This is a genomic window from Simplicispira lacusdiani (assembly GCF_003604195.1).
GTDB classification, from domain to species: Bacteria; Pseudomonadota; Gammaproteobacteria; order Burkholderiales; family Burkholderiaceae_C; genus Simplicispira; species Simplicispira lacusdiani.
In genome coordinates, this window is record NZ_QXGR01000005.1 from 222,823 (window position 1) to 279,208 (window position 56,386).

The following is a 56,386-nucleotide window of genomic DNA, read 5'->3' on the forward strand; positions in this document are numbered from 1 at the left end:
GTGCCGCATCGCCCCGCGTTTTTTCCATTCCCCCCCAAAGGCCCCTGAATATGAAGTACGAGTCCGTAGGCAGCTTCCTGGAGCAGGTAGCGCAGCGCAACCCCGGCCAGCCTGAATTTCTCCAGGCAGTCACCGAAGTGATGGAGAGCCTGTGGCCCTTCATCGAAACGCATCCGCGCTACGCAGAACACGGCCTGCTGGAGCGCCTGGTGGAACCCGAGCGCATCGTCATGTTCCGCGTGTCGTGGGTGGACGACCATGGCACGGTGCAGGTCAACCGGGGCTACCGCATCCAGCACAGCATGGCCATCGGCCCCTACAAGGGCGGCCTGCGCTTTCACCCCTCGGTCAACCTGTCGGTGCTCAAGTTCCTGGCGTTCGAGCAGACCTTCAAGAACGCGCTGACCACGCTGCCCATGGGCGGCGGCAAGGGCGGCTCGGACTTCGACCCCAAGGGCAAGAGCCCGGCGGAAGTCATGCGCTTCTGCCAGGCCTTCGCCACCGAACTGTTCCGCCATGTGGGCGCCGACACCGACGTGCCCGCGGGTGACATCGGCGTGGGTGGCCGCGAGGTGGGCTACATCGCCGGCATGGTGAAGAAGCTCAGCAACCGCGCCGACTGCGTGTTCACGGGCAAGGGCCTGTCGTTCGGCGGCTCGCTGATCCGCCCCGAGGCCACGGGCTACGGCACGGTGTACTTCGCGCAGGAAATGCTCAAGACGCGCGGCCGCAGCTTCGACGGCCTGCGGGTGTCCGTCTCGGGCTCGGGCAACGTGGCCCAGTACGCCGTGGAGAAGGCCCTGCAGCTGGGCGCCAAGGTGGTCACGGTGTCGGATTCGAGCGGCACCATCATCGACGAGGACGGCTTCACGCACGAGAAGCTGGCCATCCTCATGGACGTGAAGAACCACCACTACGGCCGCGTGAGCGACTACGCGGCCCGCACCGGCGCGCGCTTCGAGCCCGGCGTGCGCCCCTGGCACGTCAAGGTGGACGTGGCCCTGCCCTGCGCCACGCAGAACGAGCTGGACGAGAACGACGCCCGCACCCTCATCGAGAACGGCGTGCTGTGCGTGGCCGAAGGCGCCAACATGCCCTCCACCATCGAGGCTGCCAAGGCCTTCGAGGCGGCCGGCGTGCTCTACGCGCCGGGCAAGGCCAGCAACGCCGGCGGCGTGGCCACCTCGGGCCTGGAAATGAGCCAGAACGCCATGCGCCTGTCGTGGACGCGCGACGAGGTCGACGCGCGCCTGCTGCAGATCATGCAAGGCATCCACGCCGCCTGCCTGAAGTACGGCAAGCGCGCCGATGGCAGCGTGAGCTACATCGACGGCGCCAACGTGGCCGGCTTCGTCAAGGTGGCCGACGCCATGCTGGCACAGGGCGTGGTCTGAGCCTCCTGCACGCACCAGCGCAAAGGGGCTTCGGCCCCTTTTTCTTTGCCTGGCCAAGCCTATCCGGGTTCCGTGCGCGGGAGATTCCGCTACCATGAACTGCCAGCCCCGGTACAGCCAGTGAGGTGCCCCATGGAAGTCTTCAGTTTCCTGAGCGTGATGGTCGAGAAAGGCGCGTCCGACCTGTTCTTCAGCGTTGGCGCACCGGTCAACGTCAAGATCGAAGGCATCACCCACCCCCTCAAGATGCCGCCGCTGGAGCCCGGGCAGGTCAAGCAGCTCGCCTACTCGGTCATGAACGAGAAGCAGATCGGCGAGTTCGAGGCCCGGCAGGAGATGAACCTGTCGGTCTCGGCCCACGGGCTGGGGCGTTTCCGCGTGAACGTGTTCATGCAGCGCGGCGAGACCGGCATGGTGATCCGCTACATCAAGAACAAGATCCCGCCGCTGGCCGAACTGGGCCTGCCACCGGTGCTGGAGCGCCTGGTGATGCTCAAGCGCGGCCTGGTGCTGGTGACCGGCGCCACCGGCTCGGGCAAGTCGACCACGCTGGCGTCGATGATCAACTACCGCAACGAGAACACCACCGGCCACATCCTCACCATCGAGGACCCGCTGGAGTTCCTGCACATGCACAAGCACTCGGTGGTGGACCAGCGCGAGGTCGGCATCGACACGCAGTCCTACGAGGAAGCGCTGAAGAACGCGCTGCGCGAGGCGCCCGACGTCATCATGATCGGCGAGATCCGCGACCGCAACACCATGAAGCACGCCATCGCCTATGCCGAGACGGGGCACCTGTGCCTGTCCACCCTGCACGCCAACAACGCCAACCAGGCGATGGAGCGCATCATCAACTTCTTCCCCGAGGACGCGCACCACCAGTTGCTGCAGGACCTGAGCCTGAACCTCGCGGGCGTGGTGTCGCAGCGCCTGATCCCGGGGCTGCACCAGAAGCAGGTGCCGGCCGTGGAGGTGCTGCTGACCTCGCCCTTCATCGCCGACCTGATCGCCAAGGGCGAGTTCTCGGGCATCAAGGAGGCCATGGGCCACAGCACCGAGGCGGGCATGCGCACCTTCGACCAGGCGCTCTTCAAGCTCTACAAGGACGGACAGATCTCGCTGGAGGAAGCCCTGCACAACGCCGACTCGCGCACCGACCTGGCGCTGCGCATCCGCCTGTCGGCGGGCGTCGACGCATCGGACACCGGCGAGCTGTCGATCGACACCTCCTCGCCGGTCAAGCCCGCGTCGCGGCTGGCCTGAGCGCCGCGCACCGTCCATGGAACGCTGGCCCCTGCCCCCTTTCTTCAAGGACGGACGCGCCGCGCCAGACCCGTCACGGGTCGATGCCATCGTCTTCACCGCCGATGGAAAAACCCTCGAAGGCTGGCTCGACGGTTTCGAGCCGGAGCGCCAGACGGCCCTGTTCGTGCCGCGCGACGAGCCGGGCGTCGTGCCGCTGCATTTCGCGGACATCAAGAGCATCCAACTCCTGCCGCCGATTCCCCTGGTGCCGGACACAGAGCTGTCCGCGCAGTACCAGGCCGCCGGTGGCCAGGCCGTCCATCCGGGCACGCGCCCCTTTGTCGTGCGCTTTGTCGATGGCGAGCAACTGCACGGCCAGACCCGGGGCTTCGTCAAGACCGGCCAGGGCCTCTTCATCTACCTGGAGACCGAGGCCGCGCTATCAGTGCGCATCTTCATCCCCGGCGGCGCATTGGAGTCCCACCAGGTAGGCGGGCTGCTGGGGCAGCAGCTCGTGCAGGCCCGGCTGGTGAGCCCGGCCACGGTCGACCAGGCGCTGCGGGAGCAGAAGCGCCGGCGCGGGGAAGGCGCCCAGGAAGCCTGGGGCAGCACGCCCATCAGCGCTCCGCAGGAACTGGCGGACCGGCTCGGCGGGATCGGCAGCTTCTCGCCCGTGCGCCTGGGCGACATCCTCATCAACCAGGGGCTGGTGTCGCGCGAGCAGATGTTCACGGCCCTGGGGCGCATGCAGGGCCCGCAACGCCACCGCCTGGGCCACATCCTGGTGGAGATGGGCGCGCTGACCCACGAACAGCTCACGCAGGCCGTGGCCGAGCAGCTCAGCATTCCGCTGGTGGCGCTGGGCGGCTTCACCATCCCGCACGACGTGCTCGCCCTGGTGCCCAAGGAGTTCGCCGTCGAGCACCAGGTCCTGCCGCTGGTGCTGACCGACAAGGTGCTGGTGGTGGCCGTGGAGAGCCCCATCGACACCGACTACCTCGACGAATTGCGGTTCTCGGCCCAGAAGCAGATCACGCCGGTGATCGCCCCGGCCGAGGAGCTGGCGGCGCGCATCACGCACGAATACTCGCAGGCGGCCTTCGATGCCGTGGACCTCTCGATCGAAGAAGAGCTGCGCCAGCTCACCAAGCGCCTGGGCCAGGACGAGACCGCGCCGGGGCATGCCGACCTGCACCACCAGGTGTCCGACAACGACTCCCTGGTGGTCCGGCTGGTCAACAAGATGATCATGGACGCACAGAAGATGGGGGCCTCGGACATCCACATCGAGTCCTACCCCGAGCAGCAGCCCTCCCTGATCCGCCTGCGCGTGGACGGCGACCTGCGCGAATACCTGCGCATTCCCTACGTGCTGCGCGCGCCCCTGCTCTCGCGGCTCAAGATCATGGCCAGCCTGGACATCTCGGAGCGCCGCATGCCGCAGGACGGCAAGATCGACTTCTCGCGCTTCGCCCCGACCCGGCTGGAGCTGCGCGTGGCCGTGCTGCCCACCACCAACGGGCTCGAAGACATCGTGATGCGCCTGCTGGCATCGTCCAAGCCGATCCCGCTGGACAAGCTGGGCATGAACGCCGACCTGGCCGAGCACCTGCAGGGCATGGTGCGCCGCAGCTACGGGCTCATCCTGGTGTGCGGGCCCACGGGCTCGGGCAAGACGACCACGCTGCACTCGCTGCTGGCCGAGGTGAACACCCCGGAAAACAAGATCTGGACCGCCGAAGACCCCATCGAGATCACCCACCAGGGGCTGCGCCAGATCCAGATGGTGCCGCGCATCGGCCTGACCTTCGCCGCCGCCATGCGCGCCTTCCTGCGCGCCGACCCGGACATCATCATGGTGGGCGAGATGCGCGACAGCGAAACCGCCCACATCGCCATCGAGGCCTCGCTCACGGGCCACCTCGTCATGTCCACACTGCACACCAACAGCGCGCCCGAGAGCGTGGTGCGCATGCTCGACATGGGGCTGGACCCCTTCAACTTCGCCGACGCCCTGATCGGCGTGCTCAGCCAGCGCCTGGCCCGGCGCCTGTGCCCCGGCTGCAAGAAGCCCCATGCCCCCGACGGCGACGAGCTGGAGCAGATGGCCCGGGAATACTGCGCCGGCACGGCGCTCGACCCCGCGCAGGTCCTGGCCAGCTGGCGCGCGCGCTTCGGCGCGAAGGACACCGGCGCCATCGTGCTCTACCAGGCCAGCGGCTGCGAACAGTGCAACCACGGCGGCTACAAGGGCCGCGTCGGCATCTACGAGCTGATGGCGGCCACGCCCGCCATCAAGAAGCTGGTGCAGACGCGCGCGCCGGTGGACCAGCTCTTCGAGCGCGCCGCCGCCGAGGGCATGCTGCGCCTGCAGCAGTACGGCATGCTCAAGGTGCTCGAAGGCGTGACCGACCTGCGCAGCGTGCGCGGCGCCTGCGCATAGCACGGCCCCGGCGCCAGAAGCGCCGCCATCTGGTACCCTCCCGCGCATGTCTGATTCTTCCGTTGCCACGGCACCTTCCGCCGTTGCGGACACGCATGCCGGGCTCACCATCATCCTGCTCGCGCTGCTGCTCTCCATCCAGCCCGTCACCACCGACCTGTACCTCCCGGCCCTGCCCGCGCTCACACGCGACCTGGGCGCCAGCGTGGCCGCCGGCCAGCTCACGCTCAGCGCGCTCTTGCTCGCCTTCGGCTGCTCGCAGCTTGCGTGGGGGCCGCTGTCCGACCGCTTCGGCCGCCGCCCGGTGCTGCTGGCGGGCCTCGCCATCTACACCCTGGCGTCGGTGGGCAGCGCGCTCGCGCCGTCCATGGCGCTGCTGATCGCCTGGCGCACCGCGCAGGGCGCCGCCATGGGCGCGGTGGTGATGTGCGCGCGCGCCATCGTGCGCGACCTCTACAGCCCGCTGGCCGGGGCGCGCGCCATGTCCAAGGCGCTCACCGGCCTGGGCCTGGTGGCCTGCCTGTGCGCGCCGCTGGGCGGCCTGCTGACGGTGTGGCTGGGCTGGCGCGCGGCGCTGCTGGCGCTCACGGCCTACGCGGTGGCCACGCTGGCCCTGGTGGCGCTGCGCATGCCCGAAACGCTGGCCCGTCCCAACCCGTTGGCGCTGCGGCCCGGCATGCTGCTGCGCACTTGGGGCAGCGTGCTGCGCCACCCCACGTTCTGGGCGTTCTCGCTGCTGACCACGGCGGCCTACGGCGGGCTTTTCACCTTTCTGGCCGCATCGTCGTTCGTGTTCATCGAGGTGCTGGGGCTCTCACGCACGCAGTACGGCTGGGTGCTGCTGTCCACCGCGCTGGCCTACTTTGTCGGCACCTTCGTCTGCCGCGCCCTGCTGGCGCGCCACGGCCTGCGCCGCACCGTGGCGCTGGCCGGGGCATTGAGCCTCGCCGGCTGCACGCTCATGGCCCTGGTGGCCTGGATGGGCTGGCACCAGCCCTGGGCGCTGCTGGCGCCGTTCTACCTGTTCATGCTGGGGCACGGCATCCACCAGCCCTGCGGGCAGACCGGCGCCGTGGGGCCGTTCCCGCAGGCGGCGGGCGTGGCCTCGGCGCTCAATGGTTTCATGATGATGCTGGCCGCCTTCGCTATTGGCGGCTGGGTGGGCGCGCACCTCGACGGCACCGTGTGGCCGCTGGTGCTGGGCGTGTGGTTCTGGTCCGCGCTGCTCGCCGCCATTGCCTGGACCCTGGTACAAAAATTCGGAGAACCGCGTGAGCGCCCCTGAAGCCCCGCACTACATCGCCCTGGCCGGCCCCACGGCCTCGGGCAAGACCGCCGGCGCCCTGGCGCTGGCCGCCGTGATCGGCCGGCGCATGCCGGTGGAGATCGTCAGCGTCGATTCGGCCCTGGTCTACCGGGGCATGGACATCGGCACGGCCAAGCCCACGCCGCAGGAGCGCGCCTTCGTGCCGCACCACCTGATCGACATCCGCGACCCGCTGCAGGCCTACAGCGCCGCCGAGTTCGTGCAGGACGCGCAGCGCCTCATCGCCGAGATCCGCGCGCGCGGCGCGCTGCCGCTGCTGGTGGGCGGCACCATGCTGTACTTCAAGGCGCTGTTCGACGGCATCGACGACATGCCCGCCGCCGACTCGGCCGTGCGCGAACGGCTCGAAACCCAGGCGGCCGAAATCGGCTGGCCCGCGATGCACGCCGAGCTGGCCCTGGTGGACCCGCCCACCGCCGCGCGCCTTGCGCCCGGCGACAGCCAGCGCATCCAGCGCGCGCTGGAGGTGTGGCATGTGTCAGGCCGCCCGCTGTCGAGCTTCCACACTATCAAAACAGGAGCTGACGGCGCACAACCGGCGGACGCTGGAGCCCTTTTTTCCTTGGAACCCCACAACCGTGCCTGGCTGCACGAACGCATCGCGCAGCGCTTCGACGCCATGCTCGCGGCCGGCTTCGTGGACGAGGTGCGGGGCCTGCGCGAGCGCGGCGACCTGCACCCCGACCTGCCCTCCATGCGCTGCGTGGGCTACCGCCAGGCCTGGGAGGAATTCGACTTCCAGGCCCGGCGCCCCGCCGGCACGCCGCTGAACCTGGCCATGCTGCGCGAACGCGGCATCGCCGCCACGCGGCAACTGGCCAAGCGCCAGATCACCTGGCTGCGCGGCATGCCCCGGCGCCACACCATCGCCTGCGACCAGCCCAACGCCGTGGCCGACCTGGTGCAGGCCGTGCTGCAACGGCTGGACGGCGCCGCGCCATGACCACGCTGGTGGTCGATGGCCTGGCCAAGCGCTATGGCGACGCGACCGTCTTCGAGAACGTGCACCTCACCGTGGCGCCGGGCGAGTTCGTCGCCATCGTGGGCGACTCGGGCGTGGGCAAGTCCACCCTGCTCAACTGCCTGGCCGGGCTGGACCGCTGGGAGGCCGGGCGCATCGTGCACGGCGGCACCGACCTCGGCCCGCTCGACGACACCCAGCGCGCCCTGTGGCGGCGCGCCCATGTGGGCTTCGTGTTCCAGGCCTTCCACGTGCTGCCGCACCTCGACGTGGCGCAGAACGTGGCGCTGCCGCTGATGCTGCTGGGCCAGGACGACCCGGCGCTCGTGCAAGGCATGCTGGCCGCCGTGGGGCTGCAGGAGCTGGGAGCGCGGCTGCCCCAGCAGCTCAGCGGCGGACAATTGCAGCGCGTGGCCATCGCCCGCGCGCTGGTGCACCGCCCCGCCCTGCTGCTGGCCGACGAGCCCACGGGCAACCTCGACCCCGGTACGGCGGCGCGCGTGCTGGACGTGCTGGTGGCGCAAACGCGCCAGCACGGCGCATCATTGGTGCTGGTGACGCACTCCGACACTGCGGCGGCGCGGGCCGACCGGGTGCTGCACCTCACGGCCGGGGGCATCGCGGGCTGAAAGGCCCCGCCGCCGCGCACGCCGCGTGCGGCATCACTCGATGTTCAGGCGCTGCGCCGCGTTGTTCAGCTTCTTGGGCAGCGTCAGCGTGAGGATGCCGTTGTCGTACTTGGCCCTGGCCTGGGCGGCGTCGATGTCGGCGGGCAACTGGAAGCTGCGCGCGACGGAGCCGAAGTAGCGCTCGGACCGCAGCACCTTCTCGCCCTCGGTCTTCTGGTCCATCTGGCGCACCTCGGCGCGCAGGCTCACCACGTTGCCCTCGATGGCGACATGGATGTCCTCCTTGGGCACGCCCGGCACCTCGGCCTGCACGGTGTAGCCCCCCTCGGTTTCCTTCACGTCCACCTTGATCTGCGACGGCGTGGGCAGGTTGTCGCCATGCAGCGGCCGAACGTAGAAACCGGGGGCGATGTCCTTGAAGAAATCGTCGAACAGACTGCCACGCGATACCAGAGAGTTCATGGTCAAGCTCCTGTGAAATGGGTGTTGAAACCGGGTCGAAAACCCTGCTTCCCATGTGGTGTGCGACCCGGAAAACTTCAAGCCCCCTGCCGACGCCCAACCCCGCGAACGCCGCACAATGCGGCCATGCTTGCACTGCTGCGCACCTTCTCCTGGCAGGACCTGCGCCACCACCCGTGGCGCAGCATGGCGGCGGTGGTGGCCGTGATGCTGGGCGTGGCGCTGGCCTTCGCGGTGCAGCTCATCAACAGCTCGGCGCTCGACGAATTCGCGCAGGCGGTGCGCGCCGTCAACGGCCAGCCCGACCTGGAGGCGCGCGCCATGCAGGGCGCGCTGCCCGAGGCCCTGTACGGCCACCTGGCCGCGCACCCGCAGGTGGCGCGCGCCAGCCCGGTGCTGGAGCTTACGGCGCTGGCCAGCGCCCCCGGCGCCACCCGCGTGCCGCTGCGCGTGCTGGGTGCCGATGCGCTGCTGCTGCCCGCCGTGGCGCCCGCCCTGATGCCGCGCCCCTGGGACGGCGCCGACCGCTTCGTGCTGTTCGCCCCGGCCACCGTGTTCCTCAACGCCGCCGCGCTGCAGGCGCTGGGCCTGCCGGCCGACGGCGCGGGCGGAGACACCGCGCTGGTACTGCAGGCGGGCGCACAGGCGCTGCGCGTGCAGGCAGCAGGCACCGTGGCCGCTGGCGGCGCGCCGCTGGCCGTGATGGACCTGGGCGCCGCACAGGATCTGTTCGGGCGCGGCGGACAGCTCAGCCGCATCGACCTGCAGCTGCGCCCCGGCACCGACCGCCAGGCCTTTGCCCAGGCGCTGCGCAGCGCGCCGTACTGGCCCGCCCACGCGCTGCTGGCCGAGCCCGGGGACGCAGCCGAGCGCATCAGCAACCTCTCGCGCGCCTACCGCGTCAACCTCACCGTGCTGGCGCTGGTGGCGCTGTTCACCGGGGCCTTCCTGGTGTTCTCGGTGCTGGCGCTGGGCGTGGCGCGGCGCGCGCCGCAATTCGCGCTGCTGGCCGTGCTGGGCGCCACGCCGCGCCAGCGGCTGGGCCTGGTGCTGGCCGAGGCGGGCCTGCTGGGGCTGGCGGGCAGCGCGGCCGGCATCGCGCTGGGCACGCTGCTGGCCGCCGCCGCGCTGCGCCTGCTCGGCGGCGACCTGGGCGGCGGCTACTTTGCCGGCGTGCAGCCCTCCCTGCGCTGGAGCGGCGCGGCCGCGCTGCTCTACGGCGCGCTGGGCCTGGCGGCGGCGCTGGCCGGCGGCTGGTGGCCCGCGCGCAGCGCGCAGGCCCTGCCCCCGGCGCAAACGCTCAAGGGCCTGGGCACGCTGGGCGGTTCGGCCGGGCGCGACTGGGTCGGTATGGTTTTGATAGCTGCTGGCGCTTTATTGGCGGGCGCTCCACCCGTTTTTGGCATGCCATTGGCGGCCTATGTGGCGGTGGGCCTGCTGCTGGTCGGCGGCATGGCGCTGCTGCCCTGGGGCGTGGCCGTGCTGCTGCGGCTGCTGCGCCCGCTGGCGCTGCGGCGGGTGCTGCCACTGCTGGCGCTGGAGCGCGCGCGCCGCATGCGCGGCAGCGCGGCCATTGCCATCGGCGGCGTGGTCGCCAGCCTGAGCCTGGCCGTGGCGCTGACGGTGATGGTGGCGAGCTTTCGCGGCTCGGTGCAGCAGTGGCTGGACGCCGTGCTGCCCGCGCCGCTGTACCTGCGCTCGGCCCTGCAGGCCGCCGGCGGCGAGGCCGCGCTGCTGCCCGCCGGCCTGGCCGACACCGTGGCCCGCCTGCCCGGCGTGGAACGCGTGGAGCCGCTGCGCGCCAGCCCGGTGCAGCTCGACCCGGCACGCCCCGCGCTCACCGTGGTGGCCCGCCCGCTGGGCAGCGACCCCGCCCGGCGTCTGCCGCTGGTGGATGCCGCCCTGCCCGTGCCCGCCGGGCGCACGGCCATCTACCTCAGCGAGGCGGCGGTGGACCTCTACGGCCTGCGGCCGGGCATGGACTGGCCGGCACTCTCAAGGTCTTTTGTGCCTCCAGGGCAAGCGGGGCAAGCGCTACCAGCTCCATTTTTCATAGCAGGCGTGTGGCGCGACTATGCGCGCCAGACCGGCGCCGTGGCGCTGGACCTGGCCGCCTACCAGCACCTCACGGGCGACGCGCGCCCCAGCGACCTGGCCGTATGGCCGCGCGCGGGCGCGGACCTTGCCGCCCTGCGGCAGGCCACCGAGGCGCTGGCGGCGGGCGGCACGCCCCCGCTGGAATGGGTGTCGGCCGACGCCATCCGCGCGCGCTCGCTGCACATCTTCGACCGCAGCTTCGCCGTCACCTACTGGCTGCAAGCGGTGGCCATCGGCATCGGCCTCTTCGGCGTGGCGGCGAGCTTCGGCGCGCAGGTGCTGGCACGGCGCAAGGAATTCGGCCTGCTCGCCCACCTGGGCCTCACGCGCCGCCAGATCCTGGCCGTTGTGGCTGGCGAAGGCGCCGCCTGGACAGGCGTGGGCGCCGCCGCCGGCCTGCTGCTGGGCCTGGCCGTGTCGGTGGTGCTGGTGCATGTGGTGAACCCGCAGAGCTTCCACTGGACCATGGATTTGCGGGTGCCGGTGGTGCGGCTGCTGGCACTGTGCGCCGCCGTGGTGCTGGCGGGCACGGTGACGGCCTGGGTGGCCGGGCGGGCGGCTGCGGGGCGGGATGCGGTGTTGGCGGTGAAGGAGGATTGGTAGGGGAGCGGCATGCAGGCGTACAAGGTAGCCGCCACTGTGGCCGCTACTTGTTCTGCACGTCGCAGTTTGTCAGCCTGGGATAACAGCAATTGACCCGAAGGGGGCATAGGTCATGTCGAACTGCTGTCGTTGAAGGATCCGCTCGGGCCCCACTTCAGTCTGACTTTCTCGACTTCTTGGCTGCGGGCTTCGCTGCCTTCTCTGCATCCTGTTCTGCTTTCGCCTTGTCGGCCGCTTGCTGCTTCGCAAACTGGCGCACGCCCTCAGCGATGTCCTTCGGGATGTACACGTACTTGACCACTTCATCAATGATCTCGGGATGCAGGAAGAACGGCGAGTTGCCCGATTCCGATTCCGGTCGCATCTTCACGCCCTTGCGTCGCGACGGGCCGAAAAACAAGTTATTCCAGATTAGTGCTTCACGCGCTGGGTGATCTTTCTTTTTGATGATCTTTTCCAGGACGCCTCCCATGACGCACGTCCCCTTTTCGTGCTTCGCCTTTGCCCGATGAACTCGATCAAGCTCATGGGCCAGCAAGTTCACCGTCTTGCCGTTCATGTCGACGATGTCGTAGTCCAGCGACTGGCAATACCTTCTGAGCTCCCAAACTGCGCGGTCTAGTCGAACAATGTCGAACGGCTCGATTTCATATGAGACCTCGTAATACCGATACTTCGCTCCATAGTCTTCAAGCCCTTTGATGAATTGGACAGTATTGGCACTGAGTTCGATTTCGAACTTGCCGCTCCGCTTCATCCTCTCGATGCCAGGAAGTACCGTGTGCCCCAGGTCTTTGGCATTCATTCGATTGAGTACAAGAACACCTTTGACGTACTTTTCCAGACAGTGCAGGGCAGACCAAAGGAACGGCTGAATCAGCCGTGCTCGATAAGCCATTCTTGCAGTGATGTAGTCTTTGTCTGCGGTCTCACGGAAGCTTCTGATGGCGAAGTCATTTACCAGGATGTGCATCGGGTACGGCATGCTTATTCTCAGAAGTTGTAGGCTTTGAACGCATCTGTGATTCACCCCGCACTCAAGCGGCATGCATGCTACCTATTCGAAGGTGATGTCGTAGCTCTAGATGGTGCGATGGCTCTACCTTGACGGCTTCTCGCCAGGGTACAACATCGCATAGCGGCTATCGCCAGCGCGTCTACTTCTAGCCGTCAGAAGCCGCCAACAACTGCGTGGTTCTGGCCGACAATTCCCCCATGACATCCCCCTCCCCCTGGCTCCACGAAGCCATCGCCCGCATCGAGGCCGATTACCAGCGCAGCGCCGACACCCACCTGATTCCCCTGCGCCTGCCCGCCTTTGAGCACAGCGGCATCGACCTGTACCTCAAGGACGAATCCACCCACCCCACGGGCAGCCTTAAGCACCGGCTGGCGCGCTCGCTGTTTCTCTACGCACTGTGCAATGGCTGGGTGCGCGAGGGCTCGACCATCGTCGAGGCGTCGAGCGGCTCCACGGCGGTGAGCGAAGCCTACTTTGCGCGCCTGCTGGGCCTGCCCTTCGTGGCGGTGATGCCGCGCAGCACCTCGCCCGAGAAGGTGGCGCAGATCGAATTCCACGGCGGGCGCTGCCATTTCGTGGACAGCGCGGGCGCGGTGTACGACGCGGCGCGCGCCATCGCGGCGGAGACCGGCGGCCATTACATGGACCAGTTCACCTACGCCGAGCGCGCCACCGACTGGCGCGGCAACAACAACATCGCCGAGAGCATGTTCACGCAGATGCAGCGTGAGCGGCACCCGGTGCCGCGCTGGATTGTGGTGGGGGCAGGCACGGGCGGCACCAGCGCCACCATCGGCCGCTACGTGCGCTACCAGCGCCATGCCACGCAGGTGTGCGTGGCCGACCCGGCGGGCTCGGTGTTCAGCGCCTACCACCGCACGGGCGACGCCACGCTCACGGCGCCGGGTTCGCGCATCGAGGGCATTGGCCGCCCGCGCGTGGAGCCGAGCTTCATCCGCACGCTGGTGGACCGCATGGTCGAGGTGCCCGACGTGGAGTCGGTGGCCGCCATGCGTGCGCTGTCGCAACTGCTGGGGCGGCGCGTGGGGCCGTCCACCGGCACCAATTTCGTCGCCATGCTGGCGCTGGCGCAGGAGATGCGCGCACGGGGCGAGCGGGGCTCCATCCTGTCGCTGCTGTGCGACGCGGGCGAGCGCTACCTGCCCACCTACTGCGATGCCGGCTGGGTGGAGCGCAGTTTTGGCGACTGCGCGGCGGCGCAGCAGAAGATCGACGCCTTGCTGGCCTGACCCCCACGCCCGCCATGCCCCCCGCCCTGCCCTCCACGCCGCCCGGCCTGCGCCGCCGGGCGCTGGCCCTGGGGCTGGGCGCGTGGGGCCTGTGGCCCGCCCTGGCACCGGGCCTGCCAGCGCGGCGCCTGCAGTTTCCGCGCGACCACGGCAGCCACCCGGAGATGCGCACGGAATGGTGGTACATCACCGGCCACGCCGAGGCGGGCGGCAGGCCCTGGGGCTTTCAGGTGACGTTCTTCCGCTCGCGCGTGGACATTGCGCAGGGCCTGCAATCGGCCTTCGCGGCTAAGCAACTGCTGTTCGCGCACGCGGCCGTTACGGATGTGCAGGGGCGGCGCTTGCTGCACGACCAGCGCATCGCGCGCGCGGGCTTTGGCGTGGCCCAGGCCAGCGAGCAGGACACCCGCATCCGGCTGCACGACTGGACGCTGGAGCGCAGCGATGCCGCACCCGGCGCCGTCAGCCGCTACAGCGCACGGGTCGAAGGCGCATCCTTCGGGCTGGATCTGCGGTTCGACACCACGCAGCCCGTGCTGCCGCAGGGCCAGGAGGGGCTCTCGCGCAAGGGACCGGAGGCCGCGCAGGCCAGCTACTACTACAGCCAGCCGCAACTGGCCGTGAGCGGCAGCCTCGCCGTGGAGGGGCAGCGCATGCAGATTGCCACCGGCACGGGCCGCGCCTGGCTGGATCATGAGTGGAGCGAGGCGCTGATGCACCCCGAGGCCGTGGGCTGGGATTGGATCGGCATGAACCTGGCGGACGGCAGCGCCCTCACCGCCTTCCGCCTGCGCCGCGCCGACGGTTCGGCGCTGTGGGCCGGGGGCTCGTGGCGCGCACCGGGCGGGCCCGTGCAGGTGTTCGCGGCACAGGAGGTGGCGTTCACGCCCGGGCACGTATGGGCCAGCCCGAGCAGCGGCGCGCGCTACCCGGTGCAGTGGCGGGTGCAGACGCCCGCCGGCTTGTTCGAGGTGCGCGCGCTGCTCGACGGCCAGGAGCTGGACAGCAGCGGTTCGACCGGCGCGATCTACTGGGAAGGCCTGTCAGAGCTGCTCGATGCCGCCGGCCAGCCCGTGGGCCGGGGCTATCTGGAGATGACCGGATACGCAAAGCCGCTGCGCCTGTGAAGGCTGCAGCGGCTGGCGGGTGAGCGCGGGGAAGCCGGTTTCAGTGCCCGGCACCGCCGCCCCGGCGGCGCGTGACCCAGGCGATGATCTCGCCCATGATGCCGCGCCGGAAGGCGAGCACGCAGATGACGAAAATGAGGCCGGTGACCATGGTGACCGATTCGCCCAGGGTCTTGAACCACTCCACGGTGGTGAGCGCGGCCAGCAGGTTGCCGAACTCGCCGATCTTGTTCTCCAGCAGCACCACCACGGCGGCGCCCACCAGCGGGCCCGACAGCGTGCCCAGGCCGCCCACCAGCGTCATCAGCACCACGTGGCCCGAAGCGGTCCAGTGCACGTCGGACAGCGTGGCGAAGCCCAGCACCAGCGTCTTGAGCGAACCGGCCAGGCCCGCCAGGCCCGCCGACAGCACGAAGGCCAGCAGCTTGAAGCGGTTGGTGTCGTAGCCCAGCGAGGTGGCGCGTGATTCGTTCTCCTTGATGGCCTTGAGCACCTGGCCGTAGGGCGAATGGATGGTGCGCATGATGAGCAGGAAGGCCGCCACCACGATGACCAGGGTGACGTAGTACATCACCAGGTCGCTTTGCAGGTCGACCACGCCGAACAGCTTGCCGCGCGGCACGCCTTGCAGGCCGTCCTCGCCGCCGGTGAACGGCGCCTGCAGGCAGACGAAGAACAGCATCTGCGCCAGGGCCAGCGTGATCATGGTGGAGTAGATGCCCTGGCGGCGGATGGCGAAGAAGCCCACGACCAGGCCCAGGAAGGCCCCGGCCAGCGTGCCCAGCACCAGGCCCACCTCGGGGGTGAAGCCCCAGATCTTGATGGAGTGGCCCGCCACGTAGGCGGCGCCGCCCAGGAACGCGGCATGGCCGAAGGACAGCATGCCGGTGTAGCCCAGCAGCAGGTTGAAGGCCGAGGCGAACAGCGCGAAGCACATGAGCTTCATCACGAACACGGGGTAGGCACCCAGCAGGGGTGCCGCCAGCAGGCCGAGGAACAGCAGGCCGTAGCCGATGGCGGTGAGGTTCTTGGAGTTCATGCGGGCAGCCCCTTACTTTTCCTTGCCGAACAGGCCGGCGGGGCGGATGAGGAGAACGATGACCATGATGACGAACACCACGGTGGACGATGCTTCGGGATAGAAGACCTTGGTGAACCCTTCGATCACGCCCAGGCCCAGGCCGGTGAGGATGGAGCCCATGATGGAGCCCATGCCGCCGATGACCACCACGGCGAACACCACGATGATGAGGTTCTGGCCCATGAGCGGCGTGACCTGGTAGACGGGCGCCGCCAGCACCCCGGCGAAGGCCGCCAGCGCGGCGCCGAAGGCGTAGGTCAGCGTGATCATGACCGGCACGTTGATGCCGAAGGCCTCGACCAGGCGCGGGTTCTCGGTGCCGGCGCGCAGGTAGGCGCCGAGCTTGGTTTTCTCGATCACGTACCAGGTGCCCACGCACACCACCAGCGATGCCACCACCACCCAGGCACGGTAGTTGGGCATGATCATGAAGCCGAGGTTGGTGGCGCCTTCGAGCACCTCGGGCGTGTCGTAGCCCAGGCCCGACACGCCGTAGACGGAGCGGAACACCCCTTCGATCAGCAGCGTCAGGCCGAGCGTGAGCAGCAGGCCGTAGAGGTGGTCGAGCTTGTAGATCCAGCGCAGCAGCAGCCGCTCGACCACGACCCCGAACACCCCCACCACCAGCGGCGCCACCGCCAGCATCACCCAGTAGTTGACGCCGAAGTAGTTCATGGCCATCCAGGTCATCAGGGCGCCCATCATGAACAGCGCGCCGTGCGCGAAGTTGATGACGTTGAGCAGGCCGAAGATAACGGCCAACCCGAGGCTGAGGATTGCGTAGAACGATCCGTTGACCAGCCCCAGGAGGAGCTGGCTCAACAGGCCGGGCAATGAGACACCGAAGATTTCCATGGGAGGCGGCTGGTGGGAGAGAGGTTCAGGATCGAGGGCGGGAACGAGCCCGGCAGTGGGCCCGTTCGCGCCTTCTCAGGGGTTTACTTCCAGAGCGCGCACTTGCTCTCGGCCTTGGTGGTGAACACCTGGTCGCCGGGCAGCTTCTTGATGAGCTTGTAGTAATCCCAGGGCTTGGTGGACTCCGAGGGCTTCTTCACTTCCATCAGGTACATGTCGTGCACGTAGCGGCCATCGGGGCGCAGCTGGCCGGAACCGAAGAAGTCGTTCATCTTCATGTTGCGCCAGGCGGCCATGACCTTGTCGGCATCGGTGCTCTTGGCGGCTTCGACGGCCTTGAGGTAGTTCATGGTGGCCGAGTAGTCGGCGGCCTGGATTTCGGAGGGCATGCGCTTGGCCTTCTCGAAGAAGCGGGCCGAGAACTTGCGCGTTTCCTCGTTCAGGTCCCAGTACCAGCTGGTGGTGAACTGCAGGCCCTCGGTGTTGCGCAGGCCCAGGCTGTGCACGTCGGAGATGAAGATCAGCAGGCCGGCGAGCTTCATGCTCTTGCCGATGCCGAATTCCTTGGCGGCCTTGATGGAGTTGATGGTGTCGCCGCCCGCGTTGGCCAGGCCCAGGATCTGGGCCTTGGAGTTCTGGGCCTGCAGCAGGAAGGAGGAGAAGTCGGACGCATTGAGCGGGTGGCGCACGGCGCCCACCACGGTGCCGCCCTTGGCCTTGACGACGGCGCTGGTGTCGGCTTCGAGCGCATGGCCGAAGGCGTAGTCGGAGGTCAGGAAGTACCAGGTCTTGCCGCCGCCGTCGATGATGGCCGAGCCCGTGCCCTTGGCCAGTGCCACGGTGTCGTAGGCGTAGTGCACGGTGTAGGGCGTGCACTGCTCGTTGGTCAGCGCGGAGCTGGCGGCGCCGTTGTTGATGTAGACGCGCTTCTTCTCGGCCGCGACCTTGGCCGAGGCCAGCGCCGTGCCGGAGTTGGTGCCGCCGAACAGCATGGTCAGGCCCTGGGTGTCGATCCACTCGCGCGCCTTCGAGGCGGCGATGTCGGCCTTGTTCTGGTGGTCGGCCGTGATCAGCTCGATGGGCATGCCCAGCACCTTGCCACCGAAGTCGTCAATGGCCATCTGGATGGCCATGGCGCCGTTCTTGCCTTCCAGGTCGGCGTACAGGCTGGACATGTCGGTGATGAAGCCGATCTTGACCTTGTCCTGCGCGGCGGCCGGCGTGGCCAGGCCCGCGGCGCCAAGCATCAGGGCCAGGGCGGTGAGTTTGATCTTCATGGATTGTCTCCTGTGGTTTTGGTGGAAGAAAACGGAAAGCCTCGCGGGCGGCGCTTCAGACGCCCAGCAGTTCATTGAGCACTGGCATCTTTTCGTCGAGTTCGGCGGCGCCGAACTTCTCGACGATGCGGCCGTGCTCCATGACGTAGAAACGGTCGGCCAGCGGCGCGGCGAAGCGGAAGTTCTGCTCGACCATGACGATGGTGTAGCCCTTCTGGCGCAGCATGGTGATCATGCGCGCGAGCGCCTGCACGATCACTGGCGCCAGGCCTTCGGAGATTTCGTCGAGCAGCAGCAGGTTGGCGCCGGTGCGCAGGATGCGCGCGACGGCCAGCATCTGCTGTTCGCCGCCCGACAGGCGCGTGCCCTGGCTGTTCTTGCGCTCGGCCAGGTTGGGGAACATGGCGTAGATCTCGTCGAGCGACATGCCCTGCGAGCCGGTCTTGAGCGTGGGCGGCAGCAGCAGGTTCTCTTCGCACGAGAGGCTGGAGAAGATGCCGCGCTCTTCCGGGCAGTAGCCCACGCCCAGGTGCGCGATGCGGTGCGTGGCCATGTGGACGGTCTCCACGCCGTTGATCTTGACCGAACCCTTGCGCGCGCCGGTCAGGCCCATGATGGCGCGCATGGTGGTGGTGCGGCCCGCGCCGTTGCGGCCCAGCAATGTGACCACCTCGCCGGGCTGCACGACCATGTCCACGCCGTGCAACACGTGCGACTCGCCGTACCAGGCTTCGAGGTTCTTGATTTCGAGTGCGGGGGTGGCGGCCATCAGTGCGCTCCCTGCAGTTGGCCGTCGGTCGTGCCCATGTAGGCTTCCATCACCTGCGGATTGTTCGAGACTTCTTCGTAGGGTCCCTCGGCCAGCACGGCGCCGCGCTGCAGCACGGTGATGCGGTCGGCGATGGTGGAGACCACCTTCATGTTGTGTTCCACCATGAGGATGGTGCGGCCGGCCGAGACCTTCTTGATGAGCTGGGTGACGCGGTCCACGTCCTCATGGCCCATGCCCTGGGTGGGCTCGTCGAGCAGCATGAGTTCGGGCTCCATCGACAGCGTGGTGGCGATCTCCAGCGCGCGCTTGCGGCCGTAGGGCAGGTTCACCGTGACCTCGTCGGCCAGCTCCTGCAGGCCCACCTCGGCCAGCAATTGCATGGCACGGTCGTCGAGCTGGTTCAACGTGCGCTCGCTGCGCCAGAAGTGGAACGAGGTGCCAAGCTTGCGCTGCAGGCCCAGGCGCACGTTCTCCAGCAGGGTCAGGTGCGGGAACACCGCCGAGATCTGGAACGAGCGGATCACGCCGCGCCGCGCGATCTGCGCGGGCTGCTCAGACGTGATGTCATGGCCGTTGAACAGGATCCGGCCCGAGGTGGGCACTAGGAACTTGGTCAGCAGGTTGAAGCAGGTGGTCTTGCCTGCGCCATTGGGGCCGATCAGCGCATGGATGGAGCCTCGGCGCACGGCCAGGTTCACGTCGCTGACGGCGGTGAAGCCCTTGAACTCTTTGGTCAGGCTGTGGGTTTCAAGAATGACGTCGCTCATTGCGCCCTGGCCGCTCCGGTTGATGGCCGGCCGTCTCAGGAAAAGCGAGATGGCCAGCGAGGTATGTTGCAATGCATGCTAAGTTGACGTAGAGCAAACCGTCACTAGGGGTATCGCCTATGTATAAACGCCTACGCCTGTCCCTGCCGTGACATCCGCCTCTGGGCTCGGGCTTGGACTCTTGGGCGCACAGGCCAGAACGCGCCCGCCGCGTCAGGGAATTGACAGCCAAGCCCCCGCGCCATCCCACTTCAGCGACCTGGAGTCAACCATCCCCATGCCGCGTGCTGGTGAATGCATGCGGGCCCTACACTGCGGCCATGGTTCTTCCACTCCCCCCCGCGCCGGCACGTGGCGCGCCGCGCTCGCTGACCGGGCTGCTTCCTTTCCTGCGCCCCTACCGCGCACGCATGGCCCTGGCGTTGCTGTTCCTGGTGCTGGCGGCCGCGGCCACGCTGGCGTTCCCGCTGGCGCTGCGTACGCTGATCGACGGCAGCCTGGGCGCCTCGGACCGGGGCGCGCAGACGCTGGCGCTGCGCGGTAATTTCCTCGCCCTGTTCGGTGTCGCGGTCATGCTCGGTGTTTTCTCATCGGCGCGTTTCTATCTGGTGAGCTGGCTGGGCGAGCGTGTCACCGCCGACCTGCGCAACGCCGTCTATGCCCATGTACTGCGGCAGAGTCCGCAGTTCTTCGAATCCACGCAAACCGGCGAGGTGCTCTCGCGCCTGACCACCGACACCACGCTGGTGCAAACGGTGGTGGGCTCTTCGCTGTCGATGGGCCTGCGCAATGCCGTGGTGGGCACGGGAGCCATCATCATGCTGGTGTGGACCAACCCGCGCGTGATGGCCATCGTGCTGCTGATGCTGTTCGTCGTGGTGCTGCCGGCCCTGTGGATCGGACGGCGCGTGCGGCGCCTCTCGCGCGCCAGCCAGGACCGCGTGGCCGATTCGAGCGCGATTGCCGCCGAAGTGCTCAACGCCATCCCGGTGGTGCAAAGCTACACCGCCGAGGAGCGCGAGGCGCGGCGCTTCAACCAGGCCACGCAGAACGCCTTCGACACCGCCGTGCGCCGCACGCGGGCACGCTCGGCGCTCGTGGCCTTCATCATCATCGCCAATGCCGCTCTGCTGCTGTGGGGCTTGTACCAGGGCACGCAGGCCGTGCTGGCCGGCACGATGAGCGCCGGACACCTCGGGCAGACGGTGGTCTACGTGATGCTGCTGGCTGGGGCGGCCGCCGTGCTGGGCGAGGTCTACGGCGATCTGCTGCGCGCCGCAGGCGCAACTGAGCGATTGATGGAGCTGCTGGCCAGCCAATCTCCTGTCGCCGCCCCGTCCCGGCCCATGGCGCTGCCCGACACCGGGCGCGGGCTGGCCGTGCGGCTCGAGGCCGTCGATTTCCATTACCCCTCGCGCCCCGGCCAGGCCGCGCTGCAGGGTTTCACGCTGGAACTGCGGCCCGGGGAAACCGTGGCCCTGGTGGGCGCCAGCGGTGCGGGCAAGACCACGGTGTTCCAGCTGCTGCAGCGCTTTTATGACATCGACGCCGGACCGCCCGGACAGCCACGTGCCGGCCGCATCTGTCTCGAAGGCGTGGACATCCGCGACCTGGCGCTGGAGGACCTGCGCCAGCGCATCGGCACCGTGCCCCAGGACCCCGTGATTTTCTCCGCCAGCGCGCTGGAGAACATCCGCTACGGCCGCCCTGGCGCCACCGATGCCGAGGTGTTCGCCGCCGCGCGCGACGCCTTCGCGCATGACTTCCTGCAGGCCCTGCCCGAGGGCTACGCCACCTTCCTGGGGGAACGCGGCGTGCGCCTCTCGGGCGGTCAGCGCCAGCGCATCGCCATCGCGCGCGCCATTCTCAAGAATCCGCCGCTGCTGCTGCTCGACGAGGCCACCAGCGCACTGGACGCCGAGAGCGAGCGCATGGTCCAGGCCGCACTCGACGCCGCCATGCAAAGCCACGCGGGACTGCGCACCACGCTGGTCATCGCCCACCGGCTGGCCACGGTGCAGAACGCCGACCGCATCGTGGTGATGGAGCACGGACGCATCGTGGAACAAGGCCGCCATGCCGAACTGCTGACGCGCGACGGTGTGTATGCGCGCCTGGCGGCGCTGCAGTTCACGGTCTGACGCATGGGCCGTCGCACGCCGGGCCTTTTTTGAAAAAATTAGCCTCCAGCCCTTGCCAGAAAAGCGCGGGCAGCTATCAAAAAAATAGCAAACAAATCCGGCAGGCCCGGCGCTGGTGGTTCAGCGCGCCTGGACGGCGGGGGCCACGGAGCCCGCGGCGTCAGTGCAAGGTTTCCGTGGAGGCCGGCGGCAGTGCCAGCACGGGAATGCCCTCGTCGAGCAATTGCTCGGCCTCGGCCGCGCTGGCCTGGCCCTTGATGGAGCGCTCCGGGGTCTCGCCCCGGTGCATGCGCCGGGCTTCGTCGGCGAAGCGCTGGCCCACGTCTTCGGCCTGGGCCAGCGCCTTGCGCGCCAATTGGCGCAGGGTGGCCTGCAAATGGGCGATATCCGGAACAGGCGGCTGCTGCGCGTCCGGGACATCCGGCACGGTGGCGGCGGGAGCGGCCTCCTGCGCATCGCGCGCGCCAAGGTTGATGCGCGGCGCGCTGAGCATCTTGCGCACCGCGCTGCTGCCACACACCGGGCACTGCAGCAAGCCGCGTTGCAATTGATCCTGGTAGTCCTGTTCGCGGGCGAACCAGCCTTCAAAGGCGTGATCGTACTGGCAGCGCAGGTCAAGGACCTTCATGGCAGATGGATGATGGCGGTGCGCCTGCGTCTCACCTGCGACGGCGTACCAGATACCGATAGACAAAGCCCGGGAACGCCAGGGTGATGAACAGGGCCCCGGTGATGGCGTAGAACTCCCAGCCTTGTGGCGCGATCTGGCCAGCACGCTTTTCAAGCAGCAGGGCCAGCCCCCCCACCAGCAAGTACAGCACGACCAGCTCCAGCAGGCGGATCAGCAGCTTCTTCCTGGGTGCCAGCGCAGGGCCGACCGCCAGCACGCGCTGGTTCGCGAAAGGCAGGTTGGCCGCCAGGCAGGCGGCCAGGATCACGAGCCAGATGGAGCCGGATTGCGACACGGGATTGCCTGGGAGCCCAGTCTCAGGAGGCCAGCGAACGCATGATCGCGTCGGCGCACAGCGCCATCAGGCCGCCGGGCAGCAGGCCCAGCACCAGCAGCAGCGCGCCATTGAGCGTGAGCACCACGCGCACGTCCAGCGGAGCGGACACGGTGGTGGCCGTCAGCGGTGCGTCGAAGTACATCACCTTCACCACGCGCAGGTAGTAGAAGGCGCCGATCAGCGACATGAGCACGGCGAAAACGGCCATGGCGATATAGGGCGTCTGGCCCGAGGACAGGAGAGCCTGCAGCACCGAAAGCTTGGCGTAGAAACCCACCAGAGGCGGAATGCCGGCCATGGAGAACAGGCAGACAGCCAGCACGCCAGCGTACAGCGGGCTGCGCTGGTTCAGGCCGGCCATGTCGGAAATTTCCTCGCTCTCGAAACCCTCGCGCGCCAGCAGCAGGATCACGCCGAAGGCGGCCAGCGTGGTCAGCACGTAGGTCACGACGTAGAACATGGAGGCGCTGTAGGCGGCCTCGACGGTGGAGGCGTCCACATGGCCGTTGACCACGCCGGACATCAGGCCGAGCAGCACGAAGCCCATCTGCGAAATGGTGGAGTACGCCAGCATGCGCTTGAGGTTGGTCTGCGCGATGGCCGCGAGGTTACCCACCAGCAGCGAGCCGATGGCCAGGACCGCCAGCATCTGCTGCCAGTCGATCGCCAGGGGCAGCAGGCCGTCCACCAGCAGGCGCATGACCATGGCGAAGGCAGCCAGCTTGGGCGCGCCGCCGATCATCAGCGTGACCGCCGTGGGGGCGCCATGGTAGACGTCGGGCACCCACATGTGGAAGGGCACGGCGCCGAGCTTGAAGGCCAGGCCGGCCACGACGAACACCAGGCCGAACACCAGCACCTGGTGACGGATCTGGCCGGAGTTGACGGCCTTGAAGACTTCGCCGATGTCCAGCGAGCCCGTGGCACCGTAGAGCATGGACAGGCCGTAGAGCAGGAAACCGCTGGCCATGGCGCCCAGCACGAAGTACTTCATGGCGGCTTCGGTGGCGGTGGTGTGGTCGCGGCGCAGGGCCACCAGGGCATAGCTCGACAGCGTGAGCAGTTCTAGGCCCAGATAGATCACCAGGAAGTTGTTGCCGCCGATCATGATGAACATGCCCAGCAAGGCCAGCATGCCCAGCGTGAACAGCTCGCCGCCACGCAGCATACCGCGGTCGCCGGCATAGGGGCGGCCGTAGACCAGCGTCACCATCATCGCCACGGTGGCGAAGCACTTGAGCCAATTGCCCATGGCGTCGCTGACCACCATGTTGCCGAAGCCATAGAAGGTGTTGCCGCTGCTGGCATACAGCGCCTGCAGCACGGCCACCACGGCCAGTGAAAGCATGGTGAGCACATAGGTGCCCGTGCGGCGCGGGCTGGAGACGCCCAGGTCCACCAGCGCGATCACGCAGGCCATGACCAGAAGAACGATCTCCGGGTAAATCGCAAGCCAACTGATGTTGTCAATCATCTCGGTCTCTCAGTTCAGTCTGGTCAGTTCAGCTTGGACAGCGCCACATGCTTGAGCAGCTCGGCCACGGAGGTGTCCATCACGTCCGTGAAGGGGCGTGGGTACAGGCCCAGGTACAGCACGGCGATCGCCAGCAGGGCCATGACGAAGAATTCGCGGCTGCCGATGTCCAGCAGCTCCTTCACGTGCGCGTTGCCGGGCGCGCCAAGGTAGACGCGCTTGAACATCCAGAGGCTGTAGGCGGCACCGAAGATCAGCGCGGTGGCGGCCATCATGCCGATCCAGAAATTGGCCTTCACGGCGCCCAGGATCACCATCCATTCGCCCACGAAACCGGCGGTTCCGGGAAGGCCGCAGTTGGCCATGGTGAACAGCAGTGCGAATGCCGTGAAATTGGGCATGGTGTTGACGACACCACCATAAGCCGCGATTTCACGCGAGTGCACGCGGTCGTAGAGCACGCCGATGGAAAGGAACATCGCGGCGGACACGAAGCCGTGGGCGATCATCTGCACGATGCCGCCGGAGACGCCGAGATCGTTGAAGATGAAGAAACCCAGGGTCACGAAGCCCATGTGCGCCACGGACGAATAGGCCACGAGCTTCTTCATGTCCTTCTGCACCATGGCCACCAGGCCCACGTAGATCACGGCGATGAGCGACAGCGCGATCATCAGCCACGCCCATTCGCGCGAGGCATCGGGGGCGATGGGCAGCGAGAAGCGCAGGAAACCATAGGCGCCGAGCTTCAGCATGATGGCGGCCAGCACGGCGGAACCGCCGGTGGGGGCTTCAACGTGCACATCGGGCAGCCAGGTGTGCACCGGCCACATCGGCACCTTCACGGCGAAGGCCGCGAAGAAGGCGAAGAACAACAGCGTCTGCACGCCGGCGCCCAGCGGCAGCTTGTGCCAGGTGGCGATGTCGAAGCTGCCACCCGACTTGTTGTACAGGTAGATCAGCGCGATCAGCATCAACAGCGAACCGAGCAGCGTGTAGAGGAAGAACTTGAAGGCCGCGTAGATCTTGTTGGGGCCGCCCCAGATGCCGATGATGAGGTACATCGGAATCAGCGTGGCCTCGAAGAACACGTAGAACAGCATGCCGTCGACCGCGGCGAACACACCGATCATCAGGCCCGACAGGATGAGGAACGCCCCCATGTACTGGTTGACGCGCTCGGTGATCGATTCCCACGATGCGATCACGACGATGACCGTGATGAACGCGGTGAGCGGCACGAACCAGAACGAGATGCCATCCACGCCGAGGTGGTAGAAGACATTGAAGCTCTCGATCCAGGAACTCTTCTCCACGAACTGCAAGGCAGCCGTGCCGAGCTGGAAGCCGCTATAGAGCGGCAGCGTGACGGCAAATCCCACCAGGGCGCCCACCAGGGCCAGCCAGCGCACCGCGCCGGCATGTTTGTCGCTGCCGAAGGCCAGCAACAGGACGCCGAACGCGATGGGCGTCCAGATAGCAAGACTCAACAAACCCATTTTTGTTCTTCTCCTACTACTTGTTGAGCACGACGAAATACGTCATGAGCACGAAGATGCCCAGGATCATCACCAGCGCGTAGTGGAAGACGAAGCCCGTCTGCACCCGGCGCACCACACCCGCGACCCAGCCCACGATCTTCCAGGAACCGTTGACCAGTGCGCCATCGATCACGGCCTGGTCGCCACCCTTCCACAGGCCGACGCCCAAGGCACGGGCGCCGCGCGCCAGGATGTTCTCGTTGATCCAGTCGAGGTAGTACTTGTTCTCCAGCAAGGTATGGACCGGCTGGAACGTGCGCTTGATCGCCGCGGGCAGCGCGGGATTCACCATGTACATGTAGTACGACAGGGCCACGCCAGCGACCGCGAGCCAGAACGGCGCCGTCTGCAGGCCATGCAGGGCCATGCCCACGGAACCATGGAACATGGAGGCCAGTTGCGCCATGGCCGGGTGGCGCGCGGCATCGACGTAGATCACGCCCTTGAAGAAGTCGCCAAACAGCATGGGCTGGATGGTCATGAAACCGATGACCACCGAAGGCACGGCCAGCAGCACCAGCGGCACCGTGACGACCCAGGGCGACTCGTGCGGTTCGTGGTGGTCGTCATGGCCGTGACCATGGTCGTCATGGTGGTGCGCATCCGGGTTCTGGTCGTAGCGCTCCTTGCCATGGAAGACCAGGAAATACATGCGGAACGAATAGAAGGCCGTGACGAACACACCGGCCAGCACGGCGAAGTGCGCGAAGCCGGCCGCCGGCAGGTGGCTGAAGTGCACGGCCTCGATGATGCTGTCCTTGGAGTAAAAGCCCGAGAACAGCGGCGTGCCGATCAACGCCAGGGAGCCCAGCAGCGAGGTGATCCAGGTGATGGGCATGTACTTGCGCACGCCGCCCATCCAGCGGATGTCCTGGTTGTGGTGCATGCCCATGATGACCGAACCGGCGCCGAGGAACAGCAGGGCCTTGAAGAAGGCGTGGGTCATCAGGTGGAAGACGGCCACGGAATAGGCCGAAGCGCCGAGCGCCACGGTCATGTAACCCAGCTGCGACAACGTGGAATAGGCCACCACACGCTTGATGTCGTTCTGGATGATGCCCAGGAAACCCATGAACAGGGCCGTGATGGAGCCGATGATGAGGATGAAGTTCAGCGCTGCGTCGGACAACTCGAACAGCGGCGACATGCGCGCCACCATGAAGATGCCGGCCGTCACCATGGTGGCGGCGTGGATCAGCGCGGAGATGGGCGTGGGGCCTTCCATCGAGTCGGGCAGCCAGACGTGCAGCGGGAACTGGGCCGACTTGCCCATGGCGCCGATGAACAGGCAGACGCAGATCACGGTGATGAGCATCATGTCCTGGCCCATCACGTACCAGGGGAAGCCGATGGTGCCCAGCTCGCCCGCCTTGGCGAACACTTCGCCGTAGTTCAGCGTGCCGGTGTAGGCCACGATCAGGCCGATGCCGAGAATGAAGCCGAAGTCACCGACGCGGTTGACCAGGAACGCCTTCATGTTGGCGAAAATGGCCGTGGGCTTGTTGAACCAGAAACCGATCAGCAGGTAGGACACCAGACCCACGGCTTCCCATCCGAAGAAGAGCTGCAGCAGGTTATTGCTCATGACCAGTATGAGCATGGAGAAGGTGAACAGCGAGATGTACGCGAAGAAGCGGTTGTAGCCGTCGTCCTCCTCCATGTAGCCGATGGTGTAGATGTGCACCATCAGCGACACGAAGGTCACCACGCACATCATCATGGCGGTCAGGCTGTCGATCAGGAAGCCCACTTCCATTTTCAGGCCGCCCACGACCATCCAGGTGTAGATGGTTTCGTTGAAACGCGCACCGTCGAGCGCGACGCTCTTGAGCGTCATGGCCGACAGGACGAAGGCCACGAAAACGCCCAGGATGGTGAGGGTATGGCTCAGGCGGCGGCCGATCCAGTTGCCACCGAAGGTCGTGCCAAAGATACCGGCCAGCACGGCACCCGCCAGCGGCGCCAGCGGAACGGCCAGAAGCGTTGAAGCAGAGAGGGTTTGACTCATTGTTGCGAACCTTGCATGTCCGGAGACTCAACCCTGGAGGGTGTCGAGGGATTCCGCGTCGATGTTGGACTTGTTGCGGAACAGCAGCACCAGGATGGCCAGACCGATGGCCGATTCGGCCGCGGCCACCGTCAGGATGAAGAACACGAACACCTGCCCGTGCATGTCACCCAGGTAATGCGAGAAAGCAACGAAATTCATGTTGACGGCCAGCAGCATCAGTTCGATGGCCATCAGCAGGACGATGAGGTTCTTGCGGTTCAGGAAGATCCCGACGACGGCCAGGGCAAACAACATTGCCCCGAGCGTCAGGAAGTGGCCCAGCGTTGGCGTCATGCTTTTTTCTCCTCGACTGCTGGCTCGTCTGCGCTGGCCTCGGGCGCTTGTTGTGTCGCGGCCATTTTCACGATGTGCATCCGGTCGGCGGCGCGCACGCGGACCTGGATGGCCGGATTGATGGCCTTGGTGTCCTTGCGGCTGCGCAGGGTCAGGGCGATGGCGGCGATCATCGCCACCAGCAGGATCACGGCCGCGATCTCCACGGGATAGAGATAGCGCGTATACATGAGCAGGCCCAGTGCCTTGGTATTGGAGAGCGCGACCGCCTGCCCGGCGGCATTCACCGCGGCGGCCACGGCCTTGGGCTCCTCGACACCACGGAAGCCACCCATGAGCACGACGGCCATCTCAAAGGCGATCAAGGCGCCAATGGTGGCGGCCAACGGGAAGTGGCGCCAGAAGCCCTGGCGCATGCCCTCGACATCAATGTCGAGCATCATCACCACGAACAGGAACAGCACCATCACGGCCCCGAGGTACACGAGCACCAGCGCGATCGCCAGGAACTCCGCCTTGAGCAGGAACCACAAACCTGAGGCCTGCGAGAACGCAAGGATCAGGTGCAGCACGGCATGCACCGGGTTGCGCGCTGAGATCACCCGGAAGGCTGCGTACAGCAGCACGACCGAGAACAGATAGAAAAAACCAGTCTTGGCGTCCATGAATCGGTTCTTTGTAGAGGTCTGGCTTGAGGATGCGCGGCGCTTCAGCGGTACTTGGCGTCCGCTGCCTTGGCGGCGGCGATTTCGCCTTCGTAGCGGTCACCCACGGCCAGCAGCATGTCCTTGGTGAAATACAGGTCGCCGCGCTTTTCACCGTGGTATTCGAAGATCTGCGTCTCGACGATGGAGTCCACCGGGCAGCTCTCCTCGCAGAAACCGCAGAAGATGCACTTGGTCAGGTCGATGTCGTAGCGCGTGGTGCGGCGCGAGCCATCGTCGCGCACGTCGGACTCGATGGTGATCGCCATGGCCGGGCACACGGCCTCGCACAGCTTGCAGGCGATACAGCGCTCCTCGCCGTTGTCATAACGGCGCAGGGCATGCAGACCGCGGAAACGCGGCGACAGGGGAGTCTTCTCCTCCGGGAATTGCACCGTGACCTTGCGGCGCAGGGCATAGCGTCCCGTCAGGGCCATGCCCTTGACGAGCTCGACCAGCAGGAAACTCTTGAAAAAGTCCCGAAGGGAGAAAGATGCAGCAGCAACGGCAGCCATTCGTATGTCCCCGCTTTATTTCCAGATATTCCACGGCGAGAGCAACCAGCCCCCGACAATGAGCAGCCACACCAGGGTGACGGGAATGAAGATCTTCCAGCCCAGGCGCATGATCTGGTCATAGCGGAACCGGGGGAAGGTGGCCCGGATCCAGATGAACATGGAGATCATCACGAAGGTCTTGATGCCCAGCCAGATCCAGCCCGGAATGAAATCCAGCGCAGCGACGGGGGCCTGCCAGCCGCCAAAGAACATCAGCACCGCCAGGATGGACACCAGCCACATGCTGGCGTATTCGGCCAGGAAGAAGATGGCGAAACCCATGCCCGAGTACTCGACCATGTGGCCGGCCACGATTTCCGCTTCACCTTCGACCACGTCGAAGGGGTGGCGGTTGGTCTCGGCCACGGCCGAAATCATGTAGACCACGCAGATGGGCAGCAGCGGCAGCCAGTTCCAGGACAGGAACGGCAGACCCATGTTGGCGCCTGTGCCACGCGTCTGGCTCAGCACGATTTCTGTCAGGTTCATGCTGCCCGTGACCATGATGACCACCAGGAAGCAGAAGCCCATGGCGATTTCATAGCTCACCATCTGCGCAGAGGCGCGCAACGCGCCGAGGAACGCATACTTGGAGTTCGAGGCCCAGCCCGCGATGATCACGCCATAAACCTCGATGGAGGTGATGGCCATGACCAGCAGCAGACCGGCGTTGACGTTCGTCAGCGCCAGCTCGGGGCCGAAGGGGATCGCCACCCAGGCGGCCAGCGCCGGCATGATCGCCATCACCGGACCGAGGACGAACAGACCCTTGGCCGCAGCCGAGGGCTGGATGATTTCCTTGGTCAGCAGCTTGAGCGCGTCGGCGATCGGCTGCAGCAGGCCCAGCGGGCCCACGCGGTTGGGGCCGTGGCGCACCTGCATGAAGCCCAGGAGCTTGCGCTCCCACAGCGTGATGTAGGCCACCGCGCCCATCAGCGGCAGCAGCACGACCACGATCTTGATGAGGTTCCAGATCACGGGCCAGGCGGCGCCCGTCCACCAGCCCTGCGCAAGCAGGTTCAGGCCGAAGTTGTAGATCGCGTCGATCATGCCGCAGCTCCTTCACGTGCCAGACGGGCATCGGCGGTCAGTTGCAGGGATGTGGCGCGGCGCACCAGGCCATCGAGCTGGTAGATCGAAGCCACCACCGGATCGGCTGCGCCGGAAGGCGCGGCCTGCAGGGCGGCCTGCGTGGTGTTGTCGAGCAATTCTCCGGGCACGGACTGCGCTTGGCCAGCCAGGGTTCCCGTGGCCTTGGCCAGGACATCCTGCGAGGTCTCGAAATCGAAACCGGGCAGATCGAGCAGGTTGGCGAGCACGCGCAGCACCTTCCAGGCGGGGCGGGTTTCGCCCAGCGGACGCACGACGGCGTGGAAGCTCTGCAGGCGCCCTTCGGCGTTGACGAAGCTGCCCGAGGTCTCGGTGAACGGCGCGATGGGCAGCAGCACATCGCTGAACTCCATGTTGGTCTTGAACGGGCTCAGCGTCACGACCATCTCGGCCTGCGCCAGGGCCTCGACAACCTTGGCGCCGGCGGCGCTGTCGAACACCGGTTCGTTGTTCAGCAGGATCACGCCCTTGAGGCCGCCCGCCAGCATCTGTGCGGCATTCAGCCCGCCCTGGCCTGGAACAGCCTTCACCCACTGCGCGCCCACGGTGTTGGCGGCTTCGGTGAGGTAGCCCACGCTGGCGCCGGTCTGCGCGGCAATCCAGTTCGCCAGTGCCAGCAGGCTGGACGCCTGCGCATGGTGCGCGGCGGCATTGCCGAGCAGCACGGCCTTGTGTTCACCCGAAAGCAGCGCGGCGGCGATGGCGCGCGCCGTTTCATTGCCTGCCTGGCCGGAAGCCACGGGGGCGGCAACGCCCTTCTCCTGGGCGATGGCCGCTGCCACGTCGGCCAGGGCCTGCGTCCATGCGCCGGGCGCGGCCACCAGCGTGTGCGCCACGGGCATGGCCCAGTCGCGCACAACCGCATCGATGGCCGTGACCGTGCAGCCCTTGCGCGCCGCCTGGCGGATGCGCTGGGCGAACAGCGGATGGTCCTTGCGCAGATTGGAGCCCACGACGAGCGCGGACTGCAGCGTGGACAGCGAAGCGATGGAACGGCCCAGCCAGCGCACGCCAGCCGAAGCTTCGAACTCGGCATTGCGCAGACGGTAGTCGATGCTGCCGCTGCCCAGACCGCGTACCAACTCGCCGGCCAGGTATAACTCTTCGAGCGTGCTGTGCGGACTCACCAGTGCGCCGATGCTGCTGGCGCCCTTTTCCTTCTTGAGGCACTGCAAGCCGTTGACCACGTACTCAAGGGCGGTCTGCCAGTCCACTTCGATCCACTGGCCACCCTGCTTGAGCATGGGGCGCTGCAAACGCTCTTCACTGCCCAGCGCCTCATAGGAGAAACGGTCGCGGTCGGCGATCCAGCATTCGTTGATGTCCTCGTTCTCGAACGGCAGGACGCGCATGACCTTGTGGTTCTTGACCTGCACGATGAGGTTGGAACCCGTGGAGTCGTGCGGGCTGACGGACTTGCGGCGCGACAGCTCCCAGGTGCGGGCGCTGTAGCGGAACGGCTTGCTGGTGAGTGCGCCGACCGGGCAGATATCGATCATGTTGCCCGACAGCTCGGAATCGACAGTGTCGCCCGTGACCGTGGTGATCTCGGCATGCTCGCCGCGGTGGATCATGCCCAGCTCCATGACGCCAGCCACTTCCTGGCCGAAGCGCACACAGCGGGTGCAGTGGATGCAGCGGGACATTTCCTGCATGGAGATCAGCGGACCGACATCCTTGTGCGGCACGACGCGCTTCTCTTCCTCGTAGCGCGACGACGACGCGCCATAACCGACCGCCAAATCCTGCAGCTGGCATTCGCCACCCTGATCGCAGATCGGGCAATCGAGTGGGTGGTTGATGAGCAGGAACTCCATGACCGACTTCTGGGCCTGGATGGCCTTGTCGCTCTTGGTGCGCACCACCATGCCCTGCGTCACGGGCGTGGCGCAGGCAGGCATGGGCTTGGGAGCCTTTTCGACTTCCACCAGGCACATGCGGCAGCTGGCGGCAATGGAAAGCTTCTTGTGGTAGCAGAAATGCGGAATGTAGGTGCCGGCCTTCTCGGCGGCATGCATCACCATGCTGCCGGCGGCAACTTCCACTTTCTGGCCGTCAAGTTCAATTTCAACCATATGCTTTTCTCGCGATCAGGCGGAAGTTGCGGCCTGGGGGTTCGGTTTGCGGATCATCGCGTCGAATTCGTGCCGGTAGTGCTTGAGCATGGCGCGCACCGGCATGGCAGCCGCGTCGCCCAGGGCGCAGATCGTGCGACCCATGATGTTGCTGGCCACGTTGTCGAGCAGGTCCATGTCGGCCGGACGGCCGTCGCCGCGCTGGATGCGGTCGACCAGGCGCCAGAGCCAGCCCGTGCCTTCGCGGCAAGGCGTGCACTGCCCGCAGGATTCGTGCATGTAGAAATACGAAAGGCGCTTTAGCGATTCGACCATGCAGCGGCTGTCGTCCATGACGATCACTGCGCCAGAACCCAGCATGGAGCCGGCCTTGGCGATCGAGTCGTAGTCCATGGTGCATTCCATGATCACCGATGCTGGCAGCACCGGCGAGGACGAACCACCGGGAATCACGGCCTTGAGTTGCCGGCCCGTGCGCACGCCACCCGCCAATTCAAGCAGTTTCGAGAACGGCGTGCCCAGCGGGATTTCGTAGTTGCCGGGGCGCTCGACGTCACCGCTGACCGAGAAGATCTTGGTGCCGCCATTGTTCGGCTTGCCGCAGGCCAGGTAGGCCGCGCCGCCATTGCGGATGATCCACGGCACCGCGGCAAAGGTCTCGGTGTTATTGATGGTGGTGGGCTTGCCGTACAGACCGAAGCTGGCCGGGAACGGCGGCTTGAAGCGCGGTTGGCCCTTCTTGCCTTCCAGCGATTCGAGCAGCGCGGTTTCCTCACCGCAGATGTAGGCACCGAAGCCGTGGTGGGCGTGCAGCTGGAAGCTGAACGTGCTGCCCATGATGCTGTCGCCCAGGTAGCCTGCGGCGCGTGCCTCTTCCAGCGCGGCCTCGAAACGCTCGTACACCTGAAAAATTTCGCCGTGGATGTAGTTGTAGCCCAGCGAGATACCCATCGCATACGCGGCAATGATCATGCCTTCGATGACGATGTGCGGGTTGTACATCAGGATGTCGCGGTCCTTGCAGGTGCCCGGCTCGCCTTCATCCGAGTTACACACCAGGTGCTTCTGGCCCGGGAACTGGCGCGGCATGAAGCTCCACTTCAGACCCGTGGGAAAGCCCGCACCACCACGGCCGCGCAGCCCGGACTCCTTCACCGTGGCGATGACCTGGTCTTGCGTCAACCCTTCGCCGCCATCCTTGCCCAGGATTTGACGGAGCGCTTGGTAGCCGCCACGTGCTTCGTAGTCCTTGAGGCTCCAGTTGCTGCCGTTCAGATCTGCGTAGATTTGCGGGTTGATATGGCGGTCATGGAAACAGGTTTGAACACCCGTGGCCTGGAATTGCGCCAAAACTTGTGCGGCAGTGGTCATTGCTGGCCCTCCGCGGCGCGCAAGCCGTCAACCAACTGGTCAAGCTTGTCGTTGTCCATGAAGCTGCACATGTGGCGGTCACTCACCAGCATGGCCGGTGCGTCGGCGCAAGCGCCGAGGCACTCGCACTGCTGCAGGGTGAACATGCCGTCCGCCGTGGTTTCGCCCATGTGGATGCCCAGCTTCTTTTCCAGGTGGTGCAGCGCCTCGTTGCCACCGCGCAATTGGCACGGAAGGTTGGTGCAAACAGCCAGCTTGTACTTGCCCACCGGGTGCTGGTTGTACATGTTGTAGAAGGTCGTCACTTCATGGACGGCGATCTGCGGCATGCCGAGGTATTCGGCGATGCCCGCTTCGCTGGCCTCGCTCACATAACCCTGTTCCTGCTGCACGATGGCGAGGCAGGCCATGACGGCGGACTGTTTCTGTTCGGCCGGGTACTTGGCCACTTCGCGCGCAAAGCGCGCCTTGGTCGCTTCAGAAATCATCGGTCAATCTCTCCGAACACGATATCCATGGTGCCGATGATGGCGACCACGTCGGCCAGCATGTGGCCCCGGGCCATTTCGTCCAGCGTGGCCAAGTGGGCGAACCCCGGGGCACGGATCTTCAGGCGGTAGGGCTTGTTGGCGCCGTCGCTCACGAGGTAGATGCCGAACTCGCCCTTGGGATGCTCCACCGCTGCGTAGGCTTCGCCCTCGGGTACATGGAAGCCCTCGGTGAACAGCTTGAAGTGGTGGATCAGCTCTTCCATGTTGGTCTTCATGGACTGGCGATCCGGGGGAGCCACCTTGTGGTTGTCGGTGATGACGGGACCCGGATTAGCGCGCAGCCAATCGACGCACTGTTTGATGATGCGGTTGGATTCGCGCATCTCCTGCACGCGCACGAGATAGCGGTCGTAGCAGTCGCCCGTCTTGCCGACAGGGATGTCGAAATCCATGCGGTCGTAGACGTCGTAGGGCTGGGTCTTGCGCAGGTCCCAGGCGATACCGGAGCCACGCAGCATCGGGCCGGTCATGCCGAGGTTCAGGGCGCGCTCGGGCGTCACCACGCCGATGCCCACGGTACGCTGCTTCCAGATGCGATTGTCGGTCAGCAGGGTCTCGTACTCGTCCACAAGGCCGGGGAAGCGCTTCGTGAAGTCGTCAATGAAATCGAGCAGCGAGCCCTTGCGGTTCTCGTTGCGTTGCTCCAGCGACTTGGCGTTGCGCACCTTGCTCGCCTTGTACTGCGGCATGGAATCGGGCAGATCGCGGTACACGCCGCCGGGACGGAAGTAGGCCGCATGCATGCGCGCGCCGGACACGGCTTCGTACATGTCAAAGAGGTCTTCGCGCTCGCGGAAGGTGTAGATCAGGATGGTCGAGCTGCCGCAGTCGTTGCCGTGCGAACCCAGCCACATCAGGTGGTTCAGCAGGCGCGTGATTTCGGAGAACATCACGCGGATGTACTGCGCGCGCACCGGCACATCAATGCCCAGGAGCTTCTCAATGGCCAGGCAGTAGGCGTGCTCGTTGCACATCATGGACACGTAGTCGAGACGGTCCATGTAAGGCAGCGACTGGATGAAGGTCTTGTGCTCGGCCAGCTTCTCGGTGGCGCGATGCAGCAGACCGATGTGCGGATCAGCGCGCTGCACGACCTCGCCATCGAGCTCCAGCACGAGACGCAGCACGCCGTGGGCTGCGGGGTGCTGCGGCCCGAAGTTCAGGGAATAGTTCTTGATTTCAGCCATGGTTCACCGCAAAAGGCGCCGCGCCTCAGTGCAGGCCTCCGTAGTTGTCTTCGCGGATGATGCGCGGCGTGTTCTCGCGCGGCTCGATGCTGACGGGCTCATAGACCACACGGCGCTGCTGCGCGTCGTAGCGCATCTCGACATGGCCCGACAGCGGGAAATCCTTGCGGAACGGATGGCCGATGAAGCCGTAGTCGGTCAGGATGCGGCGCAGGTCGTTGTGGCCGTCGAAGACGATGCCATACAGGTCGAAGGCCTCGCGTTCGAACCAGGCCGCCGAGTTCCAGAGATCGGCGACCGAAGCCACCATCGGGAAATCATCTTCCGGGCAGAACACCTTGACGCGCACGCGCTGGTTCAGGCTGACGGACAGCAGATGTGAAACCACGCCGTAGCGCGGCCCCTCGGGCACGCGATCGCCGTAGGCGGAATAGTCCATACCGCAAAGATCGATGAGCTGCTCGAAGCGGCAAGCCGGCGCGTCGCGCAGGGTCCGCATGGCCTCGATGTAACTCGCAGCATGCACGACCACGGTCACTTCACCCAGGGCCACACGCACTTCGCGCGCCTTGTCGCCCAGCGCCTGCGCGATAACGTCCTTGAGTTTTTCGGGGTGGATGGCAACAGATGTCATGGAAACCCCTTCAGGCACGCGCGATGGTGTTGGTGCGGCGGATCTTCTGCTGCAGCTGGATGATGCCGTAGATCAGCGCCTCGGCCGTGGGCGGGCAGCCCGGCACATACACATCCACGGGCACGATGCGATCGCAACCGCGCACGACGGAATAGCTGTAGTGGTAATAACCACCGCCGTTGGCGCACGAGCCCATGGAGAGCACCCAGCGCGGCTCGCTCATCTGGTCGTAGACCTTGCGCAGCGCGGGCGCCATTTTGTTGCACAGGGTGCCGGCCACGATCATCAGATCGGACTGGCGCGGGCTGGCGCGGAACACTTCGGCGCCGAAGCGGCCGATGTCGTAGCGCGCAGCGGCCGCATGCATCATCTCGACGGCACAGCAGGCCAAGCCAAAGGTCATGGGCCACAGCGAACCCGTCTTGGCCCAGTTCACCACGGAGTCATAGCTCGTGGTGATGAAGCCTTCCTTCATCACGCCTTCAATCATTGCGTCAATCCTCGTTCAAGCCGCTCATTCCCAATCCAGGGCGCCCTTTTTCCATTCGTAGGCAAAACCCACGACCAGAACGGCCAGGAAAATCACCACGGCCACGAAGCCGGTCATCCCCACGTCCTGGAGCGCCACGGCCCAAGGAAACAGGAAGGCGATTTCAAGATCGAAAAGAATGAACAGAATGGCAACGAGGTAGTAGCGCACATCGAATTTCATGCGCGCGTCTTCGAAGGCTTCGAAGCCACACTCGTAGGGGGAATTTTTTGCCGCGTCGGGGCGATTGGGGCCCAGGATGTAACCTAGCGCCAGGGGTACGATACCCACCCCGATACCGACCAAGATGAACAAGAGGACGGGGAGATATTGATCGAGGTTCATCTTGTGGATGCGCTCACCGCTGGTGCCTCGCCCGTCATGACCGCAGTACGGAACATGCGGACAGGCTTGTTTGTGTTTGGTGCCGTCGGCGAGACTCGAACTCGCACAGCTTTCGCCACTACCCCCTCAAGATAGCGTGTCTACCAATTTCACCACGACGGCTTGTCTTGTCTGGGTGGCATGAGGAACCGGATGGCTTTGGCTTCCCAGACAGACCATGATTCTACTCCGGAAAAACCCTGTTACGGACTCCGGATGCAGATTTAATATGCTTTTATTTTGCAGGAATTTGACCCGCACCAGATGCCCCCTGAGCGGGCGCTGGTATGGCTGCCGCAGCGGGCGCAGCGGTACCCGGGATCGCAGCGGCGGAACCCGTTTCGGGTGCGGGCGCGGGTGCCACTGCCGCCGGCCCCTCCAGCACGCTGCCCGAACTGGCCGGACGGACATTGCCGAAGTAGGCCAGCGCCAGCGTGCAGACGAAAAACACCGCCGCCAGAATGGCCGTGGTGCGCGAGAGGAAGTTGGCGCTGCCGCTGGCGCCGAACAGGCTGCCGGAGCTTCCGCTACCGAAGGCCGCGCCCATGTCGGCGCCCTTGCCGTGCTGGACCAGGATCAGGCCAATCATTCCCAGAGCGGCCAGGATCTGCACCGTCAAAATCACGTTCGCAAGCATGCTCATTCTTCCAATACTCCTAAATTTATAGCTGACAGCGCCCGTTTTTACTGGGCTACTGCGATGATTTGTTGAAAGTCAGCGACCTTGAGCGAGGCTCCACCCACCAGGCCGCCATCGATATCCGGCTGCGCCAGCAGCTGCGCGGCATTGGCCGCGTTCATGCTGCCGCCGTAGAGCAGGCGGATGCTCGATGCGCGCGGGCTTGCGGCTGCCAGTTGCGCGCGCAGCACGGCATGCACCTGCTGCGCCTGCTCGGGCGAGGCTGTCTTGCCGGTGCCGATCGCCCAGACCGGCTCATAAGCCACGACCACTTCACTGATGCAGTGGCCGTTGAGATGGATCACCGCGGCCAGCTGGCGCCGCACCACGGCCTCGGTCTGGCCCGCCTCGCGCTCGGCCAGCGTTTCACCCACGCAGACGATGGGCGTGATGCCCGCCGCCAGCGCGCGCTGGGTCTTCACGGCCACATGCACATCGGTTTCGCCATGGTACTGGCGGCGCTCGGAATGCCCCACCAGCACATAGCGCACGCCGAATTCACGCAGCATGGCCGCCGAGACCTCGCCCGTGTAGGCGCCCGATTCGTGCTGCGACACATCCTGCGCGCCGACGGCCAGCGGCGAGCCCGCCGCCAGGGCCTGCACCTGTGCCAGGTAGGGCGCGGGCACGGCCACGGCCACGTCGCAGGCCGGCTGCGCGCCCAGGCCCGCCACCAGCGCGCGCACCAGCGCCTCGTTGGCAGCCAGGCTGCCGTTCATCTTCCAGTTGCCTGCAATGAGTTTCTTGTTCATGGTTACCACGTCAAAACAATCTTGCCCGTATGCCGGTTCGATTCCATCAGCGCATGGGCCTGCGCGGCATCGGCGGCGGCGAAAGTGCTGTGAATCACCGGGCGCACCGCGCCCGACGCCAACAGCGGCCAGACATGCTCGCGCAAGGCCTGCGCGATGGCGCCCTTGAACGCCACCGAGCGCGGCCGCAACGTGGAGCCCGTGATCGTCAGGCGCCGACGCAGCACCAGCCCGGCGTTGAATTCGCTCTGCAAACCGCCCTGCACCGCGATGATGACCAGGCGCCCATCCTCGGCGAGACACTCGACCTCGCGCGCCACGTAGCTGCCCGCCACCATGTCCAGCACCACGTCGACACCCTTGCCATCCGTGAGGCGGCGCGCCTCGGCGGCGAAGTCCTGTGTGTTGTAGTTGATGGCATGGTGCGCGCCCAGGGCCAGGCAGGCGGCGCATTTTTCATCGCTACCTGCCGTGACGATGACCGTGGCGCCAAAGGCACGGCCCAACTGGATGGCGGTGACGCCGATGCCGCTGCTGCCCCCCTGCACCAGCAAGGTTTCGCCAGGTTGCAGGCGCCCGCGGTCGAAAACGTTGCTCCAGACGGTAAAGAAGGTCTCGGGCAGCGAGGCGGCCTCGATGTCGCTCAGGCCCTGCGGCACCGGCAGGCACTGCTCTACCGGTGCCACGCACCATTCGGCATAGCCTCCGCCCGCCATCAGCGCACAGACACGGTCACCCACGCGCAGGCCGGCCGATGCCATGGCCTCCGCGTCGCCGCCCTGCACTACCCCGGCGACCTCCAGGCCCGGCAGGTCGGAAGCCCCTGGAGGCGGTGCGTAGTGGCCCTTGCGCTGCACCACGTCCGGGCGGTTGATGCCGCTGGCACTGACGCGGATCAGCACCTCGCCGGCACCGGCGACGGGTTGCGGCCGCTCGCCCAGGCGCAGCACCTCGGGGGCGCCGAACGCGGTGATTTCTACTGCACGCATGATTGGGATGAGAATCAAGGAATTTGCATGATTTCGGCTTCTAGCGCCTACTAGATAAGCGCCAGAAGCTATTAAATCAATAGCAAATCACCCGTTGAGCTGGCCTTGCTGGTCCAGCGGCAGGGCTTGCTGCTGTTGCTGTTCGCTCACTGCAGGTTCGCGGTGCTCGCGGGGTTCGCGCGGTTCACGGCGTTCGGCGGGTGCCGGCCGATCGCTGCCGCCATGGGGAGCACGTTCGAGCAGCGCCTTCATGGACAGCTTGACGCGGCCCTTTTCGTCGGTTTCCAGCACCTTGACCTTGACGATCTGGCCTTCGCTCAGGTAGTCGGTGACCTTCTCCACGCGCTCGTGAGCGATCTGGCTGATGTGCAGCAGACCATCCTTGCCAGGCAGCAGGTTGATGAGGGCACCAAAGTCCAGGATCTTGGTGACCGGGCCTTCGTAGACCTTGCCGATTTCCACTTCGGCCGTGATCTGCTCGATGCGGCGCTTGGCTTCATCGGCCTTGGCGGCTTCGGTGGCGGCGATGGTGATGGTGCCGTCTTCCTCGATGTTGATCTGGCAGCCGGTCTCTTCGGTCAGCGCACGGATCACGGCGCCGCCCTTGCCGATCACGTCACGGATCTTCTCGGGGTTGATCTTCATGGTGTAGAGCTTGGGCGCGAAGTTGCTCACTTCGGCCTTGGCTTCGCCCATGGCTTCCTGCATCTTGCCCAGGATGTGCATGCGCGCTTCCTTGGCCTGGGCCAGGGCGACCTGCATGATTTCCTTGGTGATGCCCTGGATCTTGATGTCCATCTGCAGGGCGGTGATGCCGTTGGTCGTGCCGGCCACCTTGAAGTCCATGTCGCCCAGGTGATCCTCATCGCCCAGAATGTCGGTCAGCACGGCGAAGCGGTTGGCATCCTTGATCAGACCCATGGCGATACCGGCCACGTGGGCCTTCATGGGCACGCCGGCGTCCATCAGCGACAGGCAGCCGCCGCAGACGGAGGCCATCGACGAGGAGCCGTTGGATTCGGTGATTTCCGACACCACGCGCATGGTGTAGGGAAACTCTTCCTTGGTCGGCAGCACGGCGACCAGGGCACGCTTGGCCAGACGGCCATGGCCCACCTCGCGGCGCTTGGTGCTGCCCATGCGGCCCACTTCGCCGGTGGCGAAGGGAGGCATGTTGTAGTGCAGCATGAAGCGGTCCTCGAACTCGCCGGCCAGCGCGTCGATGCGCTGCGCGTCGCGCTCGGTGCCCAGCGTGGCCACCACCAGCGCCTGGGTCTCGCCGCGCGTGAACAGGGCGGAGCCATGGGTGCGGGGCAGCACGCTGTTGCGGATCTCGATGGGGCGCACGGTGCGCGTGTCGCGGCCGTCGATGCGGGGCTCGCCGGCCAGGATCTGGCCGCGCACGATACGCGCTTCGATCTCGAACAGCAGGCCTTCGACCTTGACGCTGTCGAACTCCACGCCTTCGGCCTTCAGGCCTTCCATCACGGCGGCATAGGCCTCGCGGCAGGCCTGGGTACGGCTTTGCTTGTTGCGGATCTGGTAGGCGGCGCGCAGCTTGTCTTCAGCCAGGGCATTCACCTTGGCGATGAGGGGCTCATCCTTGGCGGGCGCTTCCCACTGCCACACGGGCTTGCCTGCGTCACGCACGAGTTCGTGGATGGCGTTGATCGCCACCTTGCCTTGCTCGTGGCCGAACACCACGGCGCCCAGCATGATGTCTTCGGACAGTTGTTGCGCCTCGGACTCCACCATCAGCACGGCGGCCTCGGTGCCGGCGACAACCAGGTCCATCTGGCTGTTCTTGCGAGCGGTCTGGCCCGGGTTCAGCACGTATTCGCCGTTGATGTAACCCACGCGCGCGGCACCGATGGGGCCGTTGAACGGGATGCCCGAGACAGCCAGGGCCGCCGAGGTGGCAATCATGGCGGCGATGTCGGCGTCCACTTCGGGGTTCAGCGACACGGTGTGGATGACCACGTGCACTTCATTGAAGAAGCCCTCGGGGAACAGCGGGCGGATCGGACGGTCGATCAGGCGGCTGGTCAGGGTTTCGAGTTCGCTGGGCTTGGCTTCGCGCTTGAAGAAGCTGCCGGGGATCTTGCCGGCGGCGTAGGTCTTCTCGATGTAGTCCACCGTGAGGGGGAAGAAGTCCTGGCCGGGCTTGGCCGACTTGGATGCCACCACGGTGGCCAGCACCACGGTATCGTCGATGTTCACCAGCACGGCGCCCGTGGCCTGGCGGGCGATTTCGCCCGTTTCCATGACGACGGTCTTGTCGCCCCACTGGAAGCTCTTGGTGACTTTGTTGAAAATGCTCATGTTTGCTCCTGATTTAATAGCTGGTAGCGCCTACCAGCAAGCGCCAGCGGTCAATTCAGAACACGATGCCATTCCAGTGAAACCGCACGCGGAGTTCAGTGGAATGACACAGCTTCGCTCTGTCTTGCACACCGGCAAAGTAAAAAACGCCTGAGCTAGCGCGCTAACCCAGGCGTTTTTGCATGTGACGACAATTACTTGCGCAGACCCAGCTTGGCGATCAGTGCGGTGTAACGGTCGGCGTCCTTGGCCTTGAGGTAGTCCAGCAGCTTGCGGCGACGGCTCACCATGCGCAGCAGGCCACGGCGACCATGGTGGTCCTTGGCGTGCGTCTTGAAGTGGGGCATCAGTTCATTGATGCGTGCGGTGAGCAGCGCCACTTGCACTTCCGGGCTGCCGGTATCGTTGGCGGCACGGGCGTTGGCCTTGACGACTTCGGCCTTGATAGAGGATGCGATCATTGAATTTCCTTGAATGCGGCGAGCAGCCTCTCTTTTGAAGGGCCGCAGGCACTGGTTTTACTTGCGCCAGAAGCTGGAAGGGCCACTGGCGTGCGTCTTGCACCATGCAAAACCTGCCGATTATAGCTTGAGCCAGCTTTCCAGTCTGCGCACCCCTTCCACCAGGCGCTGCGGGTCCCGCGAGGCAAAGCACCAGCGCAGCCAGCCCTGCGCCTCGCTCCCGAAGGCGTCGCCGGGCGCGAGGCCCAGGCCTGCCTCCGTCACGAGCCGCTTGGCGGTCGCGAGCGAATCGCCCTGCCCTGCCAGCCGAAAGAAGGCATACATGCCGCCGCGCGCCGGCGCCACCTCGACGCCCGGCAGCGCCTGCAACAGCGGCACCAGAGTGTCCCGGCACAAGCGCAGATGTGCCACCACGCGCGGAGTGATCTCGTCCACATGCCGCAGGGCCGCCTGTCCCGCACGCTGCGTGAACACGCTGATGCAGGAAGTGTTGAACTCGATCAATTTGCCAACATGGTGCGCCATGCCGGGCGGCAGCACCATCCAGCCCAGGCGCCAGCCGGTCATGAGGAAACTCTTGGAGAAGCTGTGCACTACTACCAGCCGGTCTTGAGGATTGGCCACATCCAGGAAACTCGGGGCGCAGCCATTGGCGGACGGCTCGTAGTACAGGCGCTCGTAGACCTCGTCGGCCAGGATCCAGGTGCCCGTCGCACGACAATGGGCCAGGATCTGCCGCTGCTCGTCCCGGGTCAACGTCCAGCCCGTCGGATTGTTCGGCGCATTGAGCACCAGCAAGCGCGTGGCCGGAGTAATGGCCGCCAGCAAGGCCTCCATATCCAGGGCCCATGCGCCGTCGGCGCAGGGCCGCAGCGCAACACAGCGCAGGCGTGCGCCCAGGATGAGCGGCTGGGCCGTGAGATTGGGCCAGACCGGCGTGACGGCCACGACCTCGTCGCCTGCATCCACCAGCGCCTGAACCGCCAGCATCAGCGCATTGACGCCGCCCGACGTGATGGCGATGCGCTCCGCGTCCACCGGGCCGTGCAGCCTCGTCATATAGTCCGCCACAGCTTCGCGCAACGCGGGCAGGCCCAGGTTGTGGGCATAGAAAGTCTCGCCGCGCTCGATGGACGCGATGGCCGCCCGCCGAACCACCTCGGGGGTATTCTCATCGCTTTCACCAAACCAGAAGGCCAGCACATCGCTGCGCCCCAGGCCCACATTGGCCACTTCGCGGATTCGGGATTCTTCGAGGTCGAGGATGGTTTGGCGCATGGCAGGATGTAGAAGCAAAGCCTAGAAAGCCGGTGCATCCTAAGACATCCCTCCCGACCTCGCTCCCCCCAAGCCCCCATGACGCCCAAACCACTCCCATCACCACACCGCCCCGCACTGCGCTCCCCGCTTCGTCCGCATGTCCTGCTGGCGGCCATGCTCGCCCTGAGCCTGTCCGTCAGCCCGGGCGAAGCACTGGCCAAGCGCCCAAAGAACGATCCAGCCATGGCCGGCGAAAGCGCCAAAAAGAAAGGCGTCAGCAAAATCACCTACCAGCGCAGCACGTCGGAGGAATCCTCCGCCGAGCGGGATCGCCGCCTCTACAGGGAATGCAAGGGCATGCACAACGCAGGCGCTTGCAGGGGATACACGCGCAAATAGCAGCCGCTCGTCCTCGCGCCAGAGCCATTCGTCATGGGAGCCATCCCACGGCAAGGCCATGACTCCTAGCATGGCTCCATGCATGCATTGACCCCCTATCGCATTCTCGGCAAGCCGCCAGGAACGCGCCGCATCCTGGCACTGCGAGGCTTCACCGCCATTGAATTGATGGTCGTGGTGGCCATCGTGGCCATCCTGGCCGCCTTGGCATTGCCCAGCTTCACGCCCTTGATCGAACGCTGGCGGGTGCGCGATGCAGCGGAAAACCTTCAATCCACAATCTATTTCGCCCGCTCCGAGGCAATTAAGCAGGGCGGGGGGATCTCCATTGATGCCACCGGCGGCTGGAACGCCGGATGGAAAGTCAATCTTATTCAAAACGGCGCGACTACAGAATTGAAAGTCAATGCGGCCTCGGCCAAAGTCGCGATCACCCATAGCAACGGTAAAACCCAACTCTTTATAGATCGTTGGGGGATGCTGTCCGAAACCAGTGGCGGCGCATCGACAACCATGAATCTTTTGTTCCATCCTGTGGGCAAGTCTGGCACGGACAGCAGCGCCATTCGGCTCTGCATCGCAGGGAGTGGACGCATCGTCCAGATGAAACAAGGCGCTGCCTGCCCGTCCTGAATTTCTGCAGACATTCTTTTATGCACAGCCACACAACGCCCTCAATCCCCACACGACACCATATCAGTGGGTTTACAGCCATTGAGCTGATGGTGGCCGTGAGCATCATGGCCATCCTGATCGCTCTGGCAGGCCCATCCTTCATCGTACTAATGGAGACCTGGCGCGTACGTAACGCCACAGAGTCCCTTCGATCCAGTCTGATACTCGCACGGTCCGAGGCCATCAAGCGCGGCGGGAGAATCGCCATACAAAAAATACCCAACAACACCAATGGCTGTACTAGCGCCACTGGCAATCGAGACTGGGATTGCGGCTGGATCATCTGCCAGGACACAAACAACAACGGCACCTGCAATGCCAGTGAACCTGTGCTGCAGCGTGTCGATGCCCCCACAAAAGTGCAGATCACCCGCACTGGTGGCGGCGCCAGCATTAAGCTCAACCGTTGGGGGCTAGTTGATGGTACCTGGCTGGGTTTCAGCCTGGTGCCCCTGGACAAATCCTCCTCCCACCCTGGCGCGCGCGGTGCCTGCATGAGTTCGGGTGGGCGCATTCGCATCATTCCCCCAGAGGCCATCCCATGCACTGGTTAACACCAATCAACACCACGCCAGCTCAGCATCAGCACGGCATCAGTCTGATCGAATCTCTCGTCGCCATTGTTGTCGTGGCTTTGGGTATTCTGGGTGTTCTGGGTGTGCAAATGAGGACACTCACGGACACATCGACCACTCTTCGCCGTGCCCAGGCCATCCGGCTGATTGAAGACCTTGGTGAACGCATGCGAACCAACCCCAGCGCACTGGCAAACCTGAGCACCTACGTTTCCAATTTCGCAGCCTCTCCAAGCGCAAGCAGTTGCGCAAGCGGCTGCAGTCACGCGCAGCTGGCTGCTTATGACCTCGCCACCTGGAAAAAGACGGTTCAAGAGAATTTGCCCATGGGCAAAGCCAGCATTTTTGTCCCGCCTGCTGAAAGCAGCCTGGTAGCCGGCCAAAGGCGGCAGCTCGGTGTGATGATCGCCTGGCGCGAAAACGAACGAGAAAGTAGCACCGGCACCGGCGGCTACAAAGACGATATTGACGCCACCAAGGTGCGTGCTACGGACGGAACACTGAGCGCCGGCGGTGGAACCGATCAAACCACCGACGCCTGCCCTGCCGACCACACCTGCCACCTGCAATACATTCCCGTGCCCACGCGCTGCGCGCCCTATGTGCCCGGCGCCAACACGCCTTTGTACTACTGCCCTGGGCCTTGAAATGCCATCAAAAACCATAGCACCTCACGATTATTCGGCCAGCCGTTCAGGCCAAAAAACCTTCAACGGTTTACTGGTGCGATCAAATACCCAGCGTGGTGTCACACTGATTGAGTTGCTGGTGGGCATTGCCATTGGCCTACTCACCGTTGCCGTCGCCACGGGTGCGCTCATGGTCTCGCGCGGCGTTTCTGGCACAGTGAGCGATGTCAGTAGCATTCAGCAGCAAGCTGCCTATGCCATGCGTGTCATCGGTCTGCAACTACGCCAGGCGGGTTCACTACGCCTGAACCTCAATCCCGGTACGGCATCCGTTGCCGAACCGTACATGGCATCGGTGGCATTTGAAGCCATCACTCCACCCGCATCGAGTCCCTTGGAAGGGTTCAACCCAACCACCGACACCCTCAGTGGCACGGCCACCCCCGTGACACTTACCACGGGTTACCGGCGCTACACAGAACCCGTGTTCACCAATGCTACTGAGCAAGCACTTTCACGCAACTGCCTGGGCGGGCCTGCGGATACAAGCAGCGATGCCCGCTTGGAAAGCATCTTCCAACTCACAGGCAGCGAACTGCAATGCAATGGTAACGGCGCTGGAGCCCAAGCTATCGTACAGAACGTAGCCAACTTCCAGGTGAACTATCTGGTGCAAGACAGTACGAGCACGCCTGGGGACAGCAAGGTCAAATCTGTCGATGCCAGTGGCGTGACCAATTGGGGTCAGGTGCAGGCTGTGGAAGTGTGCTTGGTGCTCTATGGTGCCGAGCGCATTGATCTGCCCAGTTCCGCTCCAGCCAACGATCCCAGCACCAGCTACCGAGACTGCAACGGAACGCTCATCGATATGAGGACCTTGGCAGCCCCCCGCAAACAGCGCATGCACATGGCGTTCCGCAGCACCTTCCAACTGCGCAGCCAGGGGCTGATTGGCACGGTGCTTTAACCCTTTGCAAGACGAGCCATCATGCAACACATTTCCCAGCACCTTCCAAACCGACGCCAGCGAGGCGTGGCGCTGTTTGTCGTCATCGTTTTCGTCATGCTGTCCATGCTGCTGGCACTCTGGGCATCGCGTACATCGTTGTTCAACGAAATGGTGACGGGTAACGATGCCGACTATCAACGCGCCTTCGAGGCTGCCCAGGCACTACTCCAGGATGCAGAACTGGATATCCGTGCCGAAAACCCCGACAGCACGCCTTGTCTCGCATCAACATGCCGGGACAAAATCAGCAGCGCAAAAAAGATCCCTCTCGACGCCCAAGAAGTAACCCCCCTGCTGGCCGATCTAGATCAAGAGCCCACCAAATGCCACAGCGGCCTTTGCGTCAAGCGCACGGGGCGGCAGGATTTCTGGAACTACACCAGCGCCACCAGCCCCGCACCCACCAACCTTCAGCCTGGTGAATTCAAGCTGGAGGACATGACCAAAACAAACATTGGTGCACGCTATGGCGAATACACCGGAGCCGCCCTGGGCGACACCAGCAACCCCGCAAACCCCATCCTAGCCGACCGTAGCGCAGACAATCGTGGGGGCTGGTACTGGATCGAAGTACTGCGCTATGACGAAAGCATCAAGAACTCCGGCCTAATCGTAGGCGGCTCCGGCCCCAGCAACCTACTGAGCCTCAGCCTCACGCCCAACGTGGTGTACCGCATCACCGCCCTGGCCTATGGCCGCAAGCCGGGCACCATGGCTGTGCTGCAGCAAACCTACGCCCGGCAAGTGCGCGCCGATTAGTTCCGTGAGAACCATCGTACTTCGCGCATTCCAGGCCAGCTTCCACGCTCATTCATCACAAAACCACCCATCCAAGGAGCAAGCCATGCCCCGCACCGCTGCCCCCCGCTTCCGCAAAACCCTGCTTGCCATGGCTGCTGTAGCAGCGCTGGCGCCACACGGCGCCTGGGCACTCGATCTGGCCGAATCGCCACCCGGTACTGTGGAACCCTATGTACGGCCAAACGTCATCATTTCAGTCGATGATTCCGGCAGTATGGATTTCCGCCTGGATGCTGAGCACGAATCTGGGGCCACCAATAACAAAATACCTAACGCCGACGGCACCTGGCCAGTGACCACCCGCCGAATCAATGTGCTTAAGTACGCACTAATCGGCAACAGCGGAGTGGGCGGTGTAATCCGTGACACGACCTTGCTGCCTGATAAAAAAATTCGCCTGTCCTGGCAAGCCATGCACAACAATGGCAGCGCCTCGGGCGCCAGCAATGTTGACAGCACAACCATGAAGACCAATTCGATGCGCGTGCTGGATACCACGCATCGCAATAACTTCATCAGTTTCATCAATGGCTTGGTTGCCAACAATGGCACGCCATCCCATGAGATGTTCAGTCAGGCCGACTCCTACATGCGCCGCCCGCTAGGCACCAACAGTGCGTGGGCGACTGAGCCAGGAGTCACCGGCTCTCCCTACCTTGCTTGCCGCCGTTCATACCATATCATGATGACTGACGGTCGCTGGAACGGAACGGCAATTGCCGTCCCGGACACCAGCAAGCGCGACAACGCCACCAATCTATCATTGCCGGATGGCATGGTGTATGGCGGCGCCACGACCACTGACCGTGCAAAGAACGCGCTTTACCGTGACAACCGCACCGGAACCACGCTGGCAGACTGGGCGTTCTACAGCTGGGCGGTCCCCGCGCAAACCAGCGGCATGACCGGCACCATGCAGCCTGCGGCTGACTACCGCAAGGCCCCGGCCACCGAGAATTTTGGCAAGGACACAGCGAACAAGGATGCGATCCTCGACCGCTACTGGAACCCGCGTTACAACCCGGCCACCTGGCCGCACATGGTCACGTACACGATCGGTTTCAGCAACATGGCCGTGACCTGGCCCGGAGCATCGGCTATCGTTTCACCCACGAGCCAGGTCCCATTTGGCTATGACGGCAGTTTTCTCGACTTCGTGACAGGCACCCAGACCTGGCCATTGATGGACTCGGAGAACAAGCGCTCACTGGACCTGTGGCACGCTGCCCTCAACGGGCGCGGCCGCTTCTACGCCGTGACCACAGGCGAAGATCTCGAAAAGGCCTTCCGCGAAATCTTCGGCCAAATCAATACTGCCACCGACCCCGATCTGAGCGCCAGTGCAACCAGCGGCTCCAACGTTTCGCGCAGCGAAGTCGGCAAATACACCGCCGCCTACGAACCCAGCAAGGCCTGGAAAGGCTTTGTCACCGCCGAAAGGGTGCAGTCCAACGGCTCATCCATACCAGACCCAGGATGGAGCGGCCAGAACACGGCCGACAAGCTCGATGCAATCAGCGTCAGCAGCCGCCTGGTGCTAAGTTGGAGCGACACATGGGACAGCACCAAGTACAAGGGAGGCGTGCCTTTCAAATGGGCATCGGACGAAAGCAATCTCAGTACGGCGCAAAAGCTCTGGTTGCAAAAGAACGTGGGTGGTACCGACGAAGGTGTCACGAAAGGAGAGCAGCGGCTGGATTACATACGCGGAGAACGGAGCCTGGAAGGATCTGAATCCAGTGGTTACACGGCCTCGAAACCCTTCCGCGAACGCCAAAGCCGCCAGGGTGACATCATTAACTCTGACGTGTGGTACACCGGAGCGCCCGCAGCCGACTTGCTACTCAAGGGATATACATCCTTTGTCCGCGGCAACAAGTCACGCCCAGGCATGCTTTACGTGGGTGGCAATGATGGCATGTTGCACGGTTTTGCCGCAGCGGACGGCGCAGAGAAGATCGCTTACGTCCCCCGAGGCGTGATTCCTACCTTAAACCTGCTGACAGACCCACAGTACAACAACAAGCATAAATACTATGTCGACGGATCGCCCATGACCGGAGACGTTGACTTGGGCGTGGGCACGCAAGATCCCGACGATCCAAGCTACGACCCCAGCTACACCCCCAGTTGGCGCACCGTGCTGGTGGGAGCATTGGGCCTTGGCGGCAAGGGCTACTTTGTGCTAGATGTGACCAACCCTACGGCAACCACCCTACCGGGAGGGGCCCCGGGTTTTGCCGAAGCCAACGCGACACAACTCGTCAAACTTGACCGCACTCGGGGTGCTACCGAGCCTGCACCCAACTGCGGCGCCATGACCGGTGCTGAAAAAACCATGTGCCTTCAGGTCGTGGATGAAGACAAGGACATTGGCTTCATCACTATGCGTCCTGTCAAGAACGTCAACGACAGCATGCGCAGCACGCAGATTACGCGTCTGAACAACAACCGCTGGGCCGTGGTGATGGGCAACGGCTACAACAGCACCAATCAGCGCCCAGTATTGCTTGTGCAGTACCTGGATGGCGCCAAAGAATTGCTGCGCCTTCCCGTGACCAACGAAGCAGCCGGGACAGGCAATGCCAATGACAACGGCTTGGCGGCCCCACGGTTGGTCGATATCAACGGCGATGGCCGGCCTGACGTGGTCTATGCAGGCGACAACCTCGGCAATCTGTGGAAGTTTGACCTGACCAGTCCCACCCCTGCCAACTGGAAAGTCGCTTTCGGTGGCACCCCACTGTTCACAGTCCGTGGTCCTGCCGCCCTCAATGGCGCCACGCGTCCCAAAATTCAACCCATTACGGCCGCCCCGACCGTGCGTGCCAATGATCGGTTCAAGATTGTGGGCAGCGGCGCCAGTGCCAAAAAAGTGCGTGTGGGGGGCATGATGGTTGCCTTCGGTACGGGTCGCAACGTGGCCAAAACCGATCCAGAGAGCGTGGATGTGCAAACCCTGTATTCGGTGCTAGACAACACGCGTTACCGCGAAATCAGCACCAGCCTGGGCAAGCGCCTGGAGGTACATCCCGGCGGCGGATCCTGCCCAGGGGGAGATGATTGCGTGCCCGCGCCTGCAGCCCTTGGTACAGACGTCGGCGCAGCCAAGTTGGCAAAGCGTGAATTCGTGGAAGACGGTGACTATGGTTACATCAAAGAGATTGATGATCTGAGTGAGTCTACCTGGGCCAATTTCAACGGCTGGTACCTCGACCTACCCGCTATTGGCGAGCGCCTACTCAAGCCTATGGAGTTTTACGATGCCAGCAACCTGCTGACCGTGTGGTCTCAGGTGCCCGCCAAAGGCTCCGACGTAGACCCGAACGTGGAGAGTTGTGACTCCACCTCGGTCGACGCCGAACGCCAATACCGCACCTTCACGAATATCATGGACGGCAAGGCACCTTCAGTCGCCATTGTTGATAAAAACAAGGACGGCAAATTCAACATGGCCGGTGACGGCGTCAATCTCGGAACAGCCTCAAGCCCCAAGTATGTAAGCTTCTCACGGGCCAAGGTTGCCAAGGGCCCCCATAGCATCATTAAGAAAAACAAATACACAAACATCGATATCAGTGCAAGTGGTGCTGGTGGTAGCGGTGGTACCCCCCCAGAGGATCTCGGTGCCATGCCAGAGAATTCCTTGCGCCCCAGCTGGCGCCAGATCCAATGACAACAGGTTCTACGTATGATGCAAAAAATCAACAGACTCATCACCGTGCGACAACAAGGTCTCACCCTCATTGAACTCATGATCGTTGTGGCCGTCGTTGGCATTCTTACGGCCATTGCCATACCTAATTACAGCGAATACGTCAGGCGTGGCGCCCGCGCCGAAGCCCGGGCCGGGTTGCTGCAAGCACAGCAATGGCTGGAACGAGCGGCCACGGCCACGGGCTCTTACCCGCTGACCGCAGCCTTTCCCACTGCGATGAAAAAGGTTCCATCGGATCGATACGATGTCACCTTGGCATCGGCAGATGGTCGCACCTACACACTGACCGCAACCCGCAAAGGTGCTCAGGCCTCAGATAAATGTGGCAACTACACGCTAAATCAGGCAGGCGTTCGCGGTGCATCTCCGTTGTCTGGAGGGCTTACTCTGGAGGATTGCTGGAACAAATAGCCACTGCGCTACCATCCCTGGCGCAATGACCCTCACCGCGCCCTCCCCCATCTACCAAGCGCTTGGGCTCGCCGCCCAGGCGCTTTTTGTTTCCAATCCCAACCCCCGCGTGGGCTGCGTGATCACCGCACCAGACGGCGAGGTGCTCGGCGAAGGCTTCACCCAGCAGGCGGGCGGTCCTCATGCCGAGGTGATGGCGCTGCGCGCTGCGCAGGCCGCTGGGCACGATGTGCGGGGAGCCACGGCCTACGTCACGCTGGAGCCGTGCGCGCACCAGGGGCGCACGGGGCCGTGCTGCGACGCGCTGATCGCAGCGGGGATCGGCAAGGTCGTGGCGTCGGTCGAGGACCCGAACCCGCTGGTGGCGGGCCAGGGCTTTGCGCGGCTGCGTGCCGCCGGCGTTGCCGTGGAGGTGGGCCCGGGGGCACAGGAGTCGCGCGAACTCAATATCGGCTTCTTCAGCCGCATGGTGCGCGGCACGCCCTGGGTGCGGCTCAAGGTGGCGGCCTCTCTGGATGGCACCATGGCCCTGCACAACGGCGCCAGCCAATGGATCACCTCGCCCGCCTCGCGCGCCGACGGCCATGCCTGGCGCGCGCGCGCCTGCGCGGTGCTGACCGGGATCGGCACGGTGCTGGCGGACAACCCCCTGCTCAACGTGCGTGAGGTGGCCACGCCCCGCCAGCCGCATCTCGTGATCGTGGACAGCCGCCTGCAGACCCCGCCGGGCGCTTCTCTTTTCATAGCTGGTCGCGCTTGCTACATCTACTTCGCAGCCCCGATCGATGCCGAAATCGAAGCCCGGCGCCAGGCCCTGGAGGAACGGGGCGCCACGGTGGTGCACCTGCCCGGCGCCGATGGCCGGGTGGACCTGGCGGCCCTGCTGCGCGACCTGGCCCCGCGCGGCGTGAACGAACTGCACGTGGAAGCGGGCCACCGGCTCAACGGCGCGTTGCTGCGCGAAGGGCTGGTGGATGAACTGCTGCTTTACCAGGCCCCCCGGCTGCTCGGCCCGGGCTACGGCATGCTTCGCATCGAGCCGCTGGAGACGCTCTCCCAGGGGCTGGCGCTCGATTTCCACGGGGTAGAACGCGTGGGCCCCGACCTGCGCGTGCTCGCCCGGGTGCAGGGCCGCGACCGTTTCTGAAGCGGCCCCAAACCCTGCCACAATCCACGCCATGTTTACTGGAATCATCACCGGCATGGGGCAGATCGCCGCCGTGCAGAACCTCGGCGACACCGCCGCGCACGGCAAGCGCCTCGTCATCGTTCCGCCCCCAGGCTACCTCGACGATGTGGGTCTGGGCGACAGCATCGCGCTCAATGGCGCCTGCATGACGGTCACCAGCATGGACCCGGCCGCGCCGCAGTTCACCATCGACATCTCGGCCGAGTCGCTGGACAAGACCACCGGGCTGGGCGCACCCGGCCCTATCAACCTGGAAAAGGCCCTGCGCGCCAACGACCGCCTGGGCGGCCACCTGGTGTCGGGCCATGTGGACGGCATCGGCGAGGTCACGCATTTCGCCCAGGTGGGCGAGAGCTGGGAGCTGCGCGTGCTGGCGCCACGCGATCTGGCGCGCTACCTGGCCTACAAGGGCTCGATCACCATCAACGGCGTGAGCCTGACGGTGAACCGCATTGCCGACCTTGCCAGCGGCTGCGAGGCCAGCATCAACCTGATCCCGCACACCGTGCAGAACACGGCGCTGGGCCATCTGCGCGCGGGCTCGAAGGTGAACCTCGAAGTGGATCTGATCGCGCGCTACGTGGCGCGCATGATGGACGTGCCGGCGCCGGCACAGTAAGCCCTCAAGCGCAGCGCAGGCGGTGGCCCTGGCCCGCCGCGCTGGCTTGCATGCGGCCCACGATGGTGGCCTGATCGAAGCCATCCCCACGGAAGGCCTGCAGCACGGCATCAACCGCCTCGGGCGCGCAGCTCACCAGCAAGCCACCACTGGTCTGCGGGTCGGTCAGCAAGGTCCGCTGCCAGTCCGGCGCGGCGATTGGCCAATCCACCTCTTCCCCATACGCTGTCCAGTTCCGGTTGGACGCCCCCGTGGCCACGCCTTCCCGGGCCCAGCGCACGGCGCTTGCGATAAGTGGCAGGCTCGCCAAGTCGACCTGAGCCGACAGGCCCGAGCCCCGGCAGATCTCCAGCAGATGCCCCGCCAGGCCAAAGCCTGTCACATCCGTCATGGCATGCACACCGTCGATCTGCGCCAGCGCCGCGCCCACGCGGTTGAGCTGCGTGGTGTGGCGCAGCATCTCGGCATAGCCGGCCGCATCGAGCTGGCCTTTCTTGAGCGCGGCGGACAGCACCCCCACGCCCAGCGGCTTGCCCAGCACCAGCACATCGCCCGCCTGGGCATCGGCATTGCGGCGTACGCGCTGCGGGTGCACCAGCCCCAGGCCGACCAGGCCGTAGATGGGTTCGAGCACGTCGATGCTGTGCCCGCCCGCGATGGGAATGCCGGCCTCGCGGCACACGGCGGCGCCGCCTTCGAGCACCCGGCCAATAACCTCGGGCGGCAGCTTGGCGATCGGCATGCCCACGATGGCCAGCGCCAGGATCGGCGTGCCGCCCATGGCGTAGATGTCGGACAGCGCATTGGTCGCGGCGATGCGGCCGAAGTCGTAAGGGTCGTCGACGATGGGTGTGAAGAAATCGGTGGTCGCCACCAGCGCCTGCTGGTCGTTCAGGCGGTAGACGGCGGCGTCGTCGCTGGTCTCGGTGCCCACCAGCAGCTCGGGCGGCACCAGGCCCTGCGGCGCGCGTGCCAGAATCTCGCGCAGCAAACCCGGCGCGATCTTGCAGCCGCAGCCGCCGCCGTGGGCGAACTGGGTGAGCTGGATGGATTTTTCGATCACGGAGGAGGTGTCGGTCATGGTGGCGGCCATTGTGCCAGCCGTGCCGCCGCCCGCCCTCTCCACTGGAGTACTCCCATGAGCCACCGCGGCCCCGTGCGCGTGCACGATCGGCACACCTTCGACACCCTGATCGACGCGCGCTCGCCCGCCGAATATGCGCTGGACCACCTGCCCGGCGCCATCAACTGCCCCGTGCTCGACGACGAGGAGCGCCGCATCGTCGGCACGCTCTACAAACAGCAAGGCGCCTTCGAGGCGCGGCGCGTGGGCGGCGCCATGGTCGCGGCCAACCTGGCGCGGCATCTGCGGGAACAATTCGCCGACCGGCCTGCGTCCTGGAAGCCGCTGGTGTACTGCTGGCGTGGCGGCATGCGCAGCGGTTCCATGGTGACCTGGCTGCGCCTGGTGGGCTGGGATGCGCAGCAGTTGGCGGGCGGCTACAAGGCCTGGCGCGGGCATGTGATCGAACGCATCGCCACCCTGGGCCCGCAGTTGCCGCTGCGCGTGCTGTGCGGCCCCACCGGCAGCGCCAAGACGCGCGTGCTGCAGGCCCTGGCCGCGCGCGGGGCACAGGTGCTGGACCTGGAGGCGTGCGCGCGCCACCGGGGCTCGGTGCTCGGCGCCTGGCCCGGCGTGGAGCAGCCTTCGCAAACCGCGTTCGAGACTTTGCTGGCGCAGGCGCTGGAGCCGCTGGACCTGCGGCGTCCGGTGTTCGTGGAGGCCGAAAGCAGCCGCATCGGCCGACTGGCCGTGCCGCAGCCGCTGGTGCAGCGCCTGCGCGCCAGCCCCTGCATAGAAATCCAGGCCAGCCCCGCCGAGCGGCTGGCCTTCCTGCTGCGCGACTATGCCAACCTGGGCGATGACCGCGCCGCCCTCGCCCGCCAGCTCGGCACGCTGCGCGAACTGCACGGCGGGCAGACGATCGCACGCTGGCAGGGCTGGGCCGCCGAGGGCGCGCTGGAGCCGCTGTTCGCAGAGCTCATGGCCCTGCACTACGACCCGCTGTACGCACGCTCGCAAAGCACGCACCTGCACCAGTGGGCGCAGCGCCAGGGGGTGCAGGCCAGCGCGCTGACAGACGCCGGCATCGAGGCGCTGGCCGACCAGGTGCTGGCCCTGGCCGCCGAAATTTGAGCCAAAAAGGCCTCTAGCGCTTACGCATAAAGCGCCAACAGCTATCGTTTAAATAGCATACGGCAGCACCCCGGCAGGTGCTGCCGCCCGCTCACTGGCGCACGAAGTCGATGACGATGGCGCCGGGTTCGCGCTGCTGGTATTCGATGCGCACGGCCTCGCCGTAGCGCATCTGCATCTGCTGCAGCAACGGCAGCGGGTCGTGGTCGTTGACGAAGCGCATGGTCTCGCCCGGGTGCAGCGAATCGAGCGCGCCGAAGATGGCCGCATGGCGGAAGCGCTTGGCGACGCCGCGGGCGTCGAAGGGGTAAATGGCGTCGGGCGAGGTGTGGACGTGGGCGTTCATGGTGGGAGGTTGCGTCGAAACAAAAGATTCACATGAAATGAATCTTCAGTGTACGCCACCCCACCCCCAGCCAACGCATTGCCCCTGCTGGCGCCAGGGCGGCAGGGGCTACACCATGTGGGCCGGCACCACCCAGGCGTCGAACTGCTCGGCGGTCACATGGCCGCTGGCGATGGCCGCCGCCCGCAGGCTCAGGCCCTGCTGGTGCGCGCTCTTGGCGATCTGCGCGGCCTTGTCGTAGCCGATGTGCGGGTTGAGCGCGGTCACCAGCATGAGCGAACGCTCCAGCAACTCGGCGATGCGCGCGCGATTGGGCACGATACCCACGGCGCAGTGTTCGTTGAAGCTGCGCATGCCGTCGGCCAGCAGGCGCACGCTCTGCAGGAAGTTGTGCACCACCAGGGGCCGGAACACGTTCAGTTCGAAGTTGCC

Annotated in this window: 53 protein-coding genes and 1 tRNA gene (1 of these 54 cut by a window edge); 21 read left to right on the forward strand and 33 right to left on the reverse strand. The window is 65.3% G+C overall.

Annotated features, from left to right (window positions below):
* Positions 1 to 50: 50 nt before the first annotated feature.
* The 6 genes from gdhA (at position 51) to D8S75_RS08965 (ending at position 8,002) form a co-directional block, all read left to right on the forward strand.
* Positions 51 to 1,394 carry an NADP-specific glutamate dehydrogenase gene (gene gdhA / locus D8S75_RS08940; RefSeq protein ID WP_119965964.1) on the forward strand — a complete coding sequence of 448 codons (1,344 nt, stop codon included), beginning with the start codon at positions 51 to 53 and terminating at the stop codon, positions 1,392 to 1,394.
* A gap of 132 nt (positions 1,395 to 1,526) precedes the next feature.
* Entirely contained in the window at positions 1,527 to 2,660 is a 1,134-nt protein-coding gene (locus D8S75_RS08945; protein ID WP_119965966.1) for a PilT/PilU family type 4a pilus ATPase, read from the forward strand.
* A 16-nt stretch (positions 2,661 to 2,676) separates the two neighbouring features.
* Positions 2,677 to 5,085: a GspE/PulE family protein gene (locus D8S75_RS08950; RefSeq protein ID WP_119965968.1), complete on the forward strand. Its 2,409-nt coding sequence runs from the start codon at positions 2,677 to 2,679 to the stop codon at positions 5,083 to 5,085.
* Positions 5,086 to 5,131: 46 nt separating this feature from the next.
* Positions 5,132 to 6,370, forward strand: a complete 1,239-nt coding sequence (locus D8S75_RS08955; protein ID WP_119965969.1) for a multidrug effflux MFS transporter — start codon at positions 5,132 to 5,134, stop codon at positions 6,368 to 6,370.
* A complete protein-coding gene (gene miaA, locus D8S75_RS08960; RefSeq protein ID WP_119965971.1) occupies positions 6,357 to 7,355 on the forward strand; it encodes a tRNA (adenosine(37)-N6)-dimethylallyltransferase MiaA in 999 nt (332 codons plus the stop codon). The genes D8S75_RS08955 and miaA overlap by 14 nt, the downstream gene beginning before the upstream one ends.
* Positions 7,352 to 8,002 carry an ABC transporter ATP-binding protein gene (locus D8S75_RS08965; protein ID WP_119965972.1) on the forward strand — a complete coding sequence of 217 codons (651 nt, stop codon included), beginning with the start codon at positions 7,352 to 7,354 and terminating at the stop codon, positions 8,000 to 8,002. Before miaA ends, D8S75_RS08965 begins: the two co-directional genes overlap by 4 nt.
* A 33-nt stretch (positions 8,003 to 8,035) precedes the next feature.
* Here the strand turns inward: D8S75_RS08965 and D8S75_RS08970 are convergent, their stop codons facing one another.
* Positions 8,036 to 8,464, reverse strand: coding sequence for an Hsp20/alpha crystallin family protein (locus D8S75_RS08970; protein WP_119965973.1), 429 nt, complete (start codon positions 8,462 to 8,464; stop codon positions 8,036 to 8,038).
* Positions 8,465 to 8,590: 126 nt separating this feature from the next.
* Here D8S75_RS08970 and D8S75_RS08975 point away from each other — a divergent pair, with 126 nt between their 5' ends.
* The gene (locus D8S75_RS08975; RefSeq protein WP_119965975.1) at positions 8,591 to 11,164 is read left to right on the forward strand and encodes an FtsX-like permease family protein; all 2,574 of its coding nucleotides are present in this window, start codon (positions 8,591 to 8,593) and stop codon (positions 11,162 to 11,164) included.
* 154 nt (positions 11,165 to 11,318) lie between these two features.
* On the opposite strand, the gene D8S75_RS08980 is transcribed toward D8S75_RS08975, so the two are convergent.
* The gene (locus tag D8S75_RS08980; protein ID WP_119965977.1) at positions 11,319 to 12,149 is read right to left on the reverse strand and encodes a hypothetical protein; all 831 of its coding nucleotides are present in this window, start codon (positions 12,147 to 12,149) and stop codon (positions 11,319 to 11,321) included.
* Positions 12,150 to 12,379: 230 nt separating this feature from the next.
* On the opposite strand from D8S75_RS08980, the gene D8S75_RS08985 reads away from it, so the two are divergent.
* Positions 12,380 to 13,435 (forward strand): PLP-dependent cysteine synthase family protein, encoded by a 1,056-nt coding sequence (locus D8S75_RS08985; RefSeq protein ID WP_119965978.1) that lies wholly within the window; start codon positions 12,380 to 12,382, stop codon positions 13,433 to 13,435.
* A gap of 14 nt (positions 13,436 to 13,449) precedes the next feature.
* On the forward strand, positions 13,450 to 14,562 hold the full coding sequence (locus tag D8S75_RS08990; protein WP_119965980.1) for a lipocalin-like domain-containing protein: 1,113 nt from the start codon (positions 13,450 to 13,452) through the stop codon (positions 14,560 to 14,562).
* A gap of 40 nt (positions 14,563 to 14,602) precedes the next feature.
* On the opposite strand, the gene D8S75_RS08995 is transcribed toward D8S75_RS08990, so the two are convergent.
* The 5 genes from D8S75_RS08995 to D8S75_RS09015 all read right to left on the reverse strand — a co-directional run bounded on the left by D8S75_RS08995 (position 14,603) and on the right by D8S75_RS09015 (position 19,314).
* Positions 14,603 to 15,601, reverse strand: a complete 999-nt coding sequence (locus D8S75_RS08995; RefSeq protein ID WP_119965982.1) for a branched-chain amino acid ABC transporter permease — start codon at positions 15,599 to 15,601, stop codon at positions 14,603 to 14,605.
* Positions 15,602 to 15,613: 12 nt separating this feature from the next.
* Positions 15,614 to 16,498 (reverse strand): branched-chain amino acid ABC transporter permease, encoded by an 885-nt coding sequence (locus tag D8S75_RS09000; protein WP_119965984.1) that lies wholly within the window; start codon positions 16,496 to 16,498, stop codon positions 15,614 to 15,616.
* Positions 16,499 to 16,581: 83 nt separating this feature from the next.
* The gene (locus tag D8S75_RS09005) at positions 16,582 to 17,775 is read right to left on the reverse strand and encodes an ABC transporter substrate-binding protein (RefSeq protein WP_119965986.1); all 1,194 of its coding nucleotides are present in this window, start codon (positions 17,773 to 17,775) and stop codon (positions 16,582 to 16,584) included.
* A gap of 55 nt (positions 17,776 to 17,830) precedes the next feature.
* Positions 17,831 to 18,544, reverse strand: a complete 714-nt coding sequence (locus D8S75_RS09010; protein ID WP_119965987.1) for an ABC transporter ATP-binding protein — start codon at positions 18,542 to 18,544, stop codon at positions 17,831 to 17,833.
* On the reverse strand, positions 18,544 to 19,314 hold the full coding sequence (locus D8S75_RS09015; protein ID WP_119965989.1) for an ABC transporter ATP-binding protein: 771 nt from the start codon (positions 19,312 to 19,314) through the stop codon (positions 18,544 to 18,546). The genes D8S75_RS09010 and D8S75_RS09015 overlap by 1 nt, the downstream gene beginning before the upstream one ends.
* Positions 19,315 to 19,634: 320 nt before the next feature.
* On the opposite strand from D8S75_RS09015, the gene D8S75_RS09020 reads away from it, so the two are divergent.
* A complete protein-coding gene (locus D8S75_RS09020) occupies positions 19,635 to 21,455 on the forward strand; it encodes an ABC transporter transmembrane domain-containing protein (RefSeq protein ID WP_119965990.1) in 1,821 nt (606 codons plus the stop codon).
* A 160-nt stretch (positions 21,456 to 21,615) separates the two neighbouring features.
* Here the strand turns inward: D8S75_RS09020 and D8S75_RS09025 are convergent, their stop codons facing one another.
* From D8S75_RS09025 to D8S75_RS09135, 23 genes are all read right to left on the reverse strand, one after another.
* Entirely contained in the window at positions 21,616 to 22,083 is a 468-nt protein-coding gene (locus D8S75_RS09025) for a DUF1178 family protein (RefSeq protein ID WP_119965992.1), read from the reverse strand.
* A 31-nt stretch (positions 22,084 to 22,114) separates the two neighbouring features.
* Positions 22,115 to 22,420 carry a DUF2818 family protein gene (locus tag D8S75_RS09030; protein WP_119965993.1) on the reverse strand — a complete coding sequence of 102 codons (306 nt, stop codon included), beginning with the start codon at positions 22,418 to 22,420 and terminating at the stop codon, positions 22,115 to 22,117.
* Between the two features lie 22 nt (positions 22,421 to 22,442).
* Entirely contained in the window at positions 22,443 to 23,936 is a 1,494-nt protein-coding gene (gene nuoN, locus D8S75_RS09035) for an NADH-quinone oxidoreductase subunit NuoN (RefSeq protein WP_119965995.1), read from the reverse strand.
* Positions 23,937 to 23,959: 23 nt separating this feature from the next.
* Positions 23,960 to 25,435, reverse strand: coding sequence for an NADH-quinone oxidoreductase subunit M (locus D8S75_RS09040; RefSeq protein WP_119965997.1), 1,476 nt, complete (start codon positions 25,433 to 25,435; stop codon positions 23,960 to 23,962).
* Positions 25,436 to 25,451: 16 nt separating this feature from the next.
* Positions 25,452 to 27,485, reverse strand: a complete 2,034-nt coding sequence (gene nuoL / locus D8S75_RS09045; RefSeq protein WP_119965999.1) for an NADH-quinone oxidoreductase subunit L — start codon at positions 27,483 to 27,485, stop codon at positions 25,452 to 25,454.
* 27 nt (positions 27,486 to 27,512) lie between these two features.
* On the reverse strand, positions 27,513 to 27,821 hold the full coding sequence (nuoK, locus tag D8S75_RS09050) for an NADH-quinone oxidoreductase subunit NuoK (RefSeq protein WP_119966000.1): 309 nt from the start codon (positions 27,819 to 27,821) through the stop codon (positions 27,513 to 27,515).
* Positions 27,818 to 28,486, reverse strand: coding sequence for an NADH-quinone oxidoreductase subunit J (locus D8S75_RS09055; RefSeq protein ID WP_119966002.1), 669 nt, complete (start codon positions 28,484 to 28,486; stop codon positions 27,818 to 27,820). The genes nuoK and D8S75_RS09055 overlap by 4 nt, the downstream gene beginning before the upstream one ends.
* 44 nt (positions 28,487 to 28,530) lie before the next feature.
* Positions 28,531 to 29,040 (reverse strand): NADH-quinone oxidoreductase subunit NuoI, encoded by a 510-nt coding sequence (nuoI, locus tag D8S75_RS09060; protein WP_119966003.1) that lies wholly within the window; start codon positions 29,038 to 29,040, stop codon positions 28,531 to 28,533.
* Positions 29,041 to 29,055: 15 nt separating this feature from the next.
* On the reverse strand, positions 29,056 to 30,132 hold the full coding sequence (gene nuoH, locus D8S75_RS09065; protein WP_119966005.1) for an NADH-quinone oxidoreductase subunit NuoH: 1,077 nt from the start codon (positions 30,130 to 30,132) through the stop codon (positions 29,056 to 29,058).
* Complete coding sequence (nuoG, locus tag D8S75_RS09070; protein ID WP_119966007.1) at positions 30,129 to 32,267, reverse strand: NADH-quinone oxidoreductase subunit NuoG; 2,139 nt, start codon at positions 32,265 to 32,267, stop codon at positions 30,129 to 30,131. The genes nuoH and nuoG overlap by 4 nt, the downstream gene beginning before the upstream one ends.
* A 15-nt stretch (positions 32,268 to 32,282) precedes the next feature.
* Positions 32,283 to 33,638, reverse strand: coding sequence for an NADH-quinone oxidoreductase subunit NuoF (nuoF, locus tag D8S75_RS09075; RefSeq protein WP_119966009.1), 1,356 nt, complete (start codon positions 33,636 to 33,638; stop codon positions 32,283 to 32,285).
* Positions 33,635 to 34,126 (reverse strand): NADH-quinone oxidoreductase subunit NuoE, encoded by a 492-nt coding sequence (gene nuoE / locus D8S75_RS09080; protein WP_119966011.1) that lies wholly within the window; start codon positions 34,124 to 34,126, stop codon positions 33,635 to 33,637. The genes nuoF and nuoE overlap by 4 nt, the downstream gene beginning before the upstream one ends.
* Entirely contained in the window at positions 34,123 to 35,376 is a 1,254-nt protein-coding gene (locus tag D8S75_RS09085; protein ID WP_119966012.1) for an NADH-quinone oxidoreductase subunit D, read from the reverse strand. Before D8S75_RS09085 ends, nuoE begins: the two co-directional genes overlap by 4 nt.
* 25 nt (positions 35,377 to 35,401) lie before the next feature.
* Entirely contained in the window at positions 35,402 to 36,010 is a 609-nt protein-coding gene (locus tag D8S75_RS09090; RefSeq protein ID WP_119966014.1) for an NADH-quinone oxidoreductase subunit C, read from the reverse strand.
* Between the two features lie 10 nt (positions 36,011 to 36,020).
* On the reverse strand, positions 36,021 to 36,500 hold the full coding sequence (locus D8S75_RS09095) for a NuoB/complex I 20 kDa subunit family protein (protein WP_005793239.1): 480 nt from the start codon (positions 36,498 to 36,500) through the stop codon (positions 36,021 to 36,023).
* A gap of 24 nt (positions 36,501 to 36,524) precedes the next feature.
* Positions 36,525 to 36,884, reverse strand: a complete 360-nt coding sequence (locus D8S75_RS09100) for an NADH-quinone oxidoreductase subunit A (RefSeq protein WP_119966016.1) — start codon at positions 36,882 to 36,884, stop codon at positions 36,525 to 36,527.
* 77 nt (positions 36,885 to 36,961) lie between these two features.
* Positions 36,962 to 37,046 (reverse strand) — tRNA-Leu (locus D8S75_RS09105).
* Positions 37,047 to 37,158: 112 nt separating this feature from the next.
* Positions 37,159 to 37,566 (reverse strand): preprotein translocase subunit SecG, encoded by a 408-nt coding sequence (secG, locus tag D8S75_RS09110; RefSeq protein ID WP_119966018.1) that lies wholly within the window; start codon positions 37,564 to 37,566, stop codon positions 37,159 to 37,161.
* 41 nt (positions 37,567 to 37,607) lie between these two features.
* Positions 37,608 to 38,354: a triose-phosphate isomerase gene (gene tpiA / locus D8S75_RS09115; RefSeq protein WP_119966020.1), complete on the reverse strand. Its 747-nt coding sequence runs from the start codon at positions 38,352 to 38,354 to the stop codon at positions 37,608 to 37,610.
* A 2-nt stretch (positions 38,355 to 38,356) separates the two neighbouring features.
* On the reverse strand, positions 38,357 to 39,343 hold the full coding sequence (locus D8S75_RS09120; RefSeq protein ID WP_119966021.1) for an NAD(P)H-quinone oxidoreductase: 987 nt from the start codon (positions 39,341 to 39,343) through the stop codon (positions 38,357 to 38,359).
* Positions 39,344 to 39,430: 87 nt separating this feature from the next.
* Positions 39,431 to 41,665: a polyribonucleotide nucleotidyltransferase gene (gene pnp / locus D8S75_RS09125; RefSeq protein WP_119966023.1), complete on the reverse strand. Its 2,235-nt coding sequence runs from the start codon at positions 41,663 to 41,665 to the stop codon at positions 39,431 to 39,433.
* A 194-nt stretch (positions 41,666 to 41,859) separates the two neighbouring features.
* The gene (gene rpsO / locus D8S75_RS09130) at positions 41,860 to 42,126 is read right to left on the reverse strand and encodes a 30S ribosomal protein S15 (protein ID WP_034712472.1); all 267 of its coding nucleotides are present in this window, start codon (positions 42,124 to 42,126) and stop codon (positions 41,860 to 41,862) included.
* 120 nt (positions 42,127 to 42,246) lie between these two features.
* Positions 42,247 to 43,404 carry a pyridoxal phosphate-dependent aminotransferase gene (locus tag D8S75_RS09135; RefSeq protein WP_119966025.1) on the reverse strand — a complete coding sequence of 386 codons (1,158 nt, stop codon included), beginning with the start codon at positions 43,402 to 43,404 and terminating at the stop codon, positions 42,247 to 42,249.
* A gap of 156 nt (positions 43,405 to 43,560) precedes the next feature.
* On the opposite strand from D8S75_RS09135, the gene D8S75_RS09140 reads away from it, so the two are divergent.
* From D8S75_RS09140 to D8S75_RS09185, 10 genes are all read left to right on the forward strand, one after another.
* Entirely contained in the window at positions 43,561 to 43,785 is a 225-nt protein-coding gene (locus tag D8S75_RS09140) for a hypothetical protein (RefSeq protein ID WP_232828990.1), read from the forward strand.
* 78 nt (positions 43,786 to 43,863) lie between these two features.
* Positions 43,864 to 44,418, forward strand: a complete 555-nt coding sequence (locus tag D8S75_RS09145) for a GspH/FimT family pseudopilin (protein ID WP_119966027.1) — start codon at positions 43,864 to 43,866, stop codon at positions 44,416 to 44,418.
* Positions 44,419 to 44,438: 20 nt separating this feature from the next.
* Complete coding sequence (locus D8S75_RS09150) at positions 44,439 to 45,014, forward strand: GspH/FimT family pseudopilin (RefSeq protein ID WP_119966028.1); 576 nt, start codon at positions 44,439 to 44,441, stop codon at positions 45,012 to 45,014.
* Positions 45,002 to 45,682 (forward strand): type IV pilus modification protein PilV, encoded by a 681-nt coding sequence (gene pilV, locus D8S75_RS09155; RefSeq protein ID WP_119966030.1) that lies wholly within the window; start codon positions 45,002 to 45,004, stop codon positions 45,680 to 45,682. Before D8S75_RS09150 ends, pilV begins: the two co-directional genes overlap by 13 nt.
* Before the next feature lies 1 nt (position 45,683).
* Positions 45,684 to 46,631, forward strand: a complete 948-nt coding sequence (locus tag D8S75_RS09160; RefSeq protein ID WP_119966032.1) for a PilW family protein — start codon at positions 45,684 to 45,686, stop codon at positions 46,629 to 46,631.
* A gap of 21 nt (positions 46,632 to 46,652) precedes the next feature.
* Positions 46,653 to 47,432 carry a pilus assembly PilX family protein gene (locus D8S75_RS09165; protein ID WP_119966033.1) on the forward strand — a complete coding sequence of 260 codons (780 nt, stop codon included), beginning with the start codon at positions 46,653 to 46,655 and terminating at the stop codon, positions 47,430 to 47,432.
* Between the two features lie 85 nt (positions 47,433 to 47,517).
* Positions 47,518 to 51,150, forward strand: coding sequence for a pilus assembly protein (locus D8S75_RS09170; protein ID WP_119966035.1), 3,633 nt, complete (start codon positions 47,518 to 47,520; stop codon positions 51,148 to 51,150).
* A 15-nt stretch (positions 51,151 to 51,165) separates the two neighbouring features.
* On the forward strand, positions 51,166 to 51,603 hold the full coding sequence (locus tag D8S75_RS09175; RefSeq protein ID WP_119966037.1) for a type IV pilin protein: 438 nt from the start codon (positions 51,166 to 51,168) through the stop codon (positions 51,601 to 51,603).
* Between the two features lie 25 nt (positions 51,604 to 51,628).
* Positions 51,629 to 52,750 (forward strand): bifunctional diaminohydroxyphosphoribosylaminopyrimidine deaminase/5-amino-6-(5-phosphoribosylamino)uracil reductase RibD, encoded by a 1,122-nt coding sequence (gene ribD / locus D8S75_RS09180; protein WP_119966038.1) that lies wholly within the window; start codon positions 51,629 to 51,631, stop codon positions 52,748 to 52,750.
* A gap of 31 nt (positions 52,751 to 52,781) precedes the next feature.
* Positions 52,782 to 53,411: a riboflavin synthase gene (locus tag D8S75_RS09185; RefSeq protein ID WP_119966039.1), complete on the forward strand. Its 630-nt coding sequence runs from the start codon at positions 52,782 to 52,784 to the stop codon at positions 53,409 to 53,411.
* Positions 53,412 to 53,415: 4 nt separating this feature from the next.
* On the opposite strand, the gene selD is transcribed toward D8S75_RS09185, so the two are convergent.
* Positions 53,416 to 54,492 (reverse strand): selenide, water dikinase SelD, encoded by a 1,077-nt coding sequence (selD, locus tag D8S75_RS09190; protein WP_119966114.1) that lies wholly within the window; start codon positions 54,490 to 54,492, stop codon positions 53,416 to 53,418.
* A gap of 57 nt (positions 54,493 to 54,549) precedes the next feature.
* Here selD and mnmH point away from each other — a divergent pair, with 57 nt between their 5' ends.
* Positions 54,550 to 55,608 (forward strand): tRNA 2-selenouridine(34) synthase MnmH, encoded by a 1,059-nt coding sequence (mnmH, locus tag D8S75_RS09195; protein WP_119966040.1) that lies wholly within the window; start codon positions 54,550 to 54,552, stop codon positions 55,606 to 55,608.
* Between the two features lie 91 nt (positions 55,609 to 55,699).
* Here mnmH and D8S75_RS09200 read toward each other — a convergent pair whose 3' ends face one another.
* Positions 55,700 to 55,954, reverse strand: coding sequence for a DUF2249 domain-containing protein (locus D8S75_RS09200; RefSeq protein ID WP_119966041.1), 255 nt, complete (start codon positions 55,952 to 55,954; stop codon positions 55,700 to 55,702).
* A 108-nt stretch (positions 55,955 to 56,062) separates the two neighbouring features.
* A protein-coding gene (fumC, locus tag D8S75_RS09205; protein ID WP_119966042.1) for a class II fumarate hydratase crosses the window boundary here: on the reverse strand, positions 56,063 to 56,386 show its 3' portion. Its footprint extends 1,080 nt past the window's final position; the window shows 324 of its 1,404 coding nt (coding positions 1,081–1,404); the start codon falls outside the window, past its right edge; its stop codon occupies positions 56,063 to 56,065.

Coding starts and splice junctions, on each gene's coding strand:
- D8S75_RS09170 (WP_119966035.1), top strand. CDS start 47,518: ATGCCCCGCACCGCTGCCCCCCGCTTCCGCAAAACCCTGCTTGCCATG.
- D8S75_RS09040 (WP_119965997.1), bottom strand. CDS start 25,435: ATGGGTTTGTTGAGTCTTGCTATCTGGACGCCCATCGCGTTCGGCGTC.
- D8S75_RS09055 (WP_119966002.1), bottom strand. CDS start 28,486: ATGGACGCCAAGACTGGTTTTTTCTATCTGTTCTCGGTCGTGCTGCTG.
- mnmH (WP_119966040.1), top strand. CDS start 54,550: ATGAGCCACCGCGGCCCCGTGCGCGTGCACGATCGGCACACCTTCGAC.
- D8S75_RS08995 (WP_119965982.1), bottom strand. CDS start 15,601: ATGAACTCCAAGAACCTCACCGCCATCGGCTACGGCCTGCTGTTCCTC.
- D8S75_RS09010 (WP_119965987.1), bottom strand. CDS start 18,544: ATGGCCGCCACCCCCGCACTCGAAATCAAGAACCTCGAAGCCTGGTAC.
- D8S75_RS09025 (WP_119965992.1), bottom strand. CDS start 22,083: ATGAAGGTCCTTGACCTGCGCTGCCAGTACGATCACGCCTTTGAAGGC.
- nuoH (WP_119966005.1), bottom strand. CDS start 30,132: ATGATCGACGCGATCTACAACTTCGGCCTGAACCTGCTTGCGCAGGGC.
- rpsO (WP_034712472.1), bottom strand. CDS start 42,126: ATGATCGCATCCTCTATCAAGGCCGAAGTCGTCAAGGCCAACGCCCGT.
- D8S75_RS09005 (WP_119965986.1), bottom strand. CDS start 17,775: ATGAAGATCAAACTCACCGCCCTGGCCCTGATGCTTGGCGCCGCGGGC.
- D8S75_RS08980 (WP_119965977.1), bottom strand. CDS start 12,149: ATGCCGTACCCGATGCACATCCTGGTAAATGACTTCGCCATCAGAAGC.
- ribD (WP_119966038.1), top strand. CDS start 51,629: ATGACCCTCACCGCGCCCTCCCCCATCTACCAAGCGCTTGGGCTCGCC.
- D8S75_RS09100 (WP_119966016.1), bottom strand. CDS start 36,884: ATGAACCTCGATCAATATCTCCCCGTCCTCTTGTTCATCTTGGTCGGT.
- D8S75_RS09020 (WP_119965990.1), top strand. CDS start 19,635: ATGGTTCTTCCACTCCCCCCCGCGCCGGCACGTGGCGCGCCGCGCTCG.
- D8S75_RS09185 (WP_119966039.1), top strand. CDS start 52,782: ATGTTTACTGGAATCATCACCGGCATGGGGCAGATCGCCGCCGTGCAG.
- nuoF (WP_119966009.1), bottom strand. CDS start 33,638: ATGACCACTGCCGCACAAGTTTTGGCGCAATTCCAGGCCACGGGTGTT.
- selD (WP_119966114.1), bottom strand. CDS start 54,492: ATGACCGACACCTCCTCCGTGATCGAAAAATCCATCCAGCTCACCCAG.
- nuoL (WP_119965999.1), bottom strand. CDS start 27,485: ATGAGTCAAACCCTCTCTGCTTCAACGCTTCTGGCCGTTCCGCTGGCG.
- pilV (WP_119966030.1), top strand. CDS start 45,002: ATGCACTGGTTAACACCAATCAACACCACGCCAGCTCAGCATCAGCAC.
- D8S75_RS09000 (WP_119965984.1), bottom strand. CDS start 16,498: ATGGAAATCTTCGGTGTCTCATTGCCCGGCCTGTTGAGCCAGCTCCTC.
- D8S75_RS09015 (WP_119965989.1), bottom strand. CDS start 19,314: ATGAGCGACGTCATTCTTGAAACCCACAGCCTGACCAAAGAGTTCAAG.
- D8S75_RS09095 (WP_005793239.1), bottom strand. CDS start 36,500: ATGATTGAAGGCGTGATGAAGGAAGGCTTCATCACCACGAGCTATGAC.
- D8S75_RS09140 (WP_232828990.1), top strand. CDS start 43,561: ATGCTCGCCCTGAGCCTGTCCGTCAGCCCGGGCGAAGCACTGGCCAAG.
- D8S75_RS09160 (WP_119966032.1), top strand. CDS start 45,684: ATGCCATCAAAAACCATAGCACCTCACGATTATTCGGCCAGCCGTTCA.
- D8S75_RS09090 (WP_119966014.1), bottom strand. CDS start 36,010: ATGACATCTGTTGCCATCCACCCCGAAAAACTCAAGGACGTTATCGCG.
- D8S75_RS08965 (WP_119965972.1), top strand. CDS start 7,352: ATGACCACGCTGGTGGTCGATGGCCTGGCCAAGCGCTATGGCGACGCG.
- D8S75_RS09135 (WP_119966025.1), bottom strand. CDS start 43,404: ATGCGCCAAACCATCCTCGACCTCGAAGAATCCCGAATCCGCGAAGTG.
- D8S75_RS08950 (WP_119965968.1), top strand. CDS start 2,677: ATGGAACGCTGGCCCCTGCCCCCTTTCTTCAAGGACGGACGCGCCGCG.
- gdhA (WP_119965964.1), top strand. CDS start 51: ATGAAGTACGAGTCCGTAGGCAGCTTCCTGGAGCAGGTAGCGCAGCGC.
- nuoE (WP_119966011.1), bottom strand. CDS start 34,126: ATGATTTCTGAAGCGACCAAGGCGCGCTTTGCGCGCGAAGTGGCCAAG.
- D8S75_RS09150 (WP_119966028.1), top strand. CDS start 44,439: ATGCACAGCCACACAACGCCCTCAATCCCCACACGACACCATATCAGT.
- D8S75_RS08985 (WP_119965978.1), top strand. CDS start 12,380: ATGACATCCCCCTCCCCCTGGCTCCACGAAGCCATCGCCCGCATCGAG.
- nuoN (WP_119965995.1), bottom strand. CDS start 23,936: ATGATTGACAACATCAGTTGGCTTGCGATTTACCCGGAGATCGTTCTT.
- secG (WP_119966018.1), bottom strand. CDS start 37,566: ATGAGCATGCTTGCGAACGTGATTTTGACGGTGCAGATCCTGGCCGCT.
- D8S75_RS09120 (WP_119966021.1), bottom strand. CDS start 39,343: ATGCGTGCAGTAGAAATCACCGCGTTCGGCGCCCCCGAGGTGCTGCGC.
- nuoK (WP_119966000.1), bottom strand. CDS start 27,821: ATGACGCCAACGCTGGGCCACTTCCTGACGCTCGGGGCAATGTTGTTT.
- nuoG (WP_119966007.1), bottom strand. CDS start 32,267: ATGGTTGAAATTGAACTTGACGGCCAGAAAGTGGAAGTTGCCGCCGGC.
- D8S75_RS09175 (WP_119966037.1), top strand. CDS start 51,166: ATGATGCAAAAAATCAACAGACTCATCACCGTGCGACAACAAGGTCTC.
- pnp (WP_119966023.1), bottom strand. CDS start 41,665: ATGAGCATTTTCAACAAAGTCACCAAGAGCTTCCAGTGGGGCGACAAG.
- D8S75_RS09145 (WP_119966027.1), top strand. CDS start 43,864: ATGCATGCATTGACCCCCTATCGCATTCTCGGCAAGCCGCCAGGAACG.
- D8S75_RS08970 (WP_119965973.1), bottom strand. CDS start 8,464: ATGAACTCTCTGGTATCGCGTGGCAGTCTGTTCGACGATTTCTTCAAG.
- D8S75_RS09165 (WP_119966033.1), top strand. CDS start 46,653: ATGCAACACATTTCCCAGCACCTTCCAAACCGACGCCAGCGAGGCGTG.
- D8S75_RS09200 (WP_119966041.1), bottom strand. CDS start 55,954: ATGAACGCCCACGTCCACACCTCGCCCGACGCCATTTACCCCTTCGAC.
- D8S75_RS08945 (WP_119965966.1), top strand. CDS start 1,527: ATGGAAGTCTTCAGTTTCCTGAGCGTGATGGTCGAGAAAGGCGCGTCC.
- D8S75_RS08955 (WP_119965969.1), top strand. CDS start 5,132: ATGTCTGATTCTTCCGTTGCCACGGCACCTTCCGCCGTTGCGGACACG.
- tpiA (WP_119966020.1), bottom strand. CDS start 38,354: ATGAACAAGAAACTCATTGCAGGCAACTGGAAGATGAACGGCAGCCTG.
- D8S75_RS08990 (WP_119965980.1), top strand. CDS start 13,450: ATGCCCCCCGCCCTGCCCTCCACGCCGCCCGGCCTGCGCCGCCGGGCG.
- D8S75_RS09085 (WP_119966012.1), bottom strand. CDS start 35,376: ATGGCTGAAATCAAGAACTATTCCCTGAACTTCGGGCCGCAGCACCCC.
- D8S75_RS08975 (WP_119965975.1), top strand. CDS start 8,591: ATGCTTGCACTGCTGCGCACCTTCTCCTGGCAGGACCTGCGCCACCAC.
- nuoI (WP_119966003.1), bottom strand. CDS start 29,040: ATGGCTGCCGTTGCTGCTGCATCTTTCTCCCTTCGGGACTTTTTCAAG.